Genomic DNA, 57671 nt, shown 5'->3' with positions numbered 1-57671 from the left:
TGCCAGAATTGGTGAAGACGACAAGATAGCCACGACTACATTTTTCACCACCCAGATTGACTTTACCAACGCAGGCGATCTGAAAGTTTTCGTGGATGAAGAGCAGCTTGAATGTCTTGAAGATCAGATGAAACGCAAGGGCTATCTGGACGGAAGTAAAATGGCAGCCGCCTTTAACATGCTGCGTCCCAACGATCTGATCTGGCGCTACGTGGTGGGTAACTATATCAAGGGTGAAGCCCCTGATGCCTTCGATCTTCTCTACTGGAGCTCCGACAGCCCCCGCATGGCTGCGGCCAACCACTCCTATTACTTGCGCAACTGTTATTTAAACAACGCCTTCGCGGAGGGTAAGTTGCGTATGGCCAAGCGGGTATTGAAGCCCTCGGACATTAAGATTCCCATTTATAATCTGGCCACGAAGAAAGATCACATTGCTCCGGCCCTGTCTGTATTCAAAGGCTCCAAACTATTCGGTGGACCTGTTGATTATGTTTTGAGTGGCTCTGGCCATATTGCCGGGGTTGTAAACCCACCCTCCAAGAAAAAGTATCAGTACTGGACCAACAGTAAATCCTGCGAAACACTGGAAGAGTGGGAGAAGAGCGCCACTGAGCACCCTGGTTCATGGTGGACACACTGGGACAAATGGATCAAAGACCATGATGATGAACAGGTGCCGGCCCGCCTCCTGAATGGAGATAAGGTAAAAATACTGGAAGACGCTCCTGGAAGTTATGTTAAAGTGCGGTCCTGACCTCAGTTCTTTAACTTAGAGTAAAAGAAAGGGGCAACAGCCCCTTTCTTTATTAGGAGCCTCCCCGTGAAGGATACGAGCGCCGTACAAAATAAATATAAAGCCGGCACCTTTCGCGCACGCGCCCTGCCAGTTGGTCAACTTCGGACCATCGGGCTGGATAGCCGTTTACTCACCGCACAAGCAACCTGGCTCAGCCTGAACCTGCGCCTGATAAGCGGTCCCCTCACCATTGCCACTCTCTACTTCCAACCGGATCTGGGGTGGCCCATCACGGGATCCATTCTTCTATTTATTGCAGCAATTGTCATTTTTGCCCCCCGTTTACTCTCACTACCCGTCAACGTAAAAAGCTGGCCAGCACGGGCCGCCTTTGGAGAGCGGATCTGGCACAATCGACATTTTGTTCCCATCGAAAGTCTTCGAAGCAAACAAGCATTCACTCTTACCCTAGTGACCTTGGTTGGCATGGTGAGCGGGATTGTCGGAGCTATAAACACCCTCCCCTTGATCGCCATCACAGGGGGCAGCATTGCCCTCCTCAGCAAGCTCACCTATCTGGACTCCATGTCCAGATTGTACGCAGAGGTTAAAAATACGCACCCCGTTTACAAGTCCTGGCAGCTCTCCCCCGATAATGACAATAATACCTACAAGGTATACCCCCCGCTCAATCGGCGTGGATAGCGCTGCGCAAAAGCCGCTTTAACTTGTGTCCTTGCAGGAAATTTCACGCCAGTCGATGAGGACTGTCTGGTTCCTGCTCAAAATGCGGTATCTATACTTCACAGGTTTGAAGGTAAAGCTTGGGTGCGTTGACTGGCATTGATAAACCGGCTTCAGATTTTGATAGGTCACACAATCTCCATTCATGGGAGATTGATCGCCTTTTTTCGCCCCAAGCACCATTCCAACCAGACCATCAGGACTTAAGGCACTCTCCTCACTATCCACCAGCACCTCCGCACCGGTGCTATTCCCCTCCGGCCCTGCCTTGAACCCGCACCTTTCAACTCTAACAGTCTGTGCGCTTGCAACCCCTACCAGACCAGAAAGAACAAAAATGGTGGTGGTCACCACAAACCCAAGATTCCTCATCATCGCGCTCCTCAACCCAAACCTCTTCGAATTTAGGCCCGAACTCATAAAAAGCAGGTAAAAGAATCGGCTGTCAAATAAGGGATACCAAACGAAAAAAGGTGCCCCGAAGGACACCTTTTCCCAAAACTTCCAAAGAAGCTTCCCTGCGGTATTAGCGCTTGGAGAACTGGAAGGAACGACGAGCTTTACGGCGGCCGTACTTCTTACGTTCAACAACACGGCTATCGCGTGTGAGGAAGCCTTCTTTCTTCAGAACGCCGCGCAGCTCTGGCTCATAACGTGTAAGAGCCTTGGAGATGCCGTGACGTACTGCACCAGCCTGACCGGACAGACCACCACCTGCAACAGTTACAGTGATGTCGTACTGACCATCACGCTCTGTGAGCATGATTGGCTGACGAAGAACCAGCTGAAGAACTGGACGAGCGAAGTACTCGTTGAATTCTTTGCCGTTTACAACGATTTTACCGGTGCCTGGCTTAACCCATACGCGAGCGATAGCGTCTTTACGCTTACCTGTTGCGTAGGCGCGGCCCTGTGCGTCCAGCTTCTGAACGTGTACAGGAGCTTCCGGCTGTGCTGGGGCGATTGCGTCGCCCAGATCCTCTAGGGACTGAAGGTCGGACATTACTAACCCCTCTTAGCGTTTAGCGTTCTTAGCATTCATGCTCTTAACGTCTACCAATTCAGGAGACTGAGCTTCATGCTGATGTTCACCGGCTGCGTATACACGCAGGTTCTTCAGCTGCGTACGGCTGAGAGGACCACCTGGCATCATACGCTGAACCGCTTTTTCCAGAACGCGTTCTGGAAAACGACCTTCGATGATTGCACGAGCAGTACGCTCTTTAATACCGCCCGGGTAGCCTGTGTGCCAGTAGTACTTTTTGTTTTCGTACTTCTTGCCTGTCAGGACAACCTTGTCAGCATTGATCACGATAACATTGTCGCCATCGTCGATGTGTGGTGTGTAGGTCGGCTTGTGCTTGCCGCGCAGACGGTTTGCGATGAAAGCCGCAAGACGGCCAACCACAACACCTTCAGCGTCGATCAAGATCCACTTTTTCTCGACCTCTGCCACTTTGGTAGAGTGCGTTTTCATTATTCTGTACCGTTAATTGGACAGTTGGAATTAGGTTAGAAACAAACGCAAAGCAGAAACCTGCCAATTGCCTCTCGTCTCTTCGCAAGGGGTGATACGTGTTCTAGAGCCTCACGTCAAGAGCAAAAAAAATCACAAGTCTACAAAAAATCATTATATTTCAAATACTTACAAAATAGGTATCATATTACCACATAATATTTGTGTATGAGAGCTGTTTGGTGGACACTTCCAGCCCGCAAAACTGCTCATTTGCTTTTCAAAGTCGCCCCGACCCTTTCATTTACCAGATTACCCAGAAAAACACCTCCCGCACCTGAAGGTTCAAATTTTCACTTTCATCATAGAGCCGCATTAACCTGCGACACTATAACCAGTACTCCCGCATATCCTTTCGGTTGCAGCTCAACCAAAACTTGTGCAAATTTGAAAATGCGACAGATTTCAAAGCCCAAGGAGAAATCACATGGCCATGATGAAGGCAGCAGTCGTCCGTAAATTCGGAGAACCCTTAGACATATGCGAAGTTCCCGTTCCAGAGGTTAGTGAGGATTCAATCCTCGTAAAAATTGAGGCGACAGGCGTTTGTCATACAGATTTGCACGCAGCTCACGGCGACTGGCCGGTCAAACCAAGCCCGCCCTTTATTCCTGGCCATGAAGGTGTTGGGATCGTCGTGAAAGCGGGAAGCAGTGTCTCCAACGTGAAAGAAGGTGACAGGGTTGGTGTTCCGTGGCTCCATACGGCCTGCCGATGCTGCCATCATTGTGTAGGGGGCTGGGAAACCCTGTGCACCCACCAATCAAACACGGGTTACAGCGTGAATGGAAGCTTTGCCGAATATTCTCTGGCTGATCCCAATTTTGTCGCCCATATTCCAAACAAACTTGAATTTGCCCCTGCGGCCCCAATTTTGTGCGCGGGCGTCACCGTTTACAAAGCCTTGAAAGAAACGGAAGCCAAACCCGGACAGACTGTGGTTATCTCAGGCATTGGCGGCCTTGGCCACTTGGCAGTGCAATATGCGAAAGCTATGGGCATGCACGTGATTGCGGTGGACATTGCCGATGACAAGCTGTCCCTTGCCAAATCTCTTGGGGCTGACATGACCGTCAACGCCTTGAATGAAGACCCAATTCAAGCAGTGCAGGCAGGGGGCGGCGCTGAAGGCGTTCTTATTACCGCAGTGGCTGGGAAAGCATTTGAGCAAGGCGTGGGCATGCTCGCCCGTGGTGGCACCATGAGCCTTGTGGGCCTTCCCCCCGAGAACTTCCCTCTCTCTATCTTTGACCTTGTCTTGAACCGCAAAACGGTACGCGGCTCTATCGTTGGAACACGCAATGATCTTGCCGAATCCCTGCAACTCGCAGCAGAGGGCAAGGCAACTGCCCACTACACAACAGAGCCACTGGACAATATCAACGATATTTTTGACCGGATGATTAAGGGAAAAATCGACGGCCGTATTGTGATGGACCTGTAAATTATCCGCAGACCACAAACAAAACACCCGCTATGCCATGCAGCACTAGCGGGTGTTTTGTTGAAGTTCGAAACGGCCCCTAAGAGAAGTAGGTTCGAACCAACTCCACCTGTTGCATGGCCTCACTCATGTCGAACTCGAATATCATGAAGTCAATCGCGTAGCACAGGCCATAGTAACTCATGGCCCACCCCGCCAATCTGTAGTGTCTCATGGTCAAGGGCGTATCATGGGTGAGATAATAAAATCCCCGATGGCTGCGGCAAAAAACAATATTCAGAAGATTGTTCGCAAAAAGCAGATTTAAAAAGGCAACCGCGCAAAACACAAGCGGGATGCCAAGAAATGCTGTTTTTTCATAGAAAAGAAACTCTCGAAACATACCCATAAAGCGCGGCGTTTCCACCACATATAAATCCCAGAGCACCGGAATAAATAAAACCAGCAGGGCATTCACCGCCAGAAATACAACATAAACAAGGCTGACAACCACCGGCACAAAACGAAACGGAAAGATAAGACAGCCTAAAACAAAATCGGCCAAGCGCCTAAAAAACAATAGAACCTCCCAGATGCACTATTGCAAATTCCACCAATGAAGAATCCTTCTTCAGTTGCCAAAAGCTAAAAGTTAACGGACCACTCAACAAGCTAAAACTATGTGCTAGTAAGAAGTGCACCCAACTATTTTTATATTTAGAAACAAACTAGTAGACATGAACGACCGAATTCACTGAGAGCGGTTTTAGCAAAGGTAAAAGATGACAGATTCCTTAGCCCATACAGTGCAAATCCTGAGGGAAATCACGCAGGACATTCATCAGGTTCCGTTCATCTGCGAACGCCGAAACGGTGCCCTTTCCTACGCAGTGGACAGCCAGACAAACCAGCTGGATGTCTCTGCAACCGCCATGGCGCTGGACCACTTTCCAGCCCCCCTATCGCACTTACCCCGCCTAAGACGGCTTTTTCTGGGAGAAAACGCCTTCCAGAATATCCCCGAGGAGATCTGCCAGCTTTCCGGACTTAAAGAGCTTTACATCTATTCCAACCACCTCAAAACTCTTCCCCCCGCTTTAGGTGCTCTGTCGCAGCTCAAAATTCTGGATTTAAGCCATCAGCCATTGGAGAACGTCCCTGAGGAGCTTGGCAATCTGTCTAATCTGGAAACTCTATACTTGAGCGACACCAATATCACCCAGTTCCCGAAAGCACTTTCGGGCCTCAGATCACTCAGGTATCTCGGTCTAACTGACAACAAAATTTCCGAGCTGCCAGAGGCACTGGGGGAGCTTGTCCAGCTTCAGGAGTTACGCCTTTACAACAACAAGCTGACCCACCTTCCGGCAAGTCTTGGCAACCTCTCAGCTTTGAGAGAACTCTACCTTCGCGGAAATCCGCTTGAAGCACTCCCAAAAACCTTTGGGCAGCTGAAACAACTTGAGTTTGTGGACCTGCGCGGCACTTGTTTAACAAGCCTGCCCGCGTCGATTGGAGAACTGGGTGCCCTTGCTTATCTGGACTTGCGTGCGAACCCGTTGACAGAGCTTCCCGAAAGCCTTCAAAACCTCAAGAAGCTGCGCAAACTGGACTTGCGCTGGACACGAATTGGAAAAGAGCCCCCATGGTTCCAGACCCTGAGGGATCAAGGTACCTTGATCTACCTATAGCCACTTCAAACGATCAAGGGTCTTGGCGCAGTGAAACCTTATACCAAGCTGCATTATTTGGAACCTATAGGAAGCCACTTTCTAACTCAGATGGAACTGGACCCCGGATCAAATCCGGAGTGACATCCTTGTCTTTTTACAAGGTCATCCCGGCCAACGAGCCGGGATCCAGAAGGAACCCTATAAGTTCCTCTTATTACTGACTGGTCTTAGTCTACCGCGCGAACCACCAGAGCGGAATTCACCCCTCCAAAGCCAAAGGCGTTGCACAGGGCGTGGCCCAGTTTTTTCTCGCGGCCAAGCTCGGGCACAAAATCCAAATCCTCATTCTCAGGGTCTGGTTCAGAGAAATTCAAAGTCGCGGGGACTTTGCCTGTCATAACCGCAAGAGAGGTGAATATCGCCTCCACACTTCCGGCAGCTCCAAGCATATGGCCGGTTGCTGATTTAGTAGAAGAAATGGGAATTTCAGGCAGCAAATTATGGAATATGCTGCGCAGCGCAGCCACTTCCCCTTTGTCTCCAATCGGCGTGGATGTGGCATGGCCATTGACATAGTCAATTTGCGCTGGCTGGCATTGGGCATTCCTCAAGGCCCGTTCCATAGCAAGAGCCGCCCCTTCTCCGTTTTCAGGCCCTGCCGTGAGATGATAGGCGTCGGCGCTGGTGCCGTATCCTTGCAAAATCACCAGAGGTTTGGCCCCGCGGCGCTCCGCATGGGACAGTCTTTCAATTACCAACATCCCTGCCCCTTCAGAAAGGACAAATCCATTTCGTGAGCGGTCATAGGGACGCGAGGCGGCCTGTGGCCGTTCATTTTCCTTAGACAGTGCGCGAGCGGCGCTAAACCCTGCCAAAGCGAGCGGATCAATGCAAGATTCGGTGCCGCCGACCAAAGCAACATCAGCTTCGCCGCTATGAATCAGCCGCATTCCATCTCCAATTGCCTGCAAACCCGCAGCACAGGCGGTCACAGGAGAGCCAATTGGACCTCTAAATCCATAACGGATTGAAACATTCCCAGCCGCAAGATTTCCTAGAAATTGAGGCACAATAAATGGAGAAATGCGCCGCGGGCCTTTCTCGCTCAAGACTTTGACACCTTCCGTGATAACGGGCAGTCCACCAACCCCTGTCCCAATGACGGTAGCTGTCCTGTCTTTTTGCTCTTGCGATTGCGGCAGCCAGTTTGCGTGTTCCAAAGCCTCTTTTGCTGCAGCAAGGGCGAACGCGGTAAACTGGTCCATTTTCTTTTGATCTTTTACCGAGACCACCGCATCAAGATCGAGGCCATTTGCATGCTCACGGTGATCTGGAACATTACCCGCAATCTTTACAGGAATAGAAGCAAAGTCAGCGCGGGTTATAGGCCGTATCCCCGACTGGCCTTGCATCAGATTTTGCCAAACCGGCCAAACCCCGCACCCAAGCGGGGTTATCAAGCCCATGCCTGTAACGACTATTGGATCACTGTGCATCATCGTCTCCTTGTGTGCATACACAAAAAATCAAAAATCTTATAGTTTGCTAAGCTCCTGCAGGGCCTCCGGCATGTTGTTCCAAATCCGGTCTCCCAGTATTCCGCGCACTTGTACTTGAGCTTGCTCCCAAACCGGAAGTAAGTAAGTGAGCTTCTCCTGACCCAGCCTTGTAAGACGATAGGCCTTTGCTCCGCCTCGTCCGCCTACATCGCGTTCAACCAACTTCATTTTTTCTAAAAGGGCAGGATTTCGAGTAAGGCCTGACCTTTCATTGCCAAATGACTCAGCCAAGGCCGAAACCGACCTCGCTGCGTTGCGCGATTTGCCAAGCACACATTGGCCGGTTAAAAAGCTAAAATCAATAGTATCCATTGCTTTGAGTATATACACGACATAGAGTGACCCAGCCCATGCTGAGCCCTATATGACTAATTCACTGGGATTGCGGCGGGATGGAATAGGTTGCCGTCGCGTGGCCCACTAGATTCTCGCGAGCACCCTGCCAGATCTCGCAGTCAATCACCACAAGCCGTTTGCCCAGTTTCAATATTCTGGCCGCCGCAAACACCGCCCCCTTTTCCGCCTTACGCAGAAAGTTGATATTGAGGTTGGTTGTCACCGCCAGCGCCTGCGGGCCGATGTTGGAAAGAATCACCGTATAAGCTGCAAAGTCGGCCAGCGTCATCAGCGAAGGCCCAGAAACAGTCCCCCCCGGGCGCAGTTCATTCTCTCCTGCCTCCAGCCGAACCTTAGCCTCTCCCGGCCCCACGTCCTCAATAAAAAACACCCGTCCACCCGAGTGCATCTGCGGGAAAACCTGATCCAAAAACGCCGTCAACTCCTGCGCACCAAGCCTTACTTTCAAATTCATAAATCCCTCAATTTTACTAGCTTAATCAATAAAATATACATCAAAGGACAACTCCAAATTCAATCTCGCAAAAGCTTCCATTTGTTCTGGCCAAATTGTTGGTCCTCCAGTGCCCTTAGACCACCAAATACTATTAATCGACATTTCTATTCCTTGCTGCTGTTGCAATCTTCGAATCTCCTCTTCATGAGGGGACAATTCAGCAATTAACCAAGACATGTGGTCTCTCACATCCTTAGATTGAATGTGATTTTCAGACGACAAGAGCCAATAGGAATTAGGAGCTGTCCGTCTCCTGCCCAGAGAGTTTACAAAAGTGTCACCTTTCTGAACGCATTCACTGGGTTCTATTTTAAGGAACTCTGTAATTTGAGATGCCCTAGATTTCGTATATATTATGAACTTTGAGTAGGTATCGTAGCAACTTTCGTACTTGCAATCGATCAGGGTCAGGCGTGACTTAAACTTGCTCTTAGTGTCCCACGACTCCAAGCTAGAGACTCCCTTTAGTAATCAATAGATAATTATTGACACGCATAAGTATATAGCAAAACAACACTAACGCAAAAGAGGTAGTAAAGTCTATCGGGGATACTCAGACTTCTAGCTGTGGCTTCACCCACAAAGGCGGTTGCACTTTGCCTGCCTCCAGCGCAAATATGCACCAAAATATTTCTTTAAAGGATACCCTGCCATGAGCGACAGCCAGCAGCAAAAAACGCCCCTTTCCACGTTGATCCATAATGGCGTCATGCGCATTGTTATGCGCCAGCCAGAAACCATGAATGCCCTTTCCCGAGCCATGATGTTGGCTCTTGATAATGCGCTGGATGAGGCTGCCAGAGACTCCGAAGTGAAGGTTGTTCTTCTTGGCGGCGAAGGCAAAGTGTTTTGCGCAGGCCATGACCTGAAAGAGCTGACAGCAGCCCGTGCGAATGAGGATGGCGGCAAGCAGTTCTATGAGGAAACATTCAAAGCATGTGCACAGCTCATGCAAAAGATTGTCACCCTGCCCAAACCCGTTATTGCAGTGGTGACAGGTGTTGCAACAGCCGCCGGCTGCCAGCTGGTCGCCTCGTGCGATCTGGCCCTTTCCACGGACACTGCAACCTTCTGCACACCGGGCGTCAACATCGGCCTGTTCTGCTCCACTCCCATGGTTGCCCTGTCCCGCAACGTTTCGCGCAAACAAGCCATGGAAATGCTACTGACCGGCGAGAGCATAGATGCTTCCACCGCCAAGGAGTTCGGCCTTATCAACCGCATCATTCCATCCGATTATCTGGAAACTGTCGTTCAAAAATACGCCGAAACAATCGCGGCAAAGTCCGCTCACACGATCAAGATCGGCAAGGAAGCCTTCTATAAGCAGCTGGATATGCCATTGAATGAGGCATACAACTACGCTTCCAAGGTTATGTGCGAGAATATGCTTGCAAACGACGCCGAAGAAGGCATCAATGCTTTCTTGCAAAAGCGCACACCAGAGTGGAAAGACGCATAAACCAAAAGGCTTGACTAATGAATGCTGCCCAAGATCACTACAGCGATACCCTGATTACCGAGGCTTTGAAAACAGCAAAAACAATCGCCTTGGTGGGCGCTAGTCCAAAACCGGAACGCCCTAGCTATCGGGTCATGCAGTTCCTGCTGGACAAGGGCCACAGGGTCATCCCCGTAAACCCCGGTTTGGAGGGAAAGCAGATCTTGGGCCAAACCGTCTACGCCTCCCTCTCCCAGATAAAAGAGAGGGTGCATATGGTAGACATCTTCCGAAATTCAGAGGCTGCGGGGGCTGTCACCGATGAGGCCTTAACCCTCTCCCCTCTCCCCCTCACCATCTGGATGCAACTGGACGTGATCAACGAAGAGGCTGCAAACCGCGCAACCGAAAAAGGCCTCACCCCCATCATGAACCGCTGCCCGAAGATTGAATATGAGAGGTTGGGACTGTAGCCCCACCCATATCTGAGTGTTACCATATGATTAAGAGCAAAAGGCTATTGCACTGCAGGCCCTTTGTTCTTCATTTTATAGAAACTAACACGATAGTTCATAGTTGATGCCCAACCATTGAGGCTAAATCAGCAATAGCTTCTGGATTTATGTTGCGACTCCAGTTCTCTCGCCCCATAGTTGCCACGCAAGTTTAAACAGACAGGGTTGATCTCCAATAAAACTTTCTATGGATTGGATGTTGATCAATTAAATGCATTTGAGAGAGAAATCATGAGCGAGCAGACCAAAGGTTTTGATACTCTGGCAATTCATGCAGGGGCGCAGCCGGACCCGACGACGGGGGCGCGGGCCACTCCTATTTATCAGACAACCTCTTTTGTCTTTAATGACGTGGATCATGCAGCCTCCCTGTTCGGGTTAGAGGCCTTTGGCAATATCTATACCCGCATCACCAATCCAACCACGGCGGTTTTGGAAGAGCGGGTCAACGCGCTGGATGGTGGCAGCGGTGCAGTTGCTGTGGCCTCGGGTCATGCGGCCCAGCTTGTGGCCTTTCATGCTCTCATGCAGTCCGGCTGCAATATTGTAGCCTCCAAGAAGCTCTACGGCGGCTCCATTAACCAGCTCAATCATTCGTTCAAAAGCTTCGGGTGGGAAGTGAAGTGGGCAGAAGACATTGGCGCGGACAGCTTCGCAAAAGCCATTGACGAAAATACACGGGCGGTCTTCATTGAGTCCATCGCCAACCCCGGCGGAGTGATGATGGATATCGAGGCCATTGCGGAGGTGGCCCATGACGCAGGCCTTCCCCTGCTGGTAGACAACACCATGGCAACCCCGTATCTGTGCCAGCCGCTCAAGCATGGTGCGGATATTGTGCTTTACTCCCTGACCAAGTTTATGGCCGGACATGGCAACTCCATGGGCGGAGCCATTGTAGATGGTGGAAGTTTTGACTGGTCGGCAAGCGGAAACTATCCGCTTCTTTCCCAGCCTCGCCCAGAATACAACGGTATGGTGCTGCACCAGACTTTTGGACCCATGGCTTTTGCCATCTGCTGCCGCGTACTGGGGCTACGGGACCTTGGCCCCGCCATCTCGCCGCAAAATTCCTTTAATATTCTCACGGGCATTGAAACTTTGGCCCTGCGCATGCAGCGCCACTGCGATAACGCCTTGAAGCTGGCGCAATATCTGGAAGACCATAAGGCCGTTGACTGGGTGTCGTATGCAGGCCTTGAAAGCGATCCCTATCACGCTCTCCAGAAGGTCTATTGCCCTAAAGGGGCTGGCGGCGTGTTCACATTTGGTTTGAAGGGGGGATATGACGCAGGCATTTCCTTGGTGAAGAATCTGCAGCTCTTCTCCCATCTGGCAAATATTGGCGATACAAGAAGCCTTGTAATTCATCCAGCCTCTACCACCCACCGCCAGCTTTCCGACGAGCAAAAGACGGCGGCTGGCGCTGGCCCTGATGTGGTTCGGGTATCAGTTGGCATTGAGGGTATCGACGACATCATCGCCGATATGGAACAAGCGCTGGCCAAAGGCGTTTAGAGCGGACCGCCAAAAAGTGGATACCGGTTTTCGGCGATCCACGCCTAAACAATAGCTTCAAGCAGTGAGCTGTTTCAATAAAACGCCTCACTGCTTTAGAGAGCATTCCGTTTGACTGGGTTCAATCAAACGACGAGAATTCGCTCAAAATAAATAAGTTAGAGTGCACAGCGTGAATGTGAATGAACGCGATGTGCTCTAAAACCCCGTTGACAGTGGAAGCAGAGGCCTCTCACGCCTCTTTTTTTTGCGGGGATAGTGCTGCAAAGCTCGGTGCTTTTGCACCGCGCAGCAATACAAGTTGATCAACGCACAGGGCCAGCAGCACGACAGCAAAGCCCTGATGGAGCAAAGCCCGATCAAGAGGCACATGCCCCAGAAGCGTCACCACGCCCAAAGCCACCTGAACAATCCCAGCTATTGCAATCCAATGGGCATTTTTGCGCAGGTCTAAGTTTCCCGTTCCGCGCATTACCCGATAACTTTGAAAGGCAATCAGTCCGGTCAAAACATAAGCTGTAACCCGATGCTGGAACTGAACTGTCATGACATTTTCAGTAAAGTTCAACCACCACGGAGACATCGCCAGTAGTCCTGAAGGAACCACCTGTCCGTCCATCAACGGCCATGTGTTGAAAGTAAGTCCCGCATTCAGGCCTGCCACCAGTGCCCCCATAAACAGCTGGAGGAACAACAGCAGTAAAATGGCCCAGCTCATGCGGGTAAAGGCGTCGCTATTCACATCTCCTGTGATCTTCTCCCCTCTCGCAGTCCATTTTAACAGGCGCGCCAGATAAAACAGATAGGCAAACAAAATCAGAGCGATACTCAAGTGCACAGCCAGACGGTACTGGCTCACATCCACACGTTCCGCCAGGCCGGAAGACACCATCCACCAGCCGATGAGGCCCTGCAGCCCGCCAAGAGCCAGTGCAAACACAAGGCGCGGTTTGATCCATGGCTGCAAGCGCCCGCGCACCCAAAACCACACAAGCGGAATAAAGAAAAACAACCCAATGGTGCGCCCCAACAAGCGGTGCGCCCACTCCCACCAGAAAATGGTCTTAAACTCCTCAAGGCTCATGCCCAGATTCATCTGTTTGTACTGGGGAATCTGCTTATATTTTTCAAAGTCCTCCAGCCATTGCATATGGGTGAGTGGTGGAATCACCCCGTGAACAGGCTTCCATTCGGTAATTGAAAGGCCGGAATCGGTAAGGCGCGTAGCCCCACCCACGACAACCATGCCAAAAATCAAAAGGCATATAAAATAGAGCCAGATACGTACAGATCTGCCGTTTTCAAGCCCTGTACCCTGCCCGTTCCCACTGTGGATTGCTCGAATCATAACTCATTTTCTGTCGACAAACTTTAACGAACTATATATGCGATCAAAACGAATGGAATAGGCAGTTTGTCTGGAAAGACCTGTCACAAGTCGCTCACGCGTCCACTCCTTCTGGGGTTACCACAGGAAGGATATAGCTGGAGCCCGGCTCGCAAAGCAGGTTTCAGGCAGGAATTTAGAGCCTCTCGAACAGGGGCGTTTTTGCGAATAAGGAATACCCATGTCATCCAGCTTGCGCCGCTTTATCGGAATGGTCGCTCTCGTCGCATTCGTTATTATCTACTGCTTCATTGCCATGGTGATCGGCGATATGACAATGGGACAGCAGCATTGGGCCGTTCAATTTTCCTACTTTGCCATTGCCGGTCTGATCTGGGTTCTGCCCGCGGCCGGAATCATCAAGTGGATGTATAAGACGAGCGACTAAAGGCGGCGCTTGCATTCAATAAACCATCTCCATTGGGGCCTGCTCTTTGTAAAATTCGGAATAGTCCTCAACAGGCGGCACAAAAGGCGGGCGCGGTGCAATTAGTCTTTGCGCCCAAGAGGCGGCCTTATAGATGGGAAATGCATGGCCGCTCACATATAATTCCACCATCTCCGCGCTTTGGTAATCTCCATTCAAGGAGACTCTGGGCAGGTACATGGGCTGTTTTAAGTTTTTCCTGCCAAGCGTAGAAGGCTGAGTGGTCACCGCCGCACTCAGACCCAGTTCCTCGAGTTCTCCCCCAATTACTTTAGATGCAGCCAGACGCCCCCCATAGGGGAATGCAAAGTGTCTGGGTGTCAGGCCAAGCTTTTCCTGCATCCGCTCCATCCCGGCAGCGACCTCCAAACGGGCTTGAGAGGCCTGCAAACGGCCAACGGCAAAGTGATTGGCGCTATGAGCGCCCAGAGTGATAAGCGGGCTTCGGGACAGCTCTTGCAGCTCTTCCCACCCCATAACAAGTGTTTTGCAAAGGCTGGTAGAGTTAACTCCATAGGTTTCACAGGCTTTCCGAATGGCCAGCCGCTGTTGGCGTTCACTGACCTCATTCATCAAATGATAGTGGGCCATTTTAAAGGCCCTGTGCTTTTCCTCTAAGCTCTGTGTTGGAAACACCAGCCTCCCCCCGTCAAAGGAGAGTTCCACCTGTTCGTTTTCACGAATAATCCGCTCCAGCACTGTCCACCACATGTCTGCGGTTCCATCAACAAGACCGCTGCAAATGAAAATCGTTGCAGGAACGCGGTGAGCCTTCAAAATAGGGTACGCAAAAATTTTATTGTCGCGGTAGCCATCATCAAAGGTAAACACAGCAAACGGACGCTCTCCAGCCCTTCGCTTTCGTCCAAGCCTAAAAAGCGCTTCTTCCAGCGAAATAAGGTCCATTCCCATTGCTCGCAGTTGAACAATGGTTCCCTCCAAAAACGCCGGTGTCACTTCCAGCCCTCTATTAGGTTGAAAAGTATGCCGCATTTCTGGCCGCACGTGGTGTAAGGTGAAGATGACGCCTCTGCCGCCGGTGATGGGCCGCATCAGTTTTCCGAGCCACTTTTTCGATAGTTTGGAAGCCCCCACCTTGATAAGCGACTCTCTTATGTTCATTGGCACTCGCGAATCTCATAGAACTACCTAAAGTAAGCCTAGGGGAAAAACATCAGGGTTTGCACCACATATTTTCTAAGGTCTGGCTGTCATTGTTTACTTGAGGGGGCTTTATGTCCGTTGCATACAAAAACAACACCGCATCTCAAAGCCAGCTCAAGCCCCCATTGCACCTCACCACCCACCACTGTCTGGATACGCCCCAACTGGAAGAAATCTGGCAAGCATTGGAGCCACATGGGGCAGGTTCACCCTATAGCCGCAGGGCATGGTGTACGGCGTGGTTTCATGCTCTAGCCAAACACACCAAGGCCCGCCCTTTCCTCGTGACTGGCTCTGTTCAAGGGCAGCCGGTTTTTATTCTTTGCCTGTGCATCTACCACTCCGCCTTTGGTAAAGCCGCCAGATGGGCAGGTGACACTCTAGGCAACCAGAATACCGGGTTATGGGACCTTGACTATTTAGGGAGCTTGACTGAGAGCCTGCGTGCCCCCTTGCAAGACCACCTTCACGACGAAGGCATTGACACGCTTCAACTGGTCAATACACCAGCCTCAATTGGCACAGTCCCAAACCCGCTCTTTAACTCGCAAGATCAGCAAAGCCCCAATGCCGTTTACCCTTTTAAATTAGGCGCGGAGCCTGAAAAGTTTATCGTCTCCAAAAGGTCCAGTTCATCACGGCAGAAGCTGCGCGGCAAACGGCGTAAACTGGAGGCGATTGCTCCGCTTATTGCCAAGCGCCTCACCACACTGCCGGAGCAACAAGACCTCGTAAACCAGTTTATTAAGCAGCGGTTTGAGCGTGAAAAACTGACAGGAATTCCCGCAGGGTTCACAAAAAAAAGTCATGCTGAATTTCTTCATGCCCTCGTTCGAAACCTTCATACTCAAAGCTGCGGCGTCCAGCCTGCACTCTTTGCCCTATTACATGGAAATCAGGTTTTAGCCACGTATATTGGAATGGAGGCCAATGGGTGCTTTTATTGCTACTCCCTGTCTGTCACCTCCGGTCCTTACCTGCGCTTATCTCCGGGCGAACATCTGGCAACTGCTGTTATTGAGGATCTGTGCCAGAGGGGCATGACAGCCTTCGATTACGGCTTGGGAGAGGAGGCCTATAAGCTGGCATGGGCGGAGCCTGAATTTTTGAGAGACTGGATAGAGCCTCTCTCCAAGCGCGGCGCACTTCACTGCCTTGTTATGAAACAGCATCTCAAGCTGAAAACCGCCCTAAGGGCCAACAAGCGGTTTTGGCAGGCCTACCGCGCCCTTAGAAAATACAGCAAGGCCTTGTCAGCCCGTTTAGAACGCGTTCCGTTTGATTGAAACAGCTCACTGCTTTAACCTATTGTTTGGGCGCGTATCCTTAACCGAAAACCGGCATCTACTTTTCGGGGATACGTTTTAGAGCGCGTTCCGTTTGATTGGGTTCAATCAAACGACAAGAATTCGCTCAAAATAAATAAGTTAGAGTGCACAGCGTGAATGCGAATGAACGCGATGTGCTTTAATCACGTCACGCTGCCCGTTCGATACCATAGTAGGCAGCCACATCCCCGCCTGGAATGCATTCCACTTCCACCGGTGCACCACTGTGTTTTTCCAAAATATCTAGAGCCCGATCCAGCTCCGGCCCCGTGGGCGAGCCGTCGGTGGCCACAATAACCCGATCCGCTTCGCTCACCATCTGAGCGCAAATCAGGCTTGGTTCAATTAACCCTAAATCTGCAATAATAATATCGTAGGTTTCATCCAGCGCATCCATAATAAGGCCGTACCGCCCCTCTTCAATGGCATGCTCGTAAATGGGCAAGTTACCCGTTTCAATAATGTGTGCCCGCGAAGCATAGTCACGCTGGATCACATTGGAAAATGCAGCGCTTCCTTCCAGCAACTCGGAAAAGCCGGGGTAACTGTCGAGGGGATGCACGGGAGAAGTATCAGCGCGGACACCGGTGCCCGAAGCTCTCACTTCCAAAAATAGTGGTACAGTGCCTTTTTCGGCAAGTTTACGGGCACACGACAAGGCAACCTGTTGGGACAGATTTTCACTATCGACACTTAAAACAACAACCCGCTGCACCTGTTCTGTCAAAACTTCGTCATACCCAGCGCCAACAGAAACCGGATCATGAATATATCCAGTGGCAGGCTCCTCGGCAAAATGGGGAGGATCTTTTGCCAAACCGGGCTCCGAAAGCGAAGTCTCAGGAGCTGTATCGGTCGGCGTTTGTAACCCATCTGCTTCCGGGGACTGCTGGGGAGCCGGTGCGCTTTGGTGCTCATACGCCGTGCCCTCTTCCTGCGCCTGCGAGCGCAAACGATCAGCGACCAGCATATCCGCTGCATTTTGCAATCCCGCCACAGAAAGCGCGTCCACCACTTGCGGGTGAGGAACAGTGTAGCTTTCCTTTTGAAGGGCGAGCCCACTTGTCAAGCTGCGTGTTGTTACCCCCACAAGACCCAGAAAGAAGCAGGCAAAGGCTGACAGGGCCCCAAGCGCAAGCGGATGAGGGCCAGAGGGTTCAATGGGCACAGATGCCCTTGAAATCACTCGCGACTCAGCATTCAAGATCCCTGCACTTCGCAGTATCTCCGCTTCACGCAGATTGGTCATCAGCGTTTCAAGTTGCCGTGTTTTGGCTGCGGCATCGCGCTCCAGCTCCTGAAGGCGGACCGTATCAGTTCCCGCTTGGGCAGCATCTTGTTTCAGCCGTTCAAGACGTGCGCCCAAATCTTCAACCCGCTGCTGCGCCATCGTGGCATCATTTTCCAGCCCCAGCATAATCTTTCGAGCTTCACTTCTGATCTGCTGTTCATAACCGTTCAGCTGCGAGCGCAAAGCCTTTATTTGCGGGTGGCTGGCCAGCAACGTGGTAGACAGTTCCGCAATCCGTGTCTTCAGCTCAATCTGCCGCTCACGCAGTCGCTGAATCAGAGGAGAGCTCAAAACCTCACTGGCCGTTTCCAGCGAGCCACCGTTTTTTAAAAGACCGGCAATCATCTGGGCACGCGCTTCAGTGTCCAGCTGCTGTACCTGCGCGCTGGAAAGACGGGAATTCAGCTCACTCAGTTGCTGCTGGCTCAATGTCTGGGTAGGGCTGCCCAGCAACAGGTTGGCACTGGCCCGAAATTCCTCGATCTTGCGTTCAGCAAGCTCCACTTCCCTTTGCAGCCGCGCTACTTGGGGCGACAAAGCTTCAGCAGCGGTATTACTTGCAGTTTCCTTGGCTATATTTTGGAGGGAGCGATATTCCCCTACCACTTTGTTCGCAACCCGCGCTGACAGGGAGGGTGATTGGGAGGTAAAATTCACCGAGATTACCCGCGAGTCATCCACGCGGTAAACCTCAAGGTCTTCTATGAGTTTCTTAAGCGCCTTTTGCTCATCGGAAACCGCATTGCTGCGCTGTGCAATTCCAAGTGACGCCAGTGCTTTTTCAAAAAGACCGGGGCGACTGGCCTCCAAAAACTCTTCGGAAGTATCCAGCGAAAGGTCCTGCACCACACGGCGCGCCAAATCGCGGGAGCGCAGCAACTGGACCTGACTGGCAACCCCCTGTCCATCCAGCAATGCCCGCTCGCTCTCGCTCCCCCTGTCCTGCCCCATATACGAGAAACTGGAGGTATCAATCAGCACTCTTGATTCACTGGTGAACACAGGCGGGCTGCGATAGGCGAGCGTAAACACTCCGGCGCCCACAATCACACAGAGCGGCAAGAGCCAAAGGCACGATTTTAAAAGTTGGCGAAATAAAACACCAAGGTCAAGAAAGACATCTTCCTGCGGCACAGACGAACCCTTAACGCAGCGCATATTAAAACTAACTGGTTATAATCTACTATTATAGTAACCAATCAGTTAAACATAAACGATAAAATACTATGATAATTTTACTATTATTTTCTAAGAGTAGACTTTCCAGCCCTTCAATCTAGTAGTTATTTTTATTTAATTAATATTAACAAAGTTCAGCCAAAGATCTCCTAGTTTTAATTGAGGGGAAAAAATGAAGCTGCGATTCCTTGCGATCCTTTGCATTTCCTTGTGGATCTGCGGGTGCAACACCTATGAAAAGCCACCGGCAGCTTTTCATGGTGTCTTGGTGCAGCCTTATAAGCTGGAGGCCAGTGACCAAATTCGGATCACGGTTTATGGTCAAAGCGATCTCACCAACACCTATATGGTGGATCAAGACGGCAATATCTTCTTCCCCCTCATCGGGCAGGTTCCCGCCAAAGGTCACACGCAAGCCCAGCTCGCCGCGCTCATTACACGCAAGCTCAAAGCCGGCTATATCCGCGAGCCCGACGTTTCCGTTGAAGTTGCCCAATACAGGCCTATCTTCGTTATGGGAGAAGTTTCCAGCAGCGGGCAATATCCTTTCATTGCGGGCATGACGGCACAAAACGCCATAGCCACCGCAGGCGGTTTCACAAGTCGTGCCAACCAGCGTGATATTGACATCACCCGCCAGATCGACGGCAAAATATTCAGCGCTCGAACCCTCATCACCGACCCGCTGCGTCCGGGAGACACCATCTACGTACGAGAGCGGTTTTTCTAGTGCACTTCCAACTGCAGCTTAATACTATTTAAAAACAGGAAATTAAGCTCTCAACTCCTCTTATTTTTGCTGATACCAGCACAAGTGAAAACCATTTACAATGGGAGTTCATTCATGCACATTTGCCACTTAACTAATTGAAATACTAAATATATTAGCCGTTAACTATATATTTAATAGAATTTTATTTATCCTTAACCTTCCCCGCAAGTGGGTGTAGTTTCCATACTATGCAGCTTTTCCATGTATTTTTTTGGGAAGCGGCGATACGTTGGGGATCATCGACAATGCAGTATCCGCCTTTAAAGATATTCCACTGTGTGCGCTCGCCTTCGGGTGGCATTTTGCGCCACCTAGAAGACTTGGCGGACCAGCAAGCAGCCGCAGGCCATGAGGTGGGGATCATCTGCGATCACCCTGCCGGTGGCTCCTATGATGAAGAGCGCCTGTCCCACCTTCAAAAACATCTGGCATTGGGTCTGCACCGCCTCCCCATTGGCCGCGAACCTTCGCCTGCTGATATCATGTGTGTTCTGCGCACCCGCGTCATCTTAAGTCGCTCACAAGCACAGGTGGTGCATGGGCACGGGGCCAAGGGAGGCATGCTGGCCCGTTTCGGCGCTGCCATGTGGCCACGCGCACGCCCTGCCCCCCTGCGGATTTACAGCACTCATGGGGGCAGCCTTCACTTTTCACAAAACACCTCCCAAGGAAAACTATATCTGCAACTGGAACGGTGGCAGGAGCGGCATAGCGACGGGCTGTTGTTTGTGTGCGAGCAGGAACGGCGCAGCTACCTAGAAAAAATAGGCCCGCCAGCCTGCAAAAACCGTGTTGTCCACAACGGCCTTCGCGATGAGGATTTCATATCCGTGCCCTGCCAACAGGCCGCAACAGACTTCTTGTATATAGGCGAACTTCGGGATTTGAAGGGCGTAGACCTGTTGCTTCACGCACTTAAAATCACAAGTGAGAAAACCGGATCCCCCCTAACCCTGACGATTGTCGGCGATGGGCCGGACAAAGAAAAGTATTTAACGCTTTGCCATCGGTTGGAGCTAAATGGACAGGTGAATTTTACGGGTCACCTCCCCATAAAACGGGCGCTCACACATGGCCGCATTGCCGTGGTCCCATCACGACAGGAAGCCTTTCCCTATATCGTTCTGGAAATGCTGGCAGCGGGTAAGCCCCTTCTGGCAACGGACAGCGGCGGCATACGTGAAATTTTCAGCAGTACGCCCTACACCTTGATGGAGCCTTACTCCCTGCCATCTCTTGCAGTGAGCATGGAAAAGGCTTTACAGCCCGGATATTTTTCTCCCCACCAAATCGCAAAGCTTACGTCCCTAGTCAAAAACCGGTTTAGCGCCCGGCACATGGCCCAGCAGATCACCGAGTTTTACGGGGTGTGTTTTGAAAATATAAAAGTCAGAAACACGTCTCCCCAAAACATAAAAAACCCACAGTGCCTCGAACCAAGTGCAACCCCCATCGACAACAAAAGCCTTAGCCGGACAATTGATGACCAGAGCAGCACCATATTCTCCAAGTTCCTTAACTCCACACGAAACCAGCGGCAGCACCAAAGCAAATGAACAAACAGATGGAGTAAAAGTATCCGGCGCACTTTCACAGGACGCTCTGGATCTGGCCGCCAACCTTGCAACCAAGACCATATCACGGAAGGTCCTGTTTGGGGCCTTGCGCGCTATAGATGCGCTTCTGGTCTTTCTGGCGGGATATTGCGTTTTTCTGCTTGGCCCCTTCCCCACTCCAGCTGGAAGCTGGCAGTTTTTACTGCCTCTGGCCGCAGCAACGCTCACCGTAGTCATGTTTCAATTCATCGAGCTCTACCAAATCCATCTGCTGCAAACCCGAGCCCATCAGTTTTTTAACCTACAGGTGGCGTGGGGCATGATCATCACCATCTTGACCGTTTTCATCACCCTTGTTCACGGGGTCGACGCCATTCCAAGAGAAGCCCTGCTGCACTGGTATATAAGCGCGGCAATCATTCTCACCCTTTCCCGCTATTTCTGGAGTTTCCCCATAAACCAATGGGTCAGGCAAGGGCGTCTCATCCGCCGCGCTGTCATCGTTGGGGGGGGGACATCTGCTGCCAACCTCATCAATGAACTTGAAAAACGCGAGACTTTGGATATCTCCATCTGCGGAATTTTTGATGATCGGGGCGCGCACCGCTCGCCAGATGTGGTGCAAGGCTACCCAAAGCTGGGAACAATCTCCGGCCTCATCAAGTTCGCCCGTATTGCCCGCATTGACATGCTGCTTGTAACCATTCCAATTCGCGCGGAAAAACGCATTGTCGAACTTCTGGAGCACCTTTGGGTTCTGCCCGTGGATATCCGCCTGTCGGCCCACTACGACAAACTGGGCTTGCGCGGAAAAGCCTCGTCCTTTGAGGGTACTGTCCCGTTTATTGATGTGTTGGAACGCCCCATTACGGATTGGAACGCGATCAGCAAAAGACTGTTCGATGTTGTGCTGGCTTCCCTGTCGCTACTCGTGTTGTGGCCCATTTTTCTCCTCATTGCCCTTGCCATAAAGCTGGAAACTCCTGGCCCCGTTTTCTTTCGGCAAAAGCGGTATGGCTTTAATAACGAGCTGATCAATATCCTGAAGTTTCGCAGCATGTACCACCATACCAGTGATCCCTCGGCCTCACGACTGGTGGTGCGGGGCGACAAGCGGGTTACAAAAATCGGAGCCTTTTTGCGCAAAACATCGTTGGATGAGCTCCCTCAACTTCTCAATGTCATCAGTGGCGATTTATCGCTGGTGGGGCCGCGCCCCCACGCCCTTGCCGCGCAGGCCGACAACCGGCTCTATGAGCATGTGGTGGATGGTTACTTTGCCCGCCACAAGGTGAAACCGGGCATCACCGGCTGGGCTCAGATCAACGGATGGCGCGGGGAAACCGACACGAAGGAGAAAATCCAGAACAGGGTCGAATGTGACATTTTCTATATCGAGAACTGGTCTTTGTTTTTTGATCTTGTAATTCTTTTCAAAACCCCATTCCACCTGTTCAACACCAACAACGCCTACTAGCTTGATGGGTACGCCTGTTTCCAATACCCGAGCGCCGCTTCGCATCCCGCTTGTCACCCGTCTGCCTGTCAAGGTTTCACGCGCCGCTCTTGCAGCCGGAGCCTTAACGTTGACAATGGCAGTAAGCGGCGCTGCCATGTTTGAACCCTCTCCCTATGAGTACATGGTGCTTGTACTTCTGGGTTTTGCCTGTCTCTTTGGCCTGTCGCTCCACAGGGGGCTTGCACCCCTTCTCGCCTTGCTCGCCCTTTATAACCTTGGCGGAATTTTGGTGTTTGCCAGCTCCCCCATAAACACACAGAGCCTGCAATTTGCTGCCAGCAGTCTGTTTATGGCTCTTTCCGCCATACTCATTGCAGCACTCCTTGCCGAAAACCCGCAGCGCTTTTCCTCGCTTGAGAGGGGCTATGTCTTTGCAGCTGTTTTATCTTCAACTCTTGGGGCGGTTGGCTATTTCGATCTGTTCTCCGGCGCATTTGACAGCCTCACCCTTTACGGGCGCGCCAAAGCCTTGTTTAAAGACCCCAATGTCTACGGCCCGTTTCTTATCGTTCCCTGCCTTCTGCTCACATATGATGTGCTCACAAAGCCCTTGGGACGCTCAATGTTTCGAGCCCTCTTGCTTCTCCTGCTGGTTCTTGGTGTTTTTCTGAGCTTTTCACGCGCTGCATGGGGCGCTTTTCTGGGTGCCAGTGCCCTCCTGTTCTTGATCGTCTATATCAACGAGATGCGCCAGATTTACCGGATCCGCCTGCTGTGCATGCTGGCTCTTGGTTTTATTCTTCTCGTACTGGCCCTTGTCAGCGCGCTGTCGCTGGAGCCCGTATCTGCCATGTTTTTCGAGCGCGCGCGCTTGGTGCAAGACTATGACAGCGCCCGTCTTGGCCGCTTCGCCCGTCACCTTTTGGGTTTTTTCCACATCACCGAGTACCCTTTGGGCATAGGCCCGGGCACCTTCGGCAAGCTTTTCACGGAGGACGAGCATAACGTCTACCTGAAAGGTTTCACAACCTACGGCTGGCTGGGCGGTTTATCCTACACCTCTCTCGTTCTGCTGACCCTGCTGAAAGCCACACCCTTGATCTTCAAACCCAGACCTTGGCAAAAATACACCGTGTGCTTCTTCTGCGCCTTTGTTTTGCATAGCCTGCTCGGGTTTATCATCGATACAGACCATTGGCGGCACTTTTTCCTGATCCTTGCCGGCCTGTGGGCTGTGATCGCAATGGAACAAAAAACTGTAATATCTGAGGAATTATCCACTAGGACCATTGCCCCACCCGTTCTTCGGTCTTGATCCAGCCAAAAGAAACAGGTAGGAAGAACCCACTTGACGGGGCAGCAGTCTTCAGGCAACTGCATAAACACCCCGAATATGGAGGCCACTACCACACCTCACATATTCAACAGTCGGGCAGTAGCGCAGCCTGGTAGCGCACTTCACTGGGGGTGAAGGGGTCGTCGGTTCAAATCCGGCCTGCCCGACCAATAACTTCAAAGACTTATAGTCTTGAGCCTTTATACTGAAACATATCCAGCTGCCTTGAAGTAATTCCAACACTCTTGGGGTGTGAACAGATCGCATATGTCACCCAGAGCCTTTATCAAGGTCTCAAAGGTTCTGGCTTTCATTCTGCGTAGGTGTGCTTTGAGCTTGGAAAACGCCATTTCGATAGGATTGAGATCAGGAGAATAGGGCGGCAGAAAAAGGAACCAACACCCGCTTTGTCTGAGGGCCCTTGCGGCTTCTGGAACTTTGTGTGTGGACAGGTTATCCAGAATGACCACCGTTTTAGGGTGCAAGCATGGAGCCAGTTGTGTCGTGATATAAGTGGTGAATGCCTTGCCATTCATGGCCCCGTCCAGAACCCAGGGCGCAATGAGTCCCTCGTGGGTCAAACCGGCGATAAAGGTCTGGTTCTGCCAGCGTCCAAACGGCGCTGTGTCAAGGGCTCGTTCCCCTTTAAAGGCTCGGCCTCGCAGCCGGGTTAAATTCGTTTTAACACTGGTTTCATCGAGAAACACCAGTCTCTCAGGCAGATCACGCATTATAGGCTGACGGGTGTGGCGCCATTCATCTCTGGCATTTTGTACATGGAGTTTGCCACGCTCGGTTGCCACCAACGATTTTTTTTATAGGTGTAGCCAAGACGGCGCAAAGCCTTGGAGACGGAAGTATGGTGAACCCTCACTCCCTCAGCCATGAAAAGTGCATCACATAACTCCATCAACGTGATATCTCCGTCTTGATTGACCAGCTCGCGCAAGAAGGAGAGGTAGGGCTCCAATTTTCCGCCTCCCTTTGGGCGCCCTGTCCTGACCGGGATTAAACTCTGCCCCTCCCGAACTTTACGGGCCAAGCGAGATCCTGATGCTGGAGAGATCAGCAGGCGGCGTGCTGCTTCACGCCCGCTCATCCCGGATAAAATGAGCCTTTTAAAGCGAAGGCGTAAATCAAGTGAAAGTGGCCGGCCCATGTGATCTCCTCCCTAAAAGGAGTGAATCACAAATCAACCTGATTGGGAATCCCCAATCGATTCAGCGTTGCGCCTCATTGCTTTAGCTGAAAAAGTAAAGTCACTTCTCGGGACATTTATCCCTATTGAGCTCTTCCGCCTTTCCTGTTCTATCTTGCGCGTAGCATCTCCCTTTTCACTCTTTGTGGCATAATTGAGAGTTACTCTTGTAGCGCGTCATTTTGGGTACCCGTTTTGCTGGTGCCCTTGAGCACCTCCCCTCCCACTCAATGTAGCTTTGGCCCGTGCATTTTCATTCTCTGAAAGCTTCTTCTCCCCCTAGGGTTTTATGGGGCTTGTCGATTATGGTTAATTATTTTTAAATATGGATATTTCACTGAGGGGAGATTGTTCGATGCCGTTCCCACCTAGAACTGCCGCAACAGACGCATTTATTCGGGCTATCCATAATCATTTGACCACCACCGGCGCTCCTTCAGGGGGAACCAACCGCATGATGATTTCAGCAGTTACTGCAGGTGGTACGGCTAGCTTACCCTCCAGAGTATTTATTGGTTTTTCTGGCGGCGTCGCGGGTGGCACAGTAAGGGCAGTCGTGACTACCATGAACACAGTACCATTGTTCACCGCAACTCGGACGACGATATTGCCTTTTAGTGGCGAAGGGCAACTTGTCGCCCCACTGGGAGGACCTGTACCTATCCAGCTGGGGCATTATCAAGTAGCACATAACCGGCGCTGCTCTGAACCTCGTGCACTACTTGAAGCTGCCCGATCAGGGCTGCGTATTAATGGCATGTCTACGATGTATTGGGGGAACAATCAAAATCCGTACCCTCACCCATCGGGCGGCATACCGAACGGAGTAAACGGGTTCACAATCTTCGCGCGCCCCTGCGATATCTGCTCATTAAATGATGATTGGCTAATGACACGTGTAAACTCTTCAAGAGACACAGCCCGAGGCCTGCCCAGACGTTCAGTGGAAGCCCCCTTATAAACGCCGCGTCTTATTTAACGAGCACCGCAAAAAAGAGAGGTAATACCAAGCTACATTATTTGGAACCTATCGAAAATAGCTTTCTAACTCAGATGGAACTGGACCGATGGATCAAGTCCGGGGAGACATCCTTGCCTGTTTACGAGGTCATTCCGGCCAACGAGCCGGGATCTGGAAGAAACTCTATTGGTTCCTCTTATTGCTGACTGGTATAAAGCTCCAGTGCACGTCTCCCCTCGGCCGCCGCGTAGTATCTCGCCAACTCAGACCAGTTTCGGTGAGTTTTTGAAAACGAAGACGTAAATCCAGCAACAGTGCTGGCCTCATGTGACACCCTCTTCAAAAGAAGTGAACCACAAAGCAATCTGATTGAGAATCCCCATGCGCTTCAATGTTCCAGCCGAATTTTTTAGTGAGAATTAGCATTGAGAGGGATATTCGTCCCTTTTAACAAAACTGGCAGACCCCGCCCAGTTCGAGCAGGGTTTTGTCTTGCGATCTAAAGCTACCAAGTGTGTCCAACATAAAGTCAAAGGGCCTTGGGGTCTAAATCATGTACTGTAAAAATAACCTTGCCTGATCAGCAAGAGCCATCGGTCAGTATCAATGTACGGGCTTTTGTGTCAGCCTTATTTTCATCATCCAGCTGCTTGATGGCATCTTGAACAATGTCAAAATCGCTTTTGCCTGTTGTTTCATCTTTCTCGGGCGTGAAACCCTTTTTTTGCAAAAGCTTCATCAGATCCGGAAACTTGATTTCGCAGTTACTGGCACGCAATTCAGTGACGAGAAGGGATTTCATCTCCTCAACATTCACCTGATCCTTGGCAACCGCGCTGGAAGCTGCCACCAAGAGAACCCCGAGCGCAATGGAAAGTTTTTTCATAAAATTATTCCTAATTGATATTATCTTTCATCAAATCTTCTATCAGTAATGAATAATTTCCTCATGAGCCAATCTGCACTTCCCACAGCTAATGCGTAATACTGCGGAACCCGACCACCACAAGCGACTTGATCGCCCCGTCCGCCACAAATTTCCAGTCAAAGGTGATACCTGACCAGCCCACATAAAACAGCTAGGACACAAGAGAGCTCACAAGCTGAAAATCCGGTCAATTCAAACCGGAACAGAGTAAGCCCCTACCCCAGTAAGCTTAAACTATTCTGTTCACCTGCCCCATGCGCACTTTGTCTGCATGGAGTTCCGCTATTCCCTTCAAGTCCCCATTACACATTTACAACAAGCAGGGAGTTTGTTCGGGGTAAAGGGGCCAACACCGCTGGTTTCAAAAGCAAGATGCCCGTAGAGGATAAGTAAAAACGGCAGGGCATTTCTATCCAAATTCAGGGAGCTTTAAGCTCTCACTAAAAGTCCAGAGTTTTCTTGATACATTGATAGCGGTCACGGTGAGCGATGACTGCATTGGCTTTTATGGGCGTGCGGTCCAGTTTTTTGCAAACATCATTCGCAAAATCAAATGACTCCACAGGGTCATTGGTATCGGCCTCGACAAAAATTAGGTCCTCATCGCCCTTATAGGTTGCACAGCCGGAAAGAAGAGCGAGGGCACACAGTAATCCTAGATATTTCATGGAATCCAACACCTTTCGAGCTTCCAATCAATCCTTCGGAGATCGCGCTTGAATGTGAAAACACTCAAATATTTCAACGGGCTTCCTACGGGATTAATGCCATAGGTAGATCTAAGTGATTCCCACAAGCAAAAATAACAGGTACTTGCAAATGGAAAGACAATCCATGAATACCTATAAATAGTAATCCTCATACTAAGAAGTGAACTCTATAATTCATAATATAGGTTCTTGACTTACACAGTTATAACACAATCAATGGCAATTAAACTGCATAATTATGTTGATTTTTTAGATGAGAATCTTTAGCGTGAAAAGGTGGAGACGAAAGCCTCCACCTTAGTCTTGTTATAGGCTCAAAAAGGCTCGGATGCGGATCACCAATCTCAACTGGGCCTTTCTTGTGTTCAGTTTTACCCGAAGCAACATATAACTCCTACCTCCCAATAAGTGGGCACTGCTACTGCCGAGGTTGCCCATCCTCCCCAGTTGCACCAATTGGCTTGGTGCTGCTGCTTACATAAGTGGTAGTAATAGCGCATATAGCATTTTTTTGGGGAAAAAGCAAATAAATTGTTAAAATAAACTTTACAGCTATATGTAAAATTTTATCTATTCAAGATTCACTTTATTATATACATAAAATATACTAGTAAATATTACGGTAAATTCTTCATAGGTTACTTAAAATGCTTAAATTCAAACTATGTTTATTTTTGTATATTCTATAAAATCAGAATAAGCCTCCCCCAAAACACATGGTAACTTCATGCGGAGCCATGCCGAAGCACTTTTGCTTGGTGCTCTCGCAGAAATTAGAGCGCATTGCTTTCATTTGCACTCACGCCTCACGCTCTAATTTTTTGTTTCAACGAATTTCTTTTCGCTTGATTGAATCCAGTCAAACGACGCAGGTTCTAGCGCGGGCTCAGGCGTATTGCCCCGTCAAGGCGAATAACCTCGCCGTTCAGCATTGAGTTTTCCGCAATGGACTGGACGAGCCGCGCATAGTCATCCCCATGCCCGAGGCGGGAGGGGAACGGGATTTGTGCGGCAAGAGACTCTTGTATCTCCGGCGTCATCCCTGTCAGCATGGGGGTTTCAAAGATCCCCGGCGCGATTGTCATCATACGGATACCGGACTTTGCCAGATCACGTGCAATAGGCAAGGTCATGCCAACAATGCCCCCCTTGGAAGCCGCATAGGCCGCCTGTCCAATCTGCCCCTCAAATGCTGCAATAGAAGCGGTACAAACAATAACGCCCCGCTCGCCCTCATCGGATAAAGGCTCCAGCTGTGCCATGCGAGTCGCCGCTTGTCCGATACAGCGAAAACTTCCAACCAGATTGATATCAATGGTTTTTTGAAAAATCTCCATGGGGTGCGGCGCACCGCGCGAGGTGGTTTTGGCAGCCGGTGCAATTCCGGCGCAGTTCACCAGAATACGTGGTGCCCCGAAAGCCTTTTGTGCAAGCTCGAACCCTTCCAGAACCGATTCATCCCCTGTCACATCCACTTTGGCAAAGCGTCCACCCACTTCTTTGGCAACTTCCGCTCCCTTTTCCTCATTCACATCGAACAGGGTTACCTTGACACCGCTTGAAGCAAGGCGCCGCGCTGTCGCTGCCCCCAAGCCCGATGCCCCGCCTGTGACAACCGCACTGATATCAGAACCTAGTTGCATGCTTTCCTCCAGTTTTTTTTGGGCCTCGACCGGTGGTCATTGAGGCTGCAAGCGTGTCCAAGAGAACCGTCAGTCCGCAAAGCGGTAGAGCACTTCCTCTCCAAGAGCTTACCCTCTGCTTTTTCTCTAAGGACTTATGCTAGGCAAACAAGCTCCACCTTTCCGGCGATTCCTGCAACTGTTTCTTTTTTGCAAAACAAAACCGGCTCTTGAAACCCCTGTGCAGTGGCCAGTTTCAGCGTTGTCTTGTCACTCAAGACTTTAGTCGTATGGGCTTTGTTTGCTGTCTCCATTTTGGCGGCGCGGTTCACCGCATCACCAATCACAGTGTACTCCAGCCGGTTCTCGTTGCCCACAACGCCCAGCGTCACCTGTCCTGTCGCAATCCCGCATCCCACAGTGAAATCCTCCGGCCACCCGCATTCTTTCAAGCGCTCCACATTGGACTCCAGCTCGCGTACAAGGCTGAGGGCCGCATAAAGGGCACGGGCTGCATAATCAGGTGTTTCCCGGGATTTCTTGAAGACAGCCAGAACCCCGTCGCCCAAAAACTTGTCTATCCGCCCCCCGTTTTGAACGATCGCCTCCACCACCAGCTTCTGGTAGACACCAAGCACCTGCATGGTCTGCTCGGGGCTCATGCGCTGGGATGTTCTGGTAAACCTTCGGATATCAACAAAGAGAATGGCAACCTCTCGCACCTCTCCCATTCCCGCGCTCAGCTTTTCTTCGGCCTTGATGATGGAGCTTGCCACACTGGGCGAAAAGAACCGGCTCAGCTCGCGGGCCGCCGCCTGTTCCTTCACCGCAGACAACAGCAGTCGCCGCCCGCGAAGCTGCGCCAGAGCAAGCAGCAGGGTAACCGTCAGGATGATGATAATTTTGTCCAGTTCTGCGCCAATAAGAACCGAGTTGCTGGTCAGGTATTCAATGTAGTTTCGCGTGATACGGTCCTGCCCCATATCCGTAAAAACAGCATAAAGAACCAGTGCGATCCATCCGATTACGGCTGCCGCGCCAGATAGCAGCAAGAATTTCACATCAAAGCGCAGGGCTCTCAAGGCAATGAACACAAACACATACATCAAGGTGGGGGTTTTAAGATAAAAGGCGGGGTGCTGACTATACTGGATATGGAAGGAAAAGATCAGCCCGAACAGGAGCCCCATATCCACCAGAACGGAAAGAGCCAGATACCAACCGGGCAGGCTGCACCGGAATGAGATGTAAAGGCGAACCAGCGTAAATACCAGATAAAAGGCCAGAACACCGGGAACAAAGCTGCTCCCAACACTGCCTTCTGCACTTGGGGAAATGAAGTAGAGCACAGAAAGTAGCAGTATAAACGAAAGCTGCACCACCCCCACAAGCCGCTCGGCAGAATCCTCACGCCGCCTCAGGTCTTTCCAAACCCGTTCAGGTAACTGTCTTTCCAAATTGTTATCCCCCAGAACAAACTGCCAAAGACTTTTGGCCGAACGGGCAAGGTAGGAAAAATAGACAAGGGGCCGAGGAGTGTTGCGGGGTTGCATCCTGTTCATCCCTTCCAGCTCACATACGGGTGGGAGGTGTGAGGTCCGCGCTGGCACTCAAGGGCTCAGCTCCATTCCATCAAAAGCTATCAGGCATTTTGGGTGGATTTTTTGCGCCTGTAGCTTGATTTCATCCAGTTGCTCATCAAGACGGTTGGGGTGGTGGTGGAACAGAACCGGCACTTTCACATTTGCCCTCATACATATATCCAGAGCCGCCTGCCATGAAGAATGGCCATACCCTTTCAAGGGTGGATACTCCCCGTCGGTATACATACCATCAATAATCACGATATCACTGCCCGCAATAACCTCGCAGATCCGCTCGTCAATGGCCGTCTCCCCTGCTTCATGGTCGGTCATAATGCAGATGGATTGTCCCTTGTAATCAAATCGGTACCCGCACGCCCCGTCTGGGTGGTGAAGGCAGACGGCCTGCATACTCAAGCCCTCCTCCCAGCTTCGCGTCATCTCGCACTTGAAGGATCGGAACTTGACCCCTTTCAAACCCCGCGCTGTCACAGGGAACACGGGCGGTGACATGATACGGCAGATCACATCGCGAAGGAGCAAGGGTTCTTTAAGGTGCCCCGCCCAGAAGTTGACCTTGAAATCAGGGCTATACGCCGGTTTGAAAAACGGCAGGCCGCAGATATGGTCCAGATGGGTATGCGTAAAGAAGAGATCGAAATCGACGGGGTCTTTCAGGGCCAAAGAATCGCCCAGATGGCGCGCTCCCGAGCCGCAGTCTACCACAACAAGCCTGTTTCCCGCGCGCAGTTCAAAGCAGGTGGTTTCGCCGCCATACCGCAGCGTTCCTTTTCCCGGTGTGGGAGTGGAGCCCCTTGCGCCCCAGACTTTGATGGAAAAGTCCTGCACGAAGTTCGGTTATCCTCCATTCCTCTGCTGTGCTTTCGCTTCCGCAAGGCTGCGCGTCGTGCTTTCCAGCCGTCGGGCCAGAAAGCGCATAACTTCAAGGGAGATTTCTGGAAACTCCTTCAGCATTTGAAGGAACTTGTCCTTGGAGATGCTCAGGACGCTCATGCGGCCGTGGGCTGTTAATGTGGCAATTCGGGGCACATCGCACAAAATGGCAATTTCCCCTACAACGGCATACTGACCAACGCGGGCCACCTCTTCGCCATCCACAAACACCTGCGCCTCTCCCTCCATGATGACAAAGGCGCTATCCCCCTCGTCTCCTTGCAGACACAGACTTTCTCCATCTTGAAACTCCACCCGTTCGCTGATGAATGCCAGCAGCCTGAGCTTGGAGCTATCTATACCTTGAAAAAGCGGTACTTTCTTTAAAGCGGCAACCTCTTTGTCGATTGTCACTGTCTTCTTCCTAGACCTCCCTTGGTTCAACAGGAAAAGTATGGGCTTTCCCTGTAAAGTTTGCAACTCTTGGCATTTTTACGCCTTACTCCTTCGTGCCGTGGGACATGGTGAGGGACCCGTCAAAGTCACGCGCCACCTGTGCATTCGCACTTCCAAATATCAAAGTTCTGCCCCTCAGTTCCCCGCGGATCGCATCTCGAAGCTGCTGGTCGCTCTCGCTCAATCCCGCGCCGATATCGTCAATCACAGTGACTTTCGCGTTCTTGATCAGCACGCGTGCCAGACAGATCAACCGGCGCTGGTTGGCAGACAGGCGGGTTCCTGCAACCCCGACATGGTACCCCAGTCCGGCCCGGCGGATGGGCCTGCGCAACTCCAGCTCGTAAAGCAGATCACGAATAACTTCGTCCACTCTCTGGCGGGCATTTTGTCTGTCAAGGCGCGTTCGGCCAAACAGAAGGTTGTCTTCAATGGTCAACGAACTCAAATACTTGTCACGGTCAAAGAACAGGAATTCCTTTTCCCCGCTTTCCGCAAAACTGCGAAAGGCCCGCCGCGCCTTGACAACCTTCGCCTCGATATCCTTATGCAACACACCCAAACGGTGCTTGGTGGGCACCAGTTTGAACGCCAGACCAATCAGCTGGTCTTTATAGTGATCCCTCGTTTTCTGGGGGAGCTGAGGGTTCTCATAGGTGCGCACGATTTGCTCAAACTCGGGAACATCGTCCAGCGAAATGATGGAGTGGTTGCTCAGCAGCTCACTTTCCTCCCCTAAAGCGGAGAGCAACTCGATCATGGTCCTAGCAATTTTCAAACCAATATTTGCAAGCCCTTCATCCATTCCCTCTTTTTTAAGGAAGGCTTTCACCTTGCTGTTTTCCGGAATTTTGTCGGTGGTCAGCGACTTGTCCGCAGGCACTGCGAAAAAGAGGTTTTCAGCAAGAGTGGCCGAGCAATTGAACTTGTCAAAATCCCACAGTTCCACCAGATTGCCCAGCGTAGGATCAGACCCAATCTTCTTGGCAAGAATAGCCCGCGCTTCAATAATCCGTTGAATAAAACCGGCGTCAGCATCCACTGGCAGGCACGATTGCAGGCCCATGCGGTACAGGTCTTTGGAAAGGCCAACCAGCTCCACAACCTCCAGCATCCGCTGTTCCATTTCCTGCTTGTCGTTGGCACCACACACCGAAAGGTCGTCCCAGTCCGCGTTGATATCATGGCAAGAATTGGCCGTGAGAACCGCCTCGTGTAGCCAGCGCTCGCGCGTGATTTTTTCACTCTCCTCATACTCAACAGGTACAAGAGGCCGATGGCGCAAACCATAAAGCAGGTTATCGCGCACGCTTCCCGTCCACACATGTACATTGCCGCCAACATAGGCAAACTGGCGCCCCAGCGTCGCCTCGCTTAAGCTTTCCAGATCAACACCGCCCATGCTCACACTCCCCGTTGAGGGAGACAGGAGCCCGCACGCCATCAAAAGCACTTCCGAACGCCCCGACCCATCAGGCCCGATCACCGCAAAGCTTTTATTTTCAGGAATTTTCGCGGAAACGCTATGTACATCCTGCCCGGCGGCTCCCCCCGAGAAAGAAACATTGGTGAACTCGAGATCTCCGTTAAGCGGCTTGTGGTCATCATCCGTGATTCTCTCAACCGGATAGATGTCGGGCGGATCGAAATTCTCAACAACTGTTTGGTATTTCACCTGTACATCCGCGGTCATCTGGTAATAGGCCAGCAGTTCTTTCCAAGGTCCGGCAAGGTCTTTGTAGGCAGCAATCACCGCCAGTAAGGCACCCAGACTCAGGTTCCCCTCAATCGCCAGATAACCGCCGATCAGGTAAAAGAAAAACGGAGTTAACTGGTTCATAAAGTTATTTATAAATTTGATCAGGTATTTGCGATTGTAAATATCGAAACGGATCTCAAAATTACGGTAAAGCCGGTCGGAAAGATCCGCCGAATGCATCGCACTGGTGTCATTGGCGTGAACCTCTGCAATACCGCTGATGCTTTCTCCCACCTTGTCGGAGATCACCCGTACATTGCGCACCCGCTCACGCGACAGGCGCACAACCTTCTTCTGCAGTTTGGGGATCACATACATCTGAATGGGGTAGGAGGAGATAGCCGCAAGGCCCAAAAGCGGGTCCTGCACGAAAATAAACCCCAGCTGTACCACCAGCATACCGCCTTGATAGGCAGGCAAAGCCAGCGCCTCGCCAATATAGCCCCCCACATCCTCCACTTCCGCCGTAATCATGGGAATGATCTCACCGGAGCTGACCCGTTTGAAATGGGGAAGACGGAACCGCAGGATCCGTTGGTACAAATCAAAGCGCAGGCGGCGCAGCATGCGCTCACCAAGGCGACCCTTGTAAACATTCAAGAACAACTTGATCCCGTTGCTCACAACCACCAGCCCAAGAAAGCTCAGGCACAGGGCCACCAGATACCCGATCTGATTGAACTGCATTCCCAAAAAGCTGACCGGAAAGTCGCTGCCCTGAATGGCGTTATTGGTGATTTGCTTGGGCAGGTCCAGAAGAATATAGTTAATTGGATAGGAAAGAACCGTGATCAAAAGAATAGCTATCTGGTACTTTCTTGAGTTTTTCCAGATAAAATGGAAAAGATTCTTTTCCATGACGCTCCCGAACACACTTCCCGAAGTTCAGCTATACCTTTCAGCCCTCAAGCCTAAGATATCCCGAGAAGTTAAGCTTAGGGGAACTTCCCTTAAATTTAGAGAATATCAAATTGCAATACTCCGAGTATTATCAAGGGTAGATTAACACTTGCTATGACTAACTAGGACTTTCAGTAGAACAGGGTGAGCTTCCGCTCCTAGGTCTTTTAACCAGTGGTTCAAATAAAGGCGAGAATGACCAATCCCCCGCAGAAAGTCCTCATCTACAGCCACGATACATTCGGGCTCGGCCACTTGCGCCGGTGTAGAACAATCGCCCAGTCCTTGGTCGGCGCATTTCCAGAGATGTCCGTGCTTATCCTGTCCGGCTCGCCCATCATCGGAAATTTCGATTTTCGGGCGCGGGTGGATTTTGTGCGTATTCCCGGTGTCATCAAGCTTCGAAGCGGCGATTACACCCCACTCTCCTTGCACCTGAACATTGACCAGACAATCGCCATCCGCTCCTCCATCATCGAACATACGGCCAAAGTGTTCCAACCCGACCTTTTCATCGTGGACAAAGAACCCCTTGGCCTGCGCGGCGAGGTCCAGCCCACGCTTGAGTACCTGCGCGGTACACAGTGCAGACTGGTTCTGGGCCTTCGGGATGTGATGGACGATCCGCAGATTCTCAAAAAAGAATGGGAGCGAAAAAACGCGTTTCCAGCGATTTGTGAGACATATGATGACATTTGGATATACGGGCCACGCTTTATCAACGACCCGCTGGAAGGGTTAGGTCTGCCCGATAAAATCTATGACAAGACCATGTTTACCGGCTATCTGCGCCGCACCATGCCAAAGATCCCGCATCCGTATACGGTGCCTTTCGATGGCGGTCCGTTTCTTCTTGTCACTCCCGGCGGCGGCGGCGACGGTGTGGAGCTGGTGGACTGGGTCATCCGCGCCTACGAGGCCCAGACCCGCCCCCTGTTTCCCGCATTGATTATCCTTGGTCCTTTTATGTCTCTGGCGCAGGTGGAGGCATTTTCCACCAGAACGGAGCACCTGCGCGATGTGGAAATCATCCGCTTCACTCCGGAAATCGAACCCTTTATGCAGCGGGCCACGGCAGTTGTGGGCATGGGGGGCTATAACACCTTCTGCGAAATTCTATCTTTCGATAAACCGGCGCTTCTTGTGCCAAGGGTGCAGCCGCGCAGAGAGCAGGCCATACGGGCGGAACAGGCCAAAAAATATGGTCTGATCAACATGCTGCCCATTGATACCTACCCTCAAGTGGAGCTGATGATTGAAGCCCTTGCTGAGCTTCCCTACACAAACAAGCCCTCGCAAGCCCACAGTGCCTCGGTTCTCGGGGGGCTGGACATTATCAGCGAGCGGGTAAAAACCATGTTGCAGGAAAGGCGTGAGGCAACCCTCTTTCCCCTCAAGGCCCAGGCAATGCTCAAGGAGGCCGTAAAATAACATGTCCCGCATTGCAGTCGTCGTCAAAGGGTACCCGCGGCTTTCGGAAACCTTTATCGCACAAGAGATTTTCGGGTTACAAGAACGTGGCCTCAAGCAGCTCATCATCGCCCTGCGCCAGCCCTACGACCCCTATTTTCATGAGGTTCACCGCAAGATAACCGCACCGGTTCTGTATCTTCCCGAATACCTGAAGGATGATCCAGAGCGTGTTAAAGCCGCTGCCAGATGGGCAAAACAACAGGCCACCTACAAGGCGGTGCGCAGGGCGTTCGAGCTGGATCTGGCACGCCGCCCCACTCCGGAGCTTTATCGCCGCTGGGGTCAGGCATGTGTTCTGGCCCATGAGCTGCCCGAGGATGTTTCATGGATCCACACCCACTACCTGCATACCCCGTGCACAGTCACCCGTTATGCCGCAGGCTTGTCTGGCAGGCGCTGGTCGTTCTCCGCCCATGCCAAAGACATCTGGACCACCAGCCCCGACGAACTGACTCAGAAAATTAGTGGCGCGGAATGGGGGGTCACCTGCACCAAGGCCAACTTAAGCTATCTGCAAAAACTGACCGATACTCCAGACAAAATCTCCCTTGTCTATCATGGGCTGGATTTCAGCGAGTTCCCCTATCAGGAGAATAGGGCACAAAGCGCAGCGACACAAACCATCGTCTCCGTTGGCCGCATGGTGGAGAAAAAGGGATATGATGTTCTCCTGAAAGCCCTGAGCCAACTGCCCCTCTCATTAAACTGGCGCTTTACTCATATTGGCGGCGGCGAGCAAGAAGCAGCCCTCAAAGCTCTTTCCTGCGAGCTAGGCCTTGAAGATCACATCCAGTGGCTTGGTCCTATGACGCGCTCAAGTCTTGTTGAGGTTTTAAGCTGCGCGCAGGTTTTCGTTCTGCCCAGCCGCATTGCCCGTAACGGGGACAGGGACGGCCTGCCCAACGTGCTCATGGAAGCGCAGGCCATGGGCCTTTGCTGCATTTCAACGCATATCTCTGCCATTCCCGAACTTATTGAAGATGGGGAGACGGGCACCCTTGTGCCGCCTGACAACCCACCAGCTCTTGCCGCAGCAATTAAACGTTTGCTTGAAAACGGGCGGGAGCGGCACCGTTTGGGCCAAAATGCCCAAAAAAGAGTGCGTCGCAATTTTGCCTGCCATTCAGGCATTGATTATCTGCACAAAAAGTTTGGACAAGTGGGATAACGCTCATGCAGATTGCTTTTACCTCCCCCATGAAGCCTCTGGACAGCACAGTTCCCTCCGGAGACAGAAGCATGGGCCGCCTGCTGATGGATGCCCTGCAACGCTCCGGTCACGAGGTTGAGATCGCCACCAAATTCAGAAGCTGGAGCGCTGAGGGAGGAGATTCCCATTTTGATGCGCTGGCCCACAGCTCCGGCTTGGAAGCCCACCGCATTGCGACAGAATGGACAGAGCGTGGCTACAGGCCCGATTTGATGGTCACCTATCATCTTTACCACAAAGCGCCGGACTGGATTGGCCCCGCACTCGCCAAGCGCTTCAACTGTCCTTACATGGTGGTGGAAGCCAGCCGCGCCCCGAAACAGGAACAGGGCGCATGGCGCATGGGGTTCGAGGCGGCAGACGCGGCCATGAAACAGGCAGATATGGTCCTTGCCCTGCACCACGCAGATGCCCAGTGCCTTTCTGACATCCTGCCAGAAGATCACTTGGCCCTGCTTCCGCCTTTTCTCGATACGGACCGCTTTGTCCGCATCCCCCCCTCCAAGGAACCTCAGGAGAAAGGCCATAGTGTCCGCCTCCTGTGTGTTGCCATGATGCGCGAAGGAGCCAAAACCCGTTCCTATATGCTTTTGGCAGATGCCTTGCGCCAGCTTGAAAGCCACAACTGGACCCTGTCCATTGTGGGGGGAGGAGCCAACGACCATGATATTCATCACGCATTTGACGGGCTTCCCACAACCTTTTACGGGGCCGTGCGCCATCGGGATATGCCGCAGATCTATCACGACCATGAGGTCCTTGTGTGGCCCGCCATTCGCGAGTCTTTTGGCATCACTATAATGGAAGCACAGGCCAGCGGCCTGCCTGTGGTCAGCTCGGATTCTCTGGGCATTCCCGATATCGTAGAGCATGGACAAACAGGCCTTCTGTCACCAGAAAATGACATGGAGGGCTTTAAAAAGAACCTTACCACATTGCTGAAAGATCCGGACAAGCGGCGAAAAATGGGAAAGAAAGCGCGCGCCAGAATGGAGAACCGGCACTCGATGGTGGCAGGTGCTGCCCTGCTTCAGCAACATATTGATCATGCCCTTACCAATTTCCAACGCAAGGAAAAGCCATGAAGCATGCCTTCATCATGGTGCAGCACCTGCTGGGAACAGGCCATGTTGTTCGCGCATCTCTCATAGGCACGGCTCTCGCCCGCCGCGGCGTTCAAGTGACGCTGGTCAGCGGCGGCAAAATACCGCCAACACTGGATACCAGCGCTCTGGACGTTATCGCCCTGCCTGCCGTGAAGGCGAAATCCGTCCACTTTGACGGGCTGGTGCGGGAGGACGGTTCGCCCCCTGATGAAGCTTGGTGGGAGGCCAGATCAGAACGCCTCAAAAGTGCTTTTCTGTCCAAACCCTACGACCTCCTTCTCACCGAAACCTTTCCCTTTGGGCGGCGTATGTTCGCCCGTGAGATGCTACCGCTTTTAGAGCTTGCCCGCACGAAGCGCCCCCGCCCGCTTATAGCCGCCAGCATTCGCGATATTCTGGTGCGCAAGCAGCAGCTCCACAAAGAGGAGTGGATGGCAGAGCAAGCTATAAACTACTATGATTGCATCCTTGTTCACGCCGACCCCGCTCTCATCCGGCTGGAGGACAGCTTCCCCTTTGCAGCACGGGTCAATCACCTCATCGCCTATACCGGTTTTGTAAGCCCCACAAAGCGCGGGACAGATCCAGACCTTCCAAAGCAAGAGGGCGTGGTGGTGTCGTGCGGTGGCGGCGCGGTCGGTACTGCCTTACTCCAAACCGCCATTAACGCCCGCGCCCTTAGCAAGGCAGCCGGCACTACCCGCTGGCGCATCCTTGTGGGACATGACATTGGAGCGGAAACATTCACCGCCTTATGTGCGCAGGCAAACGAGGGGCTCATCATAGAGCGGGCACGGCCGGATTTTCCGCAGCTCATAGCACAGGCCAAAGCCTCTATTTCTCAAGCAGGCTACAACACGGTTCTTGATCTGCTTGCAACCAGAACCCCCGCAGTTCTCGTTCCCTTTGCCCAAGGAAGTGAGAGCGAACAGTTACAGCGCGCCCGCATACTGGCAAAGCGTGGGCGCGTGGTTGTTCTGGAGGAGGCAGATTTATCTGCCAAAGCCCTCGCCCATGCTCTGGATCACAGCCTGTCTGTCAAACCAGCTCCTCTTGATCTGGAGCGGCAGGGGGCGTCCAGCAGTGCCCAGATCCTGCTGGATGCCATGACCACTCGCACCAAGGGAGAACATATTTCCCCATGAACCCCGCCTCACAACAGCTCCGTTTTCTCAGTGCTTTAGAAACCCATCTCGATTGGTTTGCCGCCCGCGGCCAGCAGGTGCGCTTGTGGTGGCGTGACGATGATGCGTGCACGAAGACAGACAAGCTGGACCGGTTGCTGGGCCTTTCCCAGCGCTACCGCATGCCTCTGGCTCTGGCGGTTATTCCCTCCAGACTGGATAAGAGCCTTGTACAGTCTCTTAAAGGAAACAAGCATGTGCGTGTATTCCAGCACGGGTGGGACCATAAATCCTACCAGCGGTCCTTGAAGGGTTCCAAGGCTGCGGAGTTTGGAAGCCGCCGGGATCTGCATGATGCACTGCTTTGTCTCTCCCATGGCCGTGCGCTCCTGCATTTTTCCTTTGGCTCCCAGTTCTTGCCGGTTCTGGTGCCGCCATGGAACCGGATTTCCCCGCAAATCGCCCGCACCCTGCCAGAAGTGGGGCTGGATGGCCTCTCCACATTTAACTGGGTAAATACTTTAGGGGCCGATCAGGTCCAGTGCCATGTGGACATCATTAAGTGGAAGAAATCGCAGGCATTCATCGGCTGGCACGCCGCCCAAAAGCGTTTTGATCTCCAGTTGAGCCGGCGGCGCACCAACCCCCTAGAACCATTAGGGCTGCTTACCCACCACCTTTCCCATGATGATATCTGCTTTGATTTTATTCAGGCATTCCTTTCCCTCACCAACCGCCACAAGGGCGCTTGCTGGCCTTCGTTTCAAGAACTGTTTCCCAAGGTAGGGCCGGTCACATGAGGGAGCGGCACTAAGAAAAAACGTGTAGTTCTCAGCCATACATCAAGGCTTAGCGGGTTTCATAAGCCGCATGCGCCAGCTCACATTCTTCACGTGGGAATGGAGTGTGTAATCATCCAGAACCTGCCACAGGGCCCCATCATCCGTTGCCCGCCACAACTCCCGAATAAGCTTGTTGGCACCAGAGCTCTCCCGACTTGGGGCATACATGGAAACCGCGATCACTCCGCCCGGCTCCAAAAAAGGGATATATCTGCTGACAACCTTTGAAGGGCTACTTGCAAAATGAAGCACTTCATTAAACACAATGGCGCTAAAGCGCTCACCTTTTTCCGGCGTAAAATCATGCATGTCAGCGGCGCGCAGTTCCGCCTGTTCACGTCTCACATCCGCCAGTGTCAGCGCATGGGGGGCAAGGTCAATACCCACATAGCTTTGCAGGTTCAAAGGGGCAAGGCGCTTATAAAGCAGCCCCTCCCCGCAGCCCACATCCAGAACAGTTCTTCCTGTTCCGGTCAGCTGCAACCACATGGCAATAATCCCGTACCGCCCACTTTCAGGCAGGCTGCGCAAAAAGTCCCAGCGCCCGCGTTGATACTCCTCGTCCCACTCTCCGGCACTGGTTGCATTGCCCATATGCTTCTCCGCTCTTATTTGTAGGGGTCCGCCGCATCGCGCAGACCATCCCCCAAAAAGTTGAAGGCCAGCACCACAATGATGATGGGAATAACCGGTGCCATCAGCCAAGGATAAATGGTCACTACAGATATATTCTGCGCTTCATTCAGCAGCACTCCCCAAGATACAGCGGGGCGCCGCAATCCCAGATCAAGGAAGGAAAGTGCCGTCTCCCCAAGGATCATGGCGGGAATGGAAAGAGAAGCGGAAGCGATGATATGACTGGTAAAGCCGGGCAGAAGATGCTTGACGATAATCCGCCGCGGCTTGGCCCCCATCATCAAGGCCGCCTTGGCATATTCTTCCTCTCGCAGCGCCAGAAGCTTGGAACGCACAGCACGTGCGAGCCCCGGCCAGTCCAGCAACCCCAAAATGACGGTAATCCCGAAATAGATCCAGACCGGCGACCAAGTGACAGGCAAGGCCGCAGAAAGGGCCATCCAGAGCGGCAGTTCCGGCAAGGCCCGCATGACCTCGATAATCCGCTGGACACAGCTGTCAATAAATCCGCCAAAATACCCTGCCAGCCCCCCTAGCAAAATACCCAGAGTCATGGAGATGATAATACCAATCAAGCCAACAGTCAGAGAAAGCCGTGCCCCGTAAACCAGACCGGAAAACTGGTCCCGTCCAAGCCGGTCGGTCCCTGCAAGGAAAAAGGTGCCTTCCTCCGCCGGACACACCAAATGGAAGCTCATGGGCACCATCCCCCAGAACTCATAGGGGGCTCCTTGACAAAAAAAGCGCAGGCGATCGGGATCTGTACGATCTTCCTCATAAACCCAGCGCATTTCCTTCAAATCCACCTCAGCCTGCAGACCATACACAAACGGGCCGATAAACTTGCCTTCATGGAACAGATGAATGGCTTGGGGCGGCGCAAACAGGTGGTCATGGTCCCGCTGCGAGGGAGAATATGGGGCAATAAACTCGGCAAACGGAACACACATATAAAACAGAAGCAGGACAACGCCCGACCAAAGCGCCAGTTTGTGGCGCCGGAACTTCCACCACATGATCTTCCACTGAGAGGCTTGAAAATAGCGTTCCTGTTCCGGTGTAAGCTCCGCGGCTATGGCCGGGTCAAACTTATTGGTATTGACATAATGGCCAAGTTGCTGCGGCGTCTTAGGCCCCTCCGGCCCTGTTTTATCGCTCATGTTCTTCCCCTCCCGCCAAGGCGAATGCGTGGGTCAAGCACCGCAAGAAGAATGTCTGAAATCAACATGCCAATGAGGGTGAGCATCGAGATAAACAACAAGATAAAGGCCGCCAGAAACTGGTCTTGGGACTGGAGGGAGTTCAGCAGGATTGGCCCCACTGTCGGCAGGTTCAAAACCACAGAGACAATAACCGATCCAGAAATCAAAGAGGGGATCAAGTTGCCGATATCGGCAATAAACGGGTTGATCGCCATGCGCAGCGGATATTTGACCAGCAAGCGGGTCTCCGACATGCCCTTGGCCCGCGCCGTGGTGACATATTGCTTGTGCAGCTCGTCCAGCAAATTGGCGCGCAGTCGGCGGATCATGGCAGCCGTTCCCGCCGTACCAATCACGATCACCGGCACCACCATGTGAGACAGAACAGACATAACCTTGGCCCAGTTCCACGGCTGGTTTTCAAAAGAAGGGTCCATCAGGCCGCCGATGGATACATCGAACCATGCATTTGCAAAATACATCAGGACAAGGCCCAGAAGAAAGTTGGGCGTTGCCAGCCCGATATACCCTAGAAAGGTGAAACCGTAGTCCCCCCATGAGTACTGGCGGGTTGCCGAATAAATACCGATGGGAAAGGCAACAATATAGACAAAAACGATGGTCGCCGCATTGAGCACGATGGTCAGCATCACCGTCGGGCCCACAACAAGCTCCACCGGTTGGTCATATTCAAAAGACCAGCCCCAGTTCCCTTGCAACAGCCCGTCGAAACCGTTGGGTCCTGGCCACATGCCCACCCAAATGCCAAAACGCTCGAAAAAGGGCCGGTCCAACGCGAACTCTGTGCGCAAAAACTCCAGTTTGGCAATGGAGGCCTCTTCACCCGTAGCCCTGAGCATGTTGATTTCATTGGTAATGTAATCTCCCTCTGGCAGCTCGATGATGAAAAACGTCAGGAGGCTGATCACTAAAAGGGTGGGAAACATGATCAAGATCCGGCGGATCATATAGGCAAGGGTACGCATTACCGAGCCCCCCTATGTGTTTTGTGCAGGCCTGCGCTGGGGTGCTTTGGTCCGTCAAAGTAAAAGGCATCCATGCGGTAAATGCCGAATTGTGCTCCCGGGTCCCAGCCGTAAAGTGCTTCCTTGGGAACATTTTTTACATCCTTCACAACAACGGGCTGCAAAACCTGTGAGACAAGACCAATGTGGATCTTCTCACGGGCATGGATCATAAGCATCTCCACCCATATCTTCCTCCGCTCTGCTTCCAGCCCGCTTTCGAGCCACTGTTCATAGAGAGTAAGGAGCCGCTCTGCCGGAGGCCAATCTGGTTTTTCTCCTGCCTGTCCCTCCGTTTCATAGTAGTTGCCCCAAGGGGCCCAGGAGAGAAAGTCGCTGCGGGTCGGCGCATAGTCGGTTGGGGGCATATTGGCGGTGGGCACACCATTTTCAAAGCCGGACCAGACGGACATAATCATTGTTCCGGCAAGTGCCCGCGAGCGCATGGTGTCGCGCTGGCTTGGTTTCACATAGATGCTGACACCAATCTCGTGCCACATGGACCTCACCAGCTCCATGGCATCCTCTTCCTCCTGACTTTCGCCGGAAACCTCGACAATAATATCCAGCGGTCTTCCGTCGGGCAGCAGGCGCGTGCCATCGCTGCGCCGTTTTGTCAGCCCCATGTCATCAAGCAGAGCATTGGCACTTTCAGGGTCATACTCGGCCCCCAGATACTGATAGATGGGCCGGTAAAGGGGAGAAAGGCTTAAAACAGTGTCATTGCCCGGCTCTGCCAAGCCGAAATAAAGCACCTTGTTGATGAGCTTCCTGTCGATGCCAAGGGATAAGGCCCGCCGGAACCGGTCATCCCTGAGGACTTTCTTCCAGACAGGGTTTTTGACCGCCAGATTGGGCAAAATCGAGATCTGCGAACCTTTGGATCCCAGCCACAAATTGGTTGTATAGCCTTCAAATTCCTCCCCGCGCTTTAAAACGGAAATATCGGTAAACGACAGGCCCCGTGCTTGCAGGTTGCTGTCTCCCGCCTGTGTTTTGGCGGCAATCAGTTTGTTGTCTGTCACGCTCATCACAACACGGTCAATGTAGGGGAGTTGTTGTCCGGTGCTGTCAAAGCGGTGAAAATACGGATTTCGGTGCAGCACAAACCGGCGCTCGCTGCCCAGTTCCGTGCGGACCCAAGGCTGCAAAGTAGGCTGGTGCGGGTTTCGCGCATTGTAGCTGTCATCCAAGCGGTTAAACAGCGCGGCCCAGCTTCGCACTTTGTAATCGTCCAGAAGCTCGTTGATCCTTAGGTGATTGCCGTACTTGATATGAAACTGCTTTAGATACTGGGAGGGCCGGTAAATAAACGGAGGGCGCGCCGCCGCCAGCTCCGGCAGGAACAAGGGGTTTGGGGCACTCCACGTAAAGCGCAGGGATGTGGGGCTTAGAATTTCCAGTATAGGCGCTTTCCCCTCCACCAGCATAAATGCGGGGTACCCTGTGGGGGACAGGTCATCATTGCCCGCAATATCTTCAAACCAGAACCGGAAGTCCTCACTTGTGAAGAGTGAGCCGTTGGACCACTTATGGTTAGCCCGCAGGTGCAGAGTAATCACCCTGTCCTCTTCCGTTTCATAGCTTTCAAGGATATCCGCACGCAATCTCAGGTCTTCATCATAGCCAACCAGTCTGGCATAACCCCACACATTAATCAGGCGGACATCTTTTGAGCGGCCAATCAAAGTGTGAAGGGTTCCCCCATGGCTGCCTGTGGTACGGCCAATGGATTCCATGTTGGTCACAAAGGGCGGGTCAGGGGCGCGCTGACTGATTGGGGGAAGCAACTTGGAAAGGCCAGGTGTTTCCTTCATAGTGAAGGCTTTGGCCGGTCCCCCCCAGCAAACAGCTGGTATCAGCAGGGCCAACAGGCAAAAACAACCTCTGATCCCGTTAAAAGTCACAATTACCCTCCCCATCCGGGTGCACATACGCTGTGCCCCTTGGAAATTTCCACCAGCTTCGGTTCCATATCCTTTGGCAAGGTGTAGGGCTTGGGCCACGAACTGGGATTGGATGCGCCGCCCGCCTGATGGATGGCCGCAAAGTCCAGCGGGTGATCCAGACTGGGCTCCGGCACCGCCTTCAAAAGTGTCTGCGTATAGGGGTGAACCGGATTGTGGATCACATCCTTGGTGGGGCCAACCTCCACAATGCGCCCGTGGCACATCACTGCAATGCGGTCGGCAATGTAATCAACAACAGCCAGATTGTGGCTCACAAAAAGGTAGGTCAGGCCCAGTTTGTGTTTCAGATCCAGCAGCAGGTTGAGCACCTGAGCCTGCACGGACACATCAAGGGCCGAGGTAGGCTCATCACACAAAATTAATTCCGGATCGAGGGCAAGAGCCCGTGCGATGCCGATCCTTTGCCGCTGCCCCCCGGAAAACGAATGGGGATAGCGGCGCAGGTACCGCGGGTCGAGCCCCACCAGCCGCATCAGGGCACTTACCTTTTTAGCCCGTTCATGCGGGTGCCCCATCCGATGGATGATAAGCGGTTCAAGCAGGCTTTCATTGATTGTCATGCGCGGATTAAGAGAGGAAAACGGGTCTTGAAAAATCATCTGCACACAGCGCCGGTAGGCCAGCAGCTGGGCTTTGCTGAAGGATGCGATATCCTTCATGCCCTCGCCCCTGTCAAAATAAACCGATCCAGAATCCAGTGAGAAGGCCCGCAGAATTGCTTTGGCAACCGTGGTTTTTCCGGAACCGGATTCGCCCACAAGCCCCAGACACTCTCCGCGCTGGATCGTCAGGCTCACACGGTCCATGGCCAAAAGCCTTGTGCCCTCCCCCCCTTTTCTGGAGGTAAAGGTCTTGGTCACATGGTCCACCTGCACCATGGGTCCCAAATTCACAGGACAGCTTTCACGGCGCAGTTCCGGCAATTCTTCAACCGGCGCTTCAATGGGACGTATGGGCACCAGCCGCTGATCCGCCTCCATCCCGAACGTTGGCACCGCATTCAAGAGCGCCTTGAGGTATGGGTGATGGGGGTCGCGGAACAGCTGTTTGGCACTGCCCATTTCCATGACCTGCCCGTGGTAGATCACCACCACATCATCGGCCATATTGGCCACCACGCCAAAATCATGGGTAATGAGAAGCAGGGACATATGAAGTTCGTGGCGCATATCCCGCATAAGTTTCAAAATTTCCGCCTGAATAGTCACATCCAGTGCGGTGGTCGGCTCATCGGCGATTACAAGAGAGGGCTGGCATATGAGCGCCATGGCAATCACAGCGCGCTGGCGCAGCCCACCGGACAGCTCGAACGGATAAGCACGCAAAGCCCTTTCGGGATCAGGAAACCGGACCTTCCCCAGCATTTGACGGGTGAGTGACAAGGCCTCCTTGCGCGCCACATCCCGGTGCAGGCGCGCCGCTTCGCTGATCTGGTCGCCAATGGTGTGCAACGGTGACAGCGATGTCATAGGCTCTTGGAAAATTATGGAAATCCGGTCTCCGCGCAGCGCCCGCATTTGCCGTCCCTCAGGATTTTGCTTGGAGATATCAACGGGTTTATCCCGCGTCTTGCCGTCAAACAGCAAAATCCGACCCGATTTTATCTTCGCCTTGGGCGGCAAAAGCCCAAGAACGGCTTGGGAGATAACCGTTTTTCCCGAGCCTGATTCTCCAACCAATGCCACACAGCGGTTGGCAGGCACGTTGAAGGAGACATGATCGACCGCCCGGGTCCACCCGTCATTGGCGAAGAAGTCGACGGTCAAGTCCTCCAGTTTGAGCAGGTCCACGATTTACGCTCCAGTTAAAAACTCGAAGCTAAGTAGACCCGTTCAGTGCTGGAAGAATCCCTAAAAGTGGCGGAGGTTCTTTCAAACCGGCCTGCAATTTTTGCGTTAGGCTTAAGGAATGCCTAATGGAGGCGTTGAGGATTCAAGCTCAAGCCTCCAGTCCCAATGCCTCTTGAAGTCTGGAGATTTCCTCGCTCCACTTCACCTGCAAATGCGGGGACTGCCGCTTGGGTTTGCGCGCAAGATCCGCTTCCATCAACCCCTCCAGCTCCAAAAGCCGTTCCAGCATTTCCTCTTCGCCAACACCACCAGCTTGGGCAGTGGCCTCGTGTTCTTGTTCCTCTGGTTCCAGAGCGGGACGCTCGCACTTGGCCTGTTTGGAAGACTGCTCGCCAATCAACTCATAGGCGCTGTCCAAATCGTTCATTTCTAAAAGCGAGCCCTTGCGCACTACCCAGAAGCGATTGCAGGTTGCCTCCACCAGCGAGCGGTCGTGGGAGACAAGCATGAACGCCCCATTAAAGGAGGCAAGCTGATTTGCAAGTTCAGTGCGGCCATAAAGGTCCAGATGGTTGGTGGGTTCATCAAGCATCATCAAGTTGGCCTGCACCTGTGAAAGAGCGACCAGCAACAGCCTTGCCCGCTCGCCGCCGCTGAGTTTGCTCACCTTCTGGCTGAGCTGGTTATACAAAAAGCCGGCTCCCAGAATGGTTTTCTCACACTCGGACTGCAGAAAATCGAGCCCCAGCGCCTCACCAACTGCAATCATGGCATCTACAAGGTTTGCATCATTGGGCAGCTGCTCCAGCGTCTGGTCGTAAAAGGCGATCCGACATCTGGGGTGAACCCGCAAAGCGCCCTCAATACTGCCCCGCTGCTCCCAGATGCTGCGAAGCAAAGTCGACTTTCCCGTCCCGTTCGCCCCCATGATTGCAATGCGGTCTTGGGGCCGTACACTCATGTCCTCCACCTTATAGAGCAGCAAGGACGTTTTCGGCGGCATCACCTCAAGGCCTGTGAGCTTTAAAAGACGGTCTGCCTGAATGCGCTCTCCGGCAATGGAAAGGTTCCACGGATAGGATTCCACCGCCTCCGTTTGCTCCTCCTTCATGCGGTCCACCATTTTTTCCATGGACTTGGCTTTACGCGAAAGATCCTCGTTGTCGAAGGTGTGCCCCCAGTTTGCAATGCGCTTGGCACTGGCCTCCACCCGTTTGATTTCCCGTGCCTCCGATTCACGGCGGGCAATACGCGCCTGCGTCAAAGCCTCATGGGCTTCCAGTGCCGCCGTGCAGGACAGGTCAAATGTATGCAGCTTTTGGTCCTGCAGTATCCATGTGCGGTTGGTGACACTGTCCAGCAATCTGGCATCATGGGAAATCATCAAGAAGCTGCCGCGCCAGCTTTTCAAAAACGCCTCCAGCCAGAGGATGGTGGGAAGGTCCAAATGGTTGCTGGGCTCATCCAGTAAAAGCAGGTTGGGCTCGCTCATCAAGGCCCGCGCCAGCATGAGCCGCGTCATCTGCCCGCCGCTCAGGTCTTTACACAGGATCTGGTTTTGAGAGGGGTCAAACCCCATCTCGGCCAGCGTCACATCAACCTTCCATGCCATCCAGTCCCGCTTGTCCTCGGGCAATGCCGCCCGCACTGCCTGCGCTAGCGTCATTTCAAAAAGCTGTGGCGGCAGGTGCTGCTCCACACAGGCGATGACCGCTGCACGAGACACGGAAAGGCTTCCCTCGCTGGGGCTTTCATTGCCCGCCAGAATATTCAGGAAAGTGGATTTACCGCAGCCGTTGTGCCCAATAAGCCCAATTTTGTCTCCCCCGTTCAACCCAAAGGAAACGCCAGAAAACAACAGGCGCTCAGCAGAGCCCTGCGCCAAACCACTTCCGGTAATGAGAGGAGACGATCCGGTCATGACTAATGCTACCCAATAAATTATTTCAAATGTGAGGAGAGCTTAAAGTGAATTGCCAGAGGATGCCAGTTCGCATGCAGTCTAATAAAAAACTGTGCCTCATCTTTCTGATCTGATTACACTGCTTCCTTAACCAAGTGCTGCCACGCCGCATGCATTACTCTATCAAACCCGTTGGCAATGTCCGCAGCAGTTGGGGCAACCTCAACATCTGGCACAATGCCCACCCTCTCAAACGGTGTGCCATCTGGAAAGTACTGCCGCTTTGCTCCAACAATTAGCTTGGCACCTACAAATGGTTCGGCAAAAACGGGCTGACCGTTACTCCCAAGTGTCACCTGCCCCACGATCACCGCGCGGCTGCTCGCCTTGAATGGCATTACAAAACACTCCGCCGCCGAACCCGTTCGTCCATCGGTTAAAATGGCCATCTTCCCTTGAAAGGCATCTTCTAACGGTTTCTTGTCCGGCGTATTTACCCGCATGCTCACCCGCGCGGGGCGCATATCAAAGGGTGGGCCAGAAAAACTATTCGTTTCCTCAATCCAAGATGGAATGGGCTTATTCATCAGCGCCTCAATCAAATCAAGCGGACTGTTGCCACCACCATTTCCCCGTAAATCAATTATAAGCGCTGGTGCGTCCTTTATCTTACAAACAAACTCAAGGGCTTTGGCTTCAACTTCCGGCCCTTCAAAATGCCGAATGTGCAGTACCGGCACCCCTTGATATTCACGCAGTGCACACGCCTCCAATCGGTTTGGCTGGGGGCCCTTTGCACCCAAATTAAACTCCAGCTTCATACCATGGGCAAACTCCAGCACTCCCGTCTGGGGCCAATGAAGCGGTTGACAAAACAGTAACTCTGCCTTGCTCTGCGGCTTGGAGGCACTGATAAAGCGGGCCCACTTAACAAGTTCAAGGCGGGCCTCTCGCCCATTAACCTTGGTAATGCAACTGCCTGCGGGCACTTCCCTCAGCGCACTAGACGTCACACACCATTTTCCACCAATAATACGCGCATCAAAGCCCAATGGGTTAATGGAGCTCAGGAGAGTAAAATCAACAAATGCCGTGTGACCATTATTGAGCTGTGCCATGAACTTTTGAGCGCAGAAGAAAACTTCTCGCCGTGTCTGACAGCCCTCCAGCTCCACGAGGAAACCGGAGTATGCAGTTTCATAGTCCCAGTCTTCCAAGGCTTGCCAGTGCGCAAAGTACGTTTGGACCAGATGATAGATCTGCGCCGCCAATGCCGCCTTATCCTGAAACGAGACCTTCACAACCAATGCCTACACTCCATAAAGATGCGCCCTTACCGCTTCCCCTGCGTCTTCCGAGAGCAACGATAACATGCACCCCTCCAACACTCCAAGAGACCGCACCAGTACTAGTACTCCAATCTAACTTTGCGCGCGTCCATGTCTTCCATAAACTCCTTCATCGCCGGAGTCATGCGAACAGGAACCCGCTTGAAATTGAGGTCTTTAAGGTTAGGCAGGTTGGACAAAACGGATATATCTCGCAGCGGCACACCCTCTATATCCAAGGCCTCAAGGCTGTGAATTTTCGAGACAGCGGTTAAGTCTTTGACTGCATAGCCATATAGACCAAGTGCGCTGATTGACTGGGATTTTGCGAGCGGGTCCAGACTAGGTGCTACGTAATCATCCATGTTTTTAAGGTTATACCAAGGCCGTATATCTAGAGCCCATAACTTGTCTAAACCTGCAATGTATTCAAACCCAGATTTCACCAGGCCACCTTCCAGGCTAAGCATTTCAACATTCGGTGTCGTCTGCAGGGCCTCTAGGCCGCTTAGAGTTGGAAATAATCCGCGATAACGGGTAAGTTGCAGGTGTTCCAGGTTTTGGTTTCCTGAAATAGGCGAGATATCAGGAAACAGGCTTGCCGATACACGAAGGCGGCGCAATTGGCTAAGCTTAGGTATTGTAGCAGCAAGGGTCTTGGTCGCGCCCGGGAATTTTCCTTCATACAATTCAACTTGAAGGGGGTCACTTGCGTTTATAGCCAATAGTTCGAGCGTCTCTGACTTTGAAAGAAACGTGAAATCAGTAATTTGTGAGTAATTGAACCCCAGTATCCGAAGCTTAGAGAAGTCGGGAAAATCTGTTTCAAAAAGAAACTCTTCAACTGAAAAATCGTAGTGAAAGTCGACCCATAGCACATCCAGACTATCAGCCCAACGAGAGAGCTGCGCAGCATTCTGGAAGGCATCCTCGCTAATACGCAGATTCTCAATTCTATTATTGGAAAGAGGCGACAGGTCGCTGATCTTTGTACCGGTTAGATCAACTCTCTTTAGAGACTTTGTTTCAGCTGCATTGGAGGGAAGCTGATCAATCCGAAGTCCCCTTAAAGTTAAAGTGCTCCTGTTATTTTTGATTGCCCCTTCAACTCGCTCAAAGGCAATTTGCATATGTTCCTGTTCACGCTGTGTGCGCCCTACATTTTCGGCCAATGCAGTTTGCGCCAGCAAAAGAATCTGCCCAAGACAGAAGGAAACAAGAACTCCGAGTATGAGGGTTGCCCGAATTTTTTTGATTATTTTTAACATATAGACCAGACGAATGAGAGTTTTGAGGTTCGAGCCCTAAAGCAAAAGTTCTTTCAAGGAAACCATCTCACCAATTTACACTTTAGTTCCTTTAGGTAGACCAAGTAAAACCGCTCGCATCTGTAGATAGAAATCAGCGACCCTGACATTTCACGCAGTTACATCTTGGTTTACAGCATACCGCCGAAAAATATCGTCAGGTTGGGGGGTAAAGATACGCAAAAACAAGAGATTATATCCTTGAGGCACCTCAACAAAACATATCAACGCTATAAAGTGCAGTTTTGTCGTTTAGCTGCATCCAGCCTAATTGAAATGGCTCTAACCAGCGTCCAAACTCACCATTTTTCCAGTGTATAACAGGTCCGGAAAGCTTCAGCCAAAGCCGCAGAAACCGGCTATTGATGCCCCCTTTAGCGTCAGCAATTCTTACAAGCATACTAAAGTAGCTGCTCGGTTGCTCGGTTGCTCGGTTGCTCGGTTGCTCGGTTGCTCGGTTGCTCGGTTGCTCGGTTGCTCGGTTGCTCGGTTGCTCGGTTGCTCGGTTGCTCGGTTGCTCGGTTGCTCGGTTGCTCGGTTGCTCGGTTGCTCGGTTGCTCGGTTGCTCGGTTGCTCGGTTGCTCGGTTGCTCGGTTGCTCGGTTGCTCGGTTGCTCGGTTGCTCGGAAAAATATCCGCTGGCACCCACGGAGGGCAAACAAGTTTTCTAGGCAAGTTACAAGAGTTTCAACAGTCATCGCTCGGTCGTTTAACCGAATGAGAGGATGCAGTGAAAAGTCCGAGTGCTCCAAACCTTCGGTTTACACGTGCCATTTTCTGAAAACCGGTGGCGACTTGCCGAAGGCACGCTGCAAACATTGCACCCAATTTCGAAGGTCAAACGGAACAAGTTATCCCATTAGTCCCCCTCTGCCGTAACAACACCGTCACGCCCCCCCCTAATTAATATGGAGCAACCGTTTTAGCTTTGTCTGAAGCCCGCCACGCTTTTCTTTTCTAGCCAACTCTTGCTGCGAGATCAGAAAGGTGACCTGCACCACATACCGCTCCCCCTTAAAAGAAGGGTGACCGTGCCAGCTTGTTTCAGAACGCTTGAAAGCGAACACATTGCCAGCCAATGGTGCAACCTCTTCAGCATAATCATCCATATCCTGATCACCGTTAAGCGCACGAATAGCCCCACCCTCAGAGTTGTCCCACTCCTCATTCAGGTAAATCAGCATAGTGCAGATTTTAGACTTGGAATCGTTGTGAATGCGGCCATCCCCATGCTTGGATAGGCGCCGCACGGTAATCATCCGTGGCTTACCAAGCAAGTCCAGCTCCAGTTTCTCAGAAAGGATCTCCGCTAGTTCCGGCTTTTGCAAATCATCAATTAGATCTTTGAAGGCCCCAACTCTTTCCAGTTTGGAAAGTGGCAGGTATCCCGTCTGCCTGATTTTAGGATAATCACGGCGGACTTCCGCAGCTTGCGCCTTACTCAGCACCTTTTCACCAACCATATATTGAAAAGGACTGCTGCGGGTATTGGAGGCCTTGAGAGCTTCGAAATTGATCATTTTCTGACTTCCCCGAAAACACAGTATCGCGACGTTTCTTAAACGCGTAGGAAAGCTGTAACACGCTGTGAATTCCCCGGAAATTGCCAGTTCTTAGTGCTTACTATTCGCCATAGATCACCCATAGGACGGACAGTCTAAAAAATAACTTGGAAAAATAATCCAATCCTCAAATCAGGTTATATAGAGCTACTTCCGGTCCATTGACAGTACAATTTTTTAAAGCTCTACAATGATCAACGCGAACGTTTTGGAGCATATATGAATGAGTGTGAGTGGCGTACCAGCTCACCCAACCTAAAGTCTCGGTATATACCGCTAAGATTATGAGATAGTTTGTTTAATCTCCAATATCCGAGCTGCAAGGATCTGTATGAATGATTGAACATTTTTTACCAGAGGACGACTACCCCATCTCAGGTGCAGTAAGGGCCGGTGCGTTCGTCTTTGTCTCCGGCGAGGCTGGAACCGACAATGATGGTAATGTAGTCGCAGGTGGTATCGAACCGGAGACACATAGAGCCATTCAGAAACTCCTGAAAGCCTTGAAAGCAGCAGGTTGCGATGCACGCCATGTAGTCAAAGTAACTGCATGGCTCTCTGACCCTGATGATTTTCAGCAATTTAACAAAATATACGCTGAATACTTCACGTCGGCTCCACCAGCCCGTACCACAGTTGCCTCATCACTCGTCATCGATGCAAAAATTGAAATAGAAGCCATAGCCTACAAGCCAAGATAAAACCAAATATGTCGCTACTATAATGTCGTATATAATAACCGACCTTAAAGCAGCAGGCGCTTGAACATCATTAAATTCGGAATGAGATGCGTTTAAGCATAGCTACTTTTAATAGGATACAAATCTCCCAAGAGGGCTTTCCCATACCATGCTCTTTCTGTTCTCAACACCGCCCATTTCCGTACAGAGCCGGTCTATGAGCGTACAGATTGCGGGAACTTTGTGTGATTGTCCATTTGTCGCGGGTTTATGAGGCAATTCAACGGGGTGTTGTTACGCAGTAGCTTTGGTGTCAACAGGGCGGCCAATGATGGGCTGCCGTCTTATCCCCTGCCTTTGCATCTCTCCCATTTTAGGGGGCTGGGAGCGCAGGGGGATAAGAGGATTTCAAAGAGGCTTCGGTTTGATTGTTTATGGGCGGCGTTGAGGTTCCGCTTATCCCCTTTTGCTCATTGCGGGGTATGAGTGAGGGGTGTTTTTAGAAACGACAAAACCCCGCCACTTTTGAGTGGACGGGGTTTTGAGTGTTTGTTGTTCTGTTTCATTTTGAGAGATTGTTTGCTTTTATCATGCCCGGCGGCGCCCTACTCTCCCGTGTCTTAAGACAAAGTACCATTGGCGCAGGGGCGTTTCACGGCCGAGTTCGGGATGGGATCGGGTGGGGGCGCCCCGCCATAGCCACCGGGCAGGATAAAAGCAACTGGAATTGGTCGTTTTTTGTCGATCAGCTTGTCTGACATGCGCTTTGCTTGTCAGGCGGATCTTTGTTTTAAGTCTTTATGTTTGGGTATAGCTTAATGGGAGTGATCAAGTCGATCGAGCTATTAGTAAGGCTCAGCTTCGAGCATTGCTGCTCTTCCACATGCCTCCTATCAACGTGGTGGTCTTCCACGGCTCTCAAGGGAGATCTAGTTTTGAGGTTGGTTTCCCGCTTAGATGCCTTCAGCGGTTATCCATTCCGAACATAGCTACCCAGCAATGCGGCTGGCGCCACAACTGGTCCACCAGAGGTTCGTCCATCCCGGTCCTCTCGTACTAGGGACAGATCCTCTCAAATTTCCTACACCCACGGCAGATAGGGACCGAACTGTCTCGCGACGTTCTGAACCCAGCTCACGTACCGCTTTAATTGGCGAACAGCCAAACCCTTGGGACCTGCTCCAGCCCCAGGATGCGATGAGCCGACATCGAGGTGCCAAACAATGCCGTCGATATGGACTCTTGGGCATCATCAGCCTGTTATCCCCGGCGTACCTTTTATCCGTTGAGCGATGGCCCTTCCACGAGGGACCACCGGATCACTATGACCGACTTTCGTCTCTGCTCGAGTTGTCACTCTCGCAGTCAGGCAGGCTTATGCCATTGCACTCGACGACCGATTTCCGACCGGTCTGAGCCTACCTTCGCGCGCCTCCGTTACCATTTGGGAGGCGACCGCCCCAGTCAAACTACCCGCCACACACGGTCCCGGATATTGTAGTACCGCGGTTAGATATCCATGAGGACAAGGGTGGTATTTCAAGGTTGACTTCACCCAAGCTGGCGCCTGGGTTTCAACGTCTACCACCTATCCTACACATGTCATCACGAATACCAGTGTGAAGCTGTAGTAAAGGTGCACGGGGTCTTTCCGTCTGACCGCAGGAACCCCGCATCTTCACGGGGAATTCAATTTCACTGAGTCTGTGCTGGAGACAGCGGGGAAGTCGTTACGCCATTCGTGCAGGTCGGAACTTACCCGACAAGGAATTTCGCTACCTTAGGACCGTTATAGTTACGGCCGCCGTTTACTGGGGCTTCAATTCGCTGCTTGCACAGCTCCTCTTAACCTTCCAGCACCGGGCAGGCGTCAGACCCTATACGTCGCCTTGCGGCTTCGCAGAGCCCTGTGTTTTTGATAAACAGTCGCAACCCCCAATTCTGTGCCCCCCATACAAAGTTGCCTTCGTATAGGGCTCCCTTCTCGCGAACTTACGGGAGCAATTTGCCGAGTTCCTTCAGCACAGTTCTCTCAAGCGCCTTGGTATACTCTACCTGTCCACCTGTGTCGGTTTCGGGTACGGTCTTAGCGTGGGAGCTATTTCCTGGAACGCCTTCGCTGCACCTCCAATCCAATAAGGAGATACAACACACGGCATCCGTCACTACCCACTGGCTGCAGAATATTAACTGCATTCCCATCGACTACGCCTTTCGGCCTCGCCTTAGGGGCCGGCTAACCCTGCGCCGATTAGCGTTGCGCAGGAACCCTTGGACTTTCGGCGAGAGGGTCTCTCACCCTCTTTATCGTTACTCATGTCAGCATTCGCACTTCTGATACTTCCAGGATCTCTCGCGAGTATCCCTTCATCAGCTTACAGAACGCTCCGCTACCGCTTGTCAAAGACAAGCCCGCAGTTTCGGTGTATGGCTTGAGCCCCGGTACATTTTCGGCGCAAAGACCCTTATTTAGACCAGTGAGCTGTTACGCTTTCTTTAAATGATGGCTGCTTCTAAGCCAACATCCTGGTTGTTTTGGGATCTTCACATCCTTTCCCACTTAGCCATAACTTAGGGACCTTAACTGGCGGTCAGGGTTGTTTCCCTCTCCACAATGGACGTTAGCACCCACTGTGTGTCTGCCCTGCAGTACTTCCTGGTATTCGGAGTTTGGTTAGGATCAGTAAGGCGGTGAGCCCCCATAGCCCATCCAGTGCTCTACCCCCAGGAGTATTCACAGGACGCTCTACCTAAATAGATTTCGCGGAGAACCAGCTATTTCCGAGTTTGATTGGCCTTTCACCCCTAGCCACAAGTCATCCCCGAATTTTTCAACATTCGTGGGTTCGGTCCTCCAGTGCGTGTTACCGCACCTTCAACCTGCTCATGGCTAGATCACTCGGTTTCGGGTCTAATCCAACGAACTAAGACGCCCTATTAAGACTCGCTTTCGCTACGCATACACCTATCGGCTTAAGCTTGCTCGTTAAATTAAGTCGCTGACCCATTATACAAAAGGTACGTTGTCACCCAGAACGAATCTTGAGCTCCAACTGTTTGTAGGCATCCGGTTTCAGGAACTGTTTCACTCCCCTCGTCGGGGTGCTTTTCACCTTTCCCTCACGGTACTGGTTCACTATCGGTCGATAAGGAGTACTTAGGCTTGGAGGGTGGTCCCCCCATGTTCGAACAGGATTTCACGTGTCCCGCCCTACTCGAGGACTAAGTTTCTTTCTACCCGTACGGGACTATCACCCACTAAGGTCAAGCTTCCCAGCTTGTTCCGGTTCTTAAAACTTAGCCACTGGCCTGATCCGCGTTCGCTCGCCACTACTAGCGGAGTCTCTGTTGATGTCCTTTCCTCCGGGTACTTAGATGTTTCAGTTCCCCGGGTTTGCCCCCTTGCGGGTACTCCATATAGGAGTGGGTTTCCCCATTCGGAAATCACCGGATCAAAGCTTATTCGCAGCTCCCCGATGCTTATCGCAGCGTATCACGTCCTTCATCGCCTCTTATCGCCAAGGCATCCACCGAATGCCCTTAAGACACTTGATCACTCTCATTAGCAATACCCACACAATCGCATGGATAAACCAATAAAAGACTTAATTCAAAAAAGTCAT

At 52.0% G+C, this 57671-nt stretch carries 50 protein-coding genes, 1 tRNA gene and 2 rRNA genes (1 of these 53 running past the window's edge); 22 read left to right on the top strand and 31 right to left on the bottom strand.

What is annotated here, in order from left to right; genetic code table 11:
- A protein-coding gene (locus P6574_RS06755; RefSeq protein WP_310619601.1) for a PHA/PHB synthase family protein crosses the window boundary here: on the top strand, positions 1 to 757 show its end. 1052 nt of this gene lie to the left of the window's left edge; 757 of the gene's 1809 nt are visible here — the last part of the coding sequence; the start codon falls outside the window, past its left edge; it ends in the stop codon at positions 755 to 757.
- A gap of 66 nt (positions 758 to 823) precedes the next feature.
- The gene (locus P6574_RS06750; protein WP_310619600.1) at positions 824 to 1444 is read left to right on the top strand and encodes a DUF6653 family protein; all 621 of its coding nucleotides are present in this window, start codon (positions 824 to 826) and stop codon (positions 1442 to 1444) included.
- Between the two features lie 18 nt (positions 1445 to 1462).
- Here the strand turns inward: P6574_RS06750 and P6574_RS06745 are convergent, their stop codons facing one another.
- From P6574_RS06745 to rplM, 3 genes are all read right to left on the bottom strand, one after another.
- Complete coding sequence (locus P6574_RS06745; protein WP_310619599.1) at positions 1463 to 1855, bottom strand: hypothetical protein; 393 nt, start codon at positions 1853 to 1855, stop codon at positions 1463 to 1465.
- 154 nt (positions 1856 to 2009) lie between these two features.
- A complete protein-coding gene (gene rpsI / locus P6574_RS06740) occupies positions 2010 to 2486 on the bottom strand; it encodes a 30S ribosomal protein S9 (protein ID WP_310619598.1) in 477 nt (158 codons plus the stop codon).
- Positions 2487 to 2498: 12 nt separating this feature from the next.
- Positions 2499 to 2960 carry a 50S ribosomal protein L13 gene (gene rplM / locus P6574_RS06735; protein ID WP_310619597.1) on the bottom strand — a complete coding sequence of 154 codons (462 nt, stop codon included), beginning with the start codon at positions 2958 to 2960 and terminating at the stop codon, positions 2499 to 2501.
- A gap of 466 nt (positions 2961 to 3426) precedes the next feature.
- Between rplM and adhP the strand changes: the two genes are divergently transcribed.
- Positions 3427 to 4443 (top strand): alcohol dehydrogenase AdhP, encoded by a 1017-nt coding sequence (adhP, locus tag P6574_RS06730; RefSeq protein ID WP_310619596.1) that lies wholly within the window; start codon positions 3427 to 3429, stop codon positions 4441 to 4443.
- A gap of 79 nt (positions 4444 to 4522) precedes the next feature.
- On the opposite strand, the gene P6574_RS06725 is transcribed toward adhP, so the two are convergent.
- Positions 4523 to 4987: a hypothetical protein gene (locus tag P6574_RS06725; RefSeq protein ID WP_310619595.1), complete on the bottom strand. Its 465-nt coding sequence runs from the start codon at positions 4985 to 4987 to the stop codon at positions 4523 to 4525.
- A gap of 217 nt (positions 4988 to 5204) precedes the next feature.
- Between P6574_RS06725 and P6574_RS06720 the strand changes: the two genes are divergently transcribed.
- The gene (locus P6574_RS06720) at positions 5205 to 6113 is read left to right on the top strand and encodes a leucine-rich repeat domain-containing protein (protein WP_310619594.1); all 909 of its coding nucleotides are present in this window, start codon (positions 5205 to 5207) and stop codon (positions 6111 to 6113) included.
- 209 nt (positions 6114 to 6322) lie between these two features.
- On the opposite strand, the gene fabF is transcribed toward P6574_RS06720, so the two are convergent.
- The 4 genes from fabF to P6574_RS06700 form a co-directional block, all read right to left on the bottom strand.
- A complete protein-coding gene (gene fabF, locus P6574_RS06715) occupies positions 6323 to 7591 on the bottom strand; it encodes a beta-ketoacyl-ACP synthase II (protein ID WP_405048076.1) in 1269 nt (422 codons plus the stop codon).
- A 39-nt stretch (positions 7592 to 7630) separates the two neighbouring features.
- Positions 7631 to 7822, bottom strand: a complete 192-nt coding sequence (locus tag P6574_RS06710) for a hypothetical protein (protein ID WP_310619592.1) — start codon at positions 7820 to 7822, stop codon at positions 7631 to 7633.
- Between the two features lie 205 nt (positions 7823 to 8027).
- Complete coding sequence (locus tag P6574_RS06705; protein ID WP_310619591.1) at positions 8028 to 8465, bottom strand: PaaI family thioesterase; 438 nt, start codon at positions 8463 to 8465, stop codon at positions 8028 to 8030.
- A 21-nt stretch (positions 8466 to 8486) separates the two neighbouring features.
- Entirely contained in the window at positions 8487 to 8957 is a 471-nt protein-coding gene (locus P6574_RS06700) for a DUF4279 domain-containing protein (protein WP_310619590.1), read from the bottom strand.
- Positions 8958 to 9159: 202 nt separating this feature from the next.
- Here P6574_RS06700 and P6574_RS06695 point away from each other — a divergent pair, with 202 nt between their 5' ends.
- The 3 genes from P6574_RS06695 to P6574_RS06685 all read left to right on the top strand — a co-directional run bounded on the left by P6574_RS06695 (position 9160) and on the right by P6574_RS06685 (position 11981).
- Positions 9160 to 9969, top strand: coding sequence for an enoyl-CoA hydratase (locus P6574_RS06695; protein ID WP_310619589.1), 810 nt, complete (start codon positions 9160 to 9162; stop codon positions 9967 to 9969).
- A gap of 17 nt (positions 9970 to 9986) precedes the next feature.
- The gene (locus tag P6574_RS06690) at positions 9987 to 10421 is read left to right on the top strand and encodes a CoA-binding protein (RefSeq protein WP_310619588.1); all 435 of its coding nucleotides are present in this window, start codon (positions 9987 to 9989) and stop codon (positions 10419 to 10421) included.
- Positions 10422 to 10694: 273 nt separating this feature from the next.
- Positions 10695 to 11981, top strand: a complete 1287-nt coding sequence (locus P6574_RS06685; RefSeq protein WP_310619587.1) for an O-acetylhomoserine aminocarboxypropyltransferase — start codon at positions 10695 to 10697, stop codon at positions 11979 to 11981.
- A gap of 232 nt (positions 11982 to 12213) precedes the next feature.
- On the opposite strand, the gene P6574_RS06680 is transcribed toward P6574_RS06685, so the two are convergent.
- Positions 12214 to 13329 carry a COX15/CtaA family protein gene (locus tag P6574_RS06680; RefSeq protein WP_310619586.1) on the bottom strand — a complete coding sequence of 372 codons (1116 nt, stop codon included), beginning with the start codon at positions 13327 to 13329 and terminating at the stop codon, positions 12214 to 12216.
- Positions 13330 to 13549: 220 nt separating this feature from the next.
- Between P6574_RS06680 and P6574_RS06675 the strand changes: the two genes are divergently transcribed.
- Positions 13550 to 13756 carry a DUF2842 domain-containing protein gene (locus P6574_RS06675; protein WP_310619585.1) on the top strand — a complete coding sequence of 69 codons (207 nt, stop codon included), beginning with the start codon at positions 13550 to 13552 and terminating at the stop codon, positions 13754 to 13756.
- 15 nt (positions 13757 to 13771) lie between these two features.
- Here the strand turns inward: P6574_RS06675 and P6574_RS06670 are convergent, their stop codons facing one another.
- Positions 13772 to 14917: a polysaccharide deacetylase family protein gene (locus tag P6574_RS06670; protein WP_310619584.1), complete on the bottom strand. Its 1146-nt coding sequence runs from the start codon at positions 14915 to 14917 to the stop codon at positions 13772 to 13774.
- Between the two features lie 113 nt (positions 14918 to 15030).
- Here P6574_RS06670 and P6574_RS06665 point away from each other — a divergent pair, with 113 nt between their 5' ends.
- Entirely contained in the window at positions 15031 to 16245 is a 1215-nt protein-coding gene (locus P6574_RS06665) for a GNAT family N-acetyltransferase (protein WP_310619583.1), read from the top strand.
- A 190-nt stretch (positions 16246 to 16435) separates the two neighbouring features.
- On the opposite strand, the gene P6574_RS06660 is transcribed toward P6574_RS06665, so the two are convergent.
- Complete coding sequence (locus P6574_RS06660) at positions 16436 to 18712, bottom strand: exopolysaccharide transport family protein (protein ID WP_310619582.1); 2277 nt, start codon at positions 18710 to 18712, stop codon at positions 16436 to 16438.
- 217 nt (positions 18713 to 18929) lie between these two features.
- Here P6574_RS06660 and P6574_RS06655 point away from each other — a divergent pair, with 217 nt between their 5' ends.
- The 5 genes from P6574_RS06655 (at position 18930) to P6574_RS06635 (ending at position 24050) form a co-directional block, all read left to right on the top strand.
- Positions 18930 to 19487 (top strand): polysaccharide biosynthesis/export family protein, encoded by a 558-nt coding sequence (locus tag P6574_RS06655; protein ID WP_310619581.1) that lies wholly within the window; start codon positions 18930 to 18932, stop codon positions 19485 to 19487.
- A 287-nt stretch (positions 19488 to 19774) separates the two neighbouring features.
- Positions 19775 to 21085 carry a glycosyltransferase gene (locus P6574_RS06650; RefSeq protein WP_310619580.1) on the top strand — a complete coding sequence of 437 codons (1311 nt, stop codon included), beginning with the start codon at positions 19775 to 19777 and terminating at the stop codon, positions 21083 to 21085.
- Positions 21012 to 22562 carry an undecaprenyl-phosphate glucose phosphotransferase gene (locus P6574_RS06645; RefSeq protein ID WP_310619579.1) on the top strand — a complete coding sequence of 517 codons (1551 nt, stop codon included), beginning with the start codon at positions 21012 to 21014 and terminating at the stop codon, positions 22560 to 22562. Before P6574_RS06650 ends, P6574_RS06645 begins: the two co-directional genes overlap by 74 nt.
- Before the next feature lie 4 nt (positions 22563 to 22566).
- Entirely contained in the window at positions 22567 to 23859 is a 1293-nt protein-coding gene (locus P6574_RS06640; protein WP_310619578.1) for an O-antigen ligase family protein, read from the top strand.
- 114 nt (positions 23860 to 23973) lie between these two features.
- Positions 23974 to 24050: transfer RNA gene (locus tag P6574_RS06635), tRNA-Pro, on the top strand.
- 30 nt (positions 24051 to 24080) lie between these two features.
- Here P6574_RS06635 and P6574_RS06630 read toward each other — a convergent pair.
- Positions 24081 to 25039, bottom strand: a protein-coding gene (locus P6574_RS06630) for an IS630 family transposase (RefSeq protein WP_310619020.1) whose coding sequence is annotated in 2 segments (ribosomal slippage) — positions 24081 to 24695 and positions 24698 to 25039 — 957 coding nt in all. Because the reading frame shifts where the segments join, the coding sequence is not laid out codon by codon here.
- Positions 25040 to 25433: 394 nt separating this feature from the next.
- On the opposite strand from P6574_RS06630, the gene P6574_RS06625 reads away from it, so the two are divergent.
- Both P6574_RS06625 and P6574_RS06620 read left to right on the top strand, forming a co-directional pair.
- Positions 25434 to 26039 carry a hypothetical protein gene (locus P6574_RS06625; RefSeq protein WP_310619577.1) on the top strand — a complete coding sequence of 202 codons (606 nt, stop codon included), beginning with the start codon at positions 25434 to 25436 and terminating at the stop codon, positions 26037 to 26039.
- A 59-nt stretch (positions 26040 to 26098) separates the two neighbouring features.
- On the top strand, positions 26099 to 26245 hold the full coding sequence (locus tag P6574_RS06620; protein WP_310619576.1) for a hypothetical protein: 147 nt from the start codon (positions 26099 to 26101) through the stop codon (positions 26243 to 26245).
- A 374-nt stretch (positions 26246 to 26619) separates the two neighbouring features.
- Here P6574_RS06620 and P6574_RS06615 read toward each other — a convergent pair whose 3' ends face one another.
- The 7 genes from P6574_RS06615 to P6574_RS06585 form a co-directional block, all read right to left on the bottom strand.
- Positions 26620 to 26925, bottom strand: coding sequence for a hypothetical protein (locus tag P6574_RS06615; RefSeq protein ID WP_310619575.1), 306 nt, complete (start codon positions 26923 to 26925; stop codon positions 26620 to 26622).
- Positions 26926 to 27407: 482 nt separating this feature from the next.
- Positions 27408 to 27635, bottom strand: a complete 228-nt coding sequence (locus P6574_RS06610; RefSeq protein ID WP_310619574.1) for a hypothetical protein — start codon at positions 27633 to 27635, stop codon at positions 27408 to 27410.
- A 917-nt stretch (positions 27636 to 28552) separates the two neighbouring features.
- On the bottom strand, positions 28553 to 29320 hold the full coding sequence (locus P6574_RS06605; RefSeq protein WP_310619573.1) for a 3-hydroxyacyl-CoA dehydrogenase: 768 nt from the start codon (positions 29318 to 29320) through the stop codon (positions 28553 to 28555).
- 134 nt (positions 29321 to 29454) lie between these two features.
- The gene (locus P6574_RS06600) at positions 29455 to 30852 is read right to left on the bottom strand and encodes an adenylate/guanylate cyclase domain-containing protein (protein WP_310619572.1); all 1398 of its coding nucleotides are present in this window, start codon (positions 30850 to 30852) and stop codon (positions 29455 to 29457) included.
- A 57-nt stretch (positions 30853 to 30909) separates the two neighbouring features.
- Positions 30910 to 31731: an MBL fold metallo-hydrolase gene (locus P6574_RS06595; RefSeq protein WP_310619571.1), complete on the bottom strand. Its 822-nt coding sequence runs from the start codon at positions 31729 to 31731 to the stop codon at positions 30910 to 30912.
- Between the two features lie 9 nt (positions 31732 to 31740).
- Positions 31741 to 32190: a cyclic nucleotide-binding domain-containing protein gene (locus tag P6574_RS06590; RefSeq protein ID WP_310619570.1), complete on the bottom strand. Its 450-nt coding sequence runs from the start codon at positions 32188 to 32190 to the stop codon at positions 31741 to 31743.
- An 85-nt stretch (positions 32191 to 32275) separates the two neighbouring features.
- Positions 32276 to 34849, bottom strand: a complete 2574-nt coding sequence (locus P6574_RS06585) for an ABC transporter transmembrane domain-containing protein (RefSeq protein ID WP_310619569.1) — start codon at positions 34847 to 34849, stop codon at positions 32276 to 32278.
- A gap of 237 nt (positions 34850 to 35086) precedes the next feature.
- On the opposite strand from P6574_RS06585, the gene P6574_RS06580 reads away from it, so the two are divergent.
- From P6574_RS06580 to P6574_RS06560, 5 genes are read left to right on the top strand one after another with little or no spacing between them, the layout of a single operon-like run.
- Positions 35087 to 36322 carry a glycosyltransferase family protein gene (locus P6574_RS06580; protein ID WP_310619568.1) on the top strand — a complete coding sequence of 412 codons (1236 nt, stop codon included), beginning with the start codon at positions 35087 to 35089 and terminating at the stop codon, positions 36320 to 36322.
- A gap of 1 nt (position 36323) precedes the next feature.
- A complete protein-coding gene (locus P6574_RS06575; RefSeq protein WP_310619567.1) occupies positions 36324 to 37532 on the top strand; it encodes a glycosyltransferase family 4 protein in 1209 nt (402 codons plus the stop codon).
- 5 nt (positions 37533 to 37537) lie between these two features.
- Entirely contained in the window at positions 37538 to 38659 is a 1122-nt protein-coding gene (locus tag P6574_RS06570) for a glycosyltransferase family 4 protein (RefSeq protein WP_310619566.1), read from the top strand.
- On the top strand, positions 38656 to 39825 hold the full coding sequence (locus P6574_RS06565) for a glycosyltransferase family protein (protein ID WP_310619565.1): 1170 nt from the start codon (positions 38656 to 38658) through the stop codon (positions 39823 to 39825). Before P6574_RS06570 ends, P6574_RS06565 begins: the two co-directional genes overlap by 4 nt.
- Positions 39822 to 40604, top strand: coding sequence for a polysaccharide deacetylase family protein (locus P6574_RS06560; RefSeq protein WP_310619564.1), 783 nt, complete (start codon positions 39822 to 39824; stop codon positions 40602 to 40604). The genes P6574_RS06565 and P6574_RS06560 overlap by 4 nt, the downstream gene beginning before the upstream one ends.
- 42 nt (positions 40605 to 40646) lie before the next feature.
- On the opposite strand, the gene P6574_RS06555 is transcribed toward P6574_RS06560, so the two are convergent.
- The 10 genes from P6574_RS06555 to P6574_RS06510 all read right to left on the bottom strand — a co-directional run bounded on the left by P6574_RS06555 (position 40647) and on the right by P6574_RS06510 (position 53326).
- Complete coding sequence (locus tag P6574_RS06555; protein ID WP_310619563.1) at positions 40647 to 41240, bottom strand: class I SAM-dependent methyltransferase; 594 nt, start codon at positions 41238 to 41240, stop codon at positions 40647 to 40649.
- Between the two features lie 14 nt (positions 41241 to 41254).
- Positions 41255 to 42442, bottom strand: coding sequence for an ABC transporter permease (locus P6574_RS06550; RefSeq protein ID WP_310619562.1), 1188 nt, complete (start codon positions 42440 to 42442; stop codon positions 41255 to 41257).
- On the bottom strand, positions 42439 to 43470 hold the full coding sequence (locus P6574_RS06545; RefSeq protein ID WP_310619561.1) for an ABC transporter permease: 1032 nt from the start codon (positions 43468 to 43470) through the stop codon (positions 42439 to 42441). The genes P6574_RS06550 and P6574_RS06545 overlap by 4 nt, the downstream gene beginning before the upstream one ends.
- Positions 43470 to 45326, bottom strand: coding sequence for an ABC transporter substrate-binding protein (locus tag P6574_RS06540; RefSeq protein ID WP_310619560.1), 1857 nt, complete (start codon positions 45324 to 45326; stop codon positions 43470 to 43472). Before P6574_RS06540 ends, P6574_RS06545 begins: the two co-directional genes overlap by 1 nt.
- A gap of 92 nt (positions 45327 to 45418) precedes the next feature.
- Positions 45419 to 47269, bottom strand: a complete 1851-nt coding sequence (locus tag P6574_RS06535) for an ABC transporter ATP-binding protein (protein ID WP_310619559.1) — start codon at positions 47267 to 47269, stop codon at positions 45419 to 45421.
- Between the two features lie 148 nt (positions 47270 to 47417).
- Positions 47418 to 49190: an ABC-F family ATP-binding cassette domain-containing protein gene (locus tag P6574_RS06530; protein WP_310619558.1), complete on the bottom strand. Its 1773-nt coding sequence runs from the start codon at positions 49188 to 49190 to the stop codon at positions 47418 to 47420.
- A gap of 116 nt (positions 49191 to 49306) precedes the next feature.
- A complete protein-coding gene (locus P6574_RS06525; protein WP_310622114.1) occupies positions 49307 to 50473 on the bottom strand; it encodes a S41 family peptidase in 1167 nt (388 codons plus the stop codon).
- A 107-nt stretch (positions 50474 to 50580) separates the two neighbouring features.
- Positions 50581 to 51768 (bottom strand): leucine-rich repeat domain-containing protein, encoded by a 1188-nt coding sequence (locus P6574_RS06520; RefSeq protein WP_310619557.1) that lies wholly within the window; start codon positions 51766 to 51768, stop codon positions 50581 to 50583.
- 250 nt (positions 51769 to 52018) lie between these two features.
- Positions 52019 to 52504, bottom strand: coding sequence for a PT domain-containing protein (locus tag P6574_RS06515; protein WP_310619556.1), 486 nt, complete (start codon positions 52502 to 52504; stop codon positions 52019 to 52021).
- Positions 52505 to 52705: 201 nt separating this feature from the next.
- Positions 52706 to 53326, bottom strand: coding sequence for a 2OG-Fe(II) oxygenase (locus P6574_RS06510; protein ID WP_310619555.1), 621 nt, complete (start codon positions 53324 to 53326; stop codon positions 52706 to 52708).
- Between the two features lie 377 nt (positions 53327 to 53703).
- On the opposite strand from P6574_RS06510, the gene P6574_RS06505 reads away from it, so the two are divergent.
- Positions 53704 to 54069, top strand: a complete 366-nt coding sequence (locus tag P6574_RS06505; protein WP_310619554.1) for a RidA family protein — start codon at positions 53704 to 53706, stop codon at positions 54067 to 54069.
- 571 nt (positions 54070 to 54640) lie between these two features.
- Here P6574_RS06505 and rrf read toward each other — a convergent pair.
- Positions 54641 to 54755 (bottom strand): 5S ribosomal RNA (gene rrf, locus P6574_RS06500).
- 117 nt (positions 54756 to 54872) lie between these two features.
- Positions 54873 to 57603 (bottom strand): 23S ribosomal RNA (locus tag P6574_RS06495).
- Positions 57604 to 57671 lie beyond the last annotated feature (68 nt).

Origin of the sequence: Pseudovibrio sp. M1P-2-3, assembly GCF_031501865.1 — a bacterium.
In the GTDB taxonomy this organism is placed as follows: domain Bacteria; phylum Pseudomonadota; class Alphaproteobacteria; order Rhizobiales; family Stappiaceae; genus Pseudovibrio; species Pseudovibrio corallicola.
Note: the sequence above shows the minus strand (reverse complement) of the source record. Positions and strands in the feature narration are given on the sequence as shown.

What these genes read in the sequence shown, in the direction of transcription:
- P6574_RS06640 (WP_310619578.1), top strand. Translation starts at nt 22,567, where the DNA reads ATGGGTACGCCTGTTTCCAATACCCGAGCGCCGCTTCGCATCCCGCTT.
- P6574_RS06610 (WP_310619574.1), bottom strand. Translation starts at nt 27,635, where the DNA reads ATGAAATATCTAGGATTACTGTGTGCCCTCGCTCTTCTTTCCGGCTGT.
- P6574_RS06645 (WP_310619579.1), top strand. Translation starts at nt 21,012, where the DNA reads ATGACCAGAGCAGCACCATATTCTCCAAGTTCCTTAACTCCACACGAA.
- P6574_RS06615 (WP_310619575.1), bottom strand. Translation starts at nt 26,925, where the DNA reads ATGAAAAAACTTTCCATTGCGCTCGGGGTTCTCTTGGTGGCAGCTTCC.
- P6574_RS06605 (WP_310619573.1), bottom strand. Translation starts at nt 29,320, where the DNA reads ATGCAACTAGGTTCTGATATCAGTGCGGTTGTCACAGGCGGGGCATCG.
- P6574_RS06555 (WP_310619563.1), bottom strand. Translation starts at nt 41,240, where the DNA reads ATGGGCAATGCAACCAGTGCCGGAGAGTGGGACGAGGAGTATCAACGC.
- adhP (WP_310619596.1), top strand. Translation starts at nt 3,427, where the DNA reads ATGGCCATGATGAAGGCAGCAGTCGTCCGTAAATTCGGAGAACCCTTA.
- P6574_RS06575 (WP_310619567.1), top strand. Translation starts at nt 36,324, where the DNA reads ATGTCCCGCATTGCAGTCGTCGTCAAAGGGTACCCGCGGCTTTCGGAA.
- rpsI (WP_310619598.1), bottom strand. Translation starts at nt 2,486, where the DNA reads ATGTCCGACCTTCAGTCCCTAGAGGATCTGGGCGACGCAATCGCCCCA.
- P6574_RS06570 (WP_310619566.1), top strand. Translation starts at nt 37,538, where the DNA reads ATGCAGATTGCTTTTACCTCCCCCATGAAGCCTCTGGACAGCACAGTT.
- P6574_RS06745 (WP_310619599.1), bottom strand. Translation starts at nt 1,855, where the DNA reads ATGAGGAATCTTGGGTTTGTGGTGACCACCACCATTTTTGTTCTTTCT.
- P6574_RS06690 (WP_310619588.1), top strand. Translation starts at nt 9,987, where the DNA reads ATGAATGCTGCCCAAGATCACTACAGCGATACCCTGATTACCGAGGCT.
- fabF (WP_405048076.1), bottom strand. Translation starts at nt 7,591, where the DNA reads ATGCACAGTGATCCAATAGTCGTTACAGGCATGGGCTTGATAACCCCG.
- P6574_RS06505 (WP_310619554.1), top strand. Translation starts at nt 53,704, where the DNA reads ATGATTGAACATTTTTTACCAGAGGACGACTACCCCATCTCAGGTGCA.
- rplM (WP_310619597.1), bottom strand. Translation starts at nt 2,960, where the DNA reads ATGAAAACGCACTCTACCAAAGTGGCAGAGGTCGAGAAAAAGTGGATC.
- P6574_RS06650 (WP_310619580.1), top strand. Translation starts at nt 19,775, where the DNA reads ATGCAGTATCCGCCTTTAAAGATATTCCACTGTGTGCGCTCGCCTTCG.
- P6574_RS06720 (WP_310619594.1), top strand. Translation starts at nt 5,205, where the DNA reads ATGACAGATTCCTTAGCCCATACAGTGCAAATCCTGAGGGAAATCACG.
- P6574_RS06580 (WP_310619568.1), top strand. Translation starts at nt 35,087, where the DNA reads ATGACCAATCCCCCGCAGAAAGTCCTCATCTACAGCCACGATACATTC.
- P6574_RS06530 (WP_310619558.1), bottom strand. Translation starts at nt 49,190, where the DNA reads ATGACCGGATCGTCTCCTCTCATTACCGGAAGTGGTTTGGCGCAGGGC.
- P6574_RS06710 (WP_310619592.1), bottom strand. Translation starts at nt 7,822, where the DNA reads ATGAAGTTGGTTGAACGCGATGTAGGCGGACGAGGCGGAGCAAAGGCC.
- P6574_RS06655 (WP_310619581.1), top strand. Translation starts at nt 18,930, where the DNA reads ATGAAGCTGCGATTCCTTGCGATCCTTTGCATTTCCTTGTGGATCTGC.
- P6574_RS06695 (WP_310619589.1), top strand. Translation starts at nt 9,160, where the DNA reads ATGAGCGACAGCCAGCAGCAAAAAACGCCCCTTTCCACGTTGATCCAT.
- P6574_RS06600 (WP_310619572.1), bottom strand. Translation starts at nt 30,852, where the DNA reads ATGCAACCCCGCAACACTCCTCGGCCCCTTGTCTATTTTTCCTACCTT.
- P6574_RS06685 (WP_310619587.1), top strand. Translation starts at nt 10,695, where the DNA reads ATGAGCGAGCAGACCAAAGGTTTTGATACTCTGGCAATTCATGCAGGG.
- P6574_RS06565 (WP_310619565.1), top strand. Translation starts at nt 38,656, where the DNA reads ATGAAGCATGCCTTCATCATGGTGCAGCACCTGCTGGGAACAGGCCAT.
- P6574_RS06560 (WP_310619564.1), top strand. Translation starts at nt 39,822, where the DNA reads ATGAACCCCGCCTCACAACAGCTCCGTTTTCTCAGTGCTTTAGAAACC.
- P6574_RS06515 (WP_310619556.1), bottom strand. Translation starts at nt 52,504, where the DNA reads ATGACTGTTGAAACTCTTGTAACTTGCCTAGAAAACTTGTTTGCCCTC.
- P6574_RS06540 (WP_310619560.1), bottom strand. Translation starts at nt 45,326, where the DNA reads ATGAAGGAAACACCTGGCCTTTCCAAGTTGCTTCCCCCAATCAGTCAG.
- P6574_RS06545 (WP_310619561.1), bottom strand. Translation starts at nt 43,470, where the DNA reads ATGCGTACCCTTGCCTATATGATCCGCCGGATCTTGATCATGTTTCCC.
- P6574_RS06585 (WP_310619569.1), bottom strand. Translation starts at nt 34,849, where the DNA reads ATGGAAAAGAATCTTTTCCATTTTATCTGGAAAAACTCAAGAAAGTAC.
- P6574_RS06705 (WP_310619591.1), bottom strand. Translation starts at nt 8,465, where the DNA reads ATGAATTTGAAAGTAAGGCTTGGTGCGCAGGAGTTGACGGCGTTTTTG.
- P6574_RS06520 (WP_310619557.1), bottom strand. Translation starts at nt 51,768, where the DNA reads ATGTTAAAAATAATCAAAAAAATTCGGGCAACCCTCATACTCGGAGTT.
- P6574_RS06680 (WP_310619586.1), bottom strand. Translation starts at nt 13,329, where the DNA reads ATGATTCGAGCAATCCACAGTGGGAACGGGCAGGGTACAGGGCTTGAA.
- P6574_RS06550 (WP_310619562.1), bottom strand. Translation starts at nt 42,442, where the DNA reads ATGAGCGATAAAACAGGGCCGGAGGGGCCTAAGACGCCGCAGCAACTT.
- P6574_RS06665 (WP_310619583.1), top strand. Translation starts at nt 15,031, where the DNA reads ATGTCCGTTGCATACAAAAACAACACCGCATCTCAAAGCCAGCTCAAG.
- P6574_RS06675 (WP_310619585.1), top strand. Translation starts at nt 13,550, where the DNA reads ATGTCATCCAGCTTGCGCCGCTTTATCGGAATGGTCGCTCTCGTCGCA.
- P6574_RS06670 (WP_310619584.1), bottom strand. Translation starts at nt 14,917, where the DNA reads ATGAACATAAGAGAGTCGCTTATCAAGGTGGGGGCTTCCAAACTATCG.
- P6574_RS06625 (WP_310619577.1), top strand. Translation starts at nt 25,434, where the DNA reads ATGCCGTTCCCACCTAGAACTGCCGCAACAGACGCATTTATTCGGGCT.
- P6574_RS06510 (WP_310619555.1), bottom strand. Translation starts at nt 53,326, where the DNA reads ATGATCAATTTCGAAGCTCTCAAGGCCTCCAATACCCGCAGCAGTCCT.